Origin of the sequence: Pontibacter ramchanderi (assembly GCF_002846395.1) — a bacterium.
Taxonomy (GTDB): domain Bacteria; phylum Bacteroidota; class Bacteroidia; order Cytophagales; family Hymenobacteraceae; genus Pontibacter; species Pontibacter ramchanderi.
Genome location: NZ_PJMU01000005.1, coordinates 115,066 through 170,323 on the forward strand (window position 1 = coordinate 115,066; position 55,258 = coordinate 170,323).

45 protein-coding genes (1 of these 45 cut by a window edge) are annotated in these 55,258 nt (G+C 51.4%); 15 read left to right on the plus strand and 30 right to left on the minus strand.

Annotated elements, in window-relative coordinates; genetic code table 11:
- From BD749_RS18525 to BD749_RS18545, 5 genes are all read right to left on the minus strand, one after another.
- Positions 1-278: the start of a SusD/RagB family nutrient-binding outer membrane lipoprotein gene (locus BD749_RS18525; RefSeq protein WP_101447297.1), read on the minus strand. It extends 1,162 nt beyond the left edge of the window; the window shows 278 of its 1,440 coding nt (coding positions 1-278); its start codon is at positions 276-278; the stop codon falls past the left edge of the window.
- An 11-nt stretch (positions 279-289) separates the two neighbouring features.
- Positions 290-3,502: a SusC/RagA family TonB-linked outer membrane protein gene (locus BD749_RS18530; protein WP_101447299.1), complete on the minus strand. Its 3,213-nt coding sequence runs from the start codon at positions 3,500-3,502 to the stop codon at positions 290-292.
- Between the two features lie 899 nt (positions 3,503-4,401).
- A complete protein-coding gene (gene feoB / locus BD749_RS18535; protein ID WP_101447300.1) occupies positions 4,402-6,555 on the minus strand; it encodes a ferrous iron transport protein B in 2,154 nt (717 codons plus the stop codon).
- Between the two features lie 14 nt (positions 6,556-6,569).
- Positions 6,570-6,818, minus strand: a complete 249-nt coding sequence (locus BD749_RS18540) for a FeoA family protein (protein WP_101447301.1) — start codon at positions 6,816-6,818, stop codon at positions 6,570-6,572.
- A gap of 684 nt (positions 6,819-7,502) precedes the next feature.
- Complete coding sequence (locus tag BD749_RS18545; RefSeq protein ID WP_101447378.1) at positions 7,503-9,956, minus strand: bifunctional UDP-N-acetylmuramoyl-tripeptide:D-alanyl-D-alanine ligase/alanine racemase; 2,454 nt, start codon at positions 9,954-9,956, stop codon at positions 7,503-7,505.
- 164 nt (positions 9,957-10,120) lie between these two features.
- Here BD749_RS18545 and BD749_RS18550 point away from each other — a divergent pair, with 164 nt between their 5' ends.
- Complete coding sequence (locus BD749_RS18550) at positions 10,121-11,071, plus strand: EamA family transporter (RefSeq protein ID WP_101447302.1); 951 nt, start codon at positions 10,121-10,123, stop codon at positions 11,069-11,071.
- A 96-nt stretch (positions 11,072-11,167) separates the two neighbouring features.
- On the opposite strand, the gene BD749_RS18555 is transcribed toward BD749_RS18550, so the two are convergent.
- From BD749_RS18555 to BD749_RS18565, 3 genes are all read right to left on the minus strand, one after another.
- The gene (locus BD749_RS18555) at positions 11,168-11,479 is read right to left on the minus strand and encodes a hypothetical protein (protein WP_101447303.1); all 312 of its coding nucleotides are present in this window, start codon (positions 11,477-11,479) and stop codon (positions 11,168-11,170) included.
- Positions 11,480-11,570: 91 nt separating this feature from the next.
- Positions 11,571-14,183, minus strand: a complete 2,613-nt coding sequence (locus BD749_RS18560; protein ID WP_245869445.1) for a DUF5686 and carboxypeptidase regulatory-like domain-containing protein — start codon at positions 14,181-14,183, stop codon at positions 11,571-11,573.
- 81 nt (positions 14,184-14,264) lie between these two features.
- Complete coding sequence (locus BD749_RS18565) at positions 14,265-15,146, minus strand: DMT family transporter (protein WP_143741284.1); 882 nt, start codon at positions 15,144-15,146, stop codon at positions 14,265-14,267.
- Positions 15,147-15,464: 318 nt separating this feature from the next.
- On the opposite strand from BD749_RS18565, the gene BD749_RS18570 reads away from it, so the two are divergent.
- Positions 15,465-15,947 carry a regulatory protein RecX gene (locus BD749_RS18570; protein ID WP_101447305.1) on the plus strand — a complete coding sequence of 161 codons (483 nt, stop codon included), beginning with the start codon at positions 15,465-15,467 and terminating at the stop codon, positions 15,945-15,947.
- Positions 15,948-16,461: 514 nt separating this feature from the next.
- On the opposite strand, the gene BD749_RS18575 is transcribed toward BD749_RS18570, so the two are convergent.
- The 7 genes from BD749_RS18575 to BD749_RS18605 form a co-directional block, all read right to left on the minus strand.
- Positions 16,462-17,097, minus strand: coding sequence for a DUF4230 domain-containing protein (locus tag BD749_RS18575; RefSeq protein ID WP_101447306.1), 636 nt, complete (start codon positions 17,095-17,097; stop codon positions 16,462-16,464).
- 62 nt (positions 17,098-17,159) lie between these two features.
- Positions 17,160-18,059 carry a 1-aminocyclopropane-1-carboxylate deaminase/D-cysteine desulfhydrase gene (locus BD749_RS18580; protein WP_101447307.1) on the minus strand — a complete coding sequence of 300 codons (900 nt, stop codon included), beginning with the start codon at positions 18,057-18,059 and terminating at the stop codon, positions 17,160-17,162.
- Between the two features lie 45 nt (positions 18,060-18,104).
- A complete protein-coding gene (locus tag BD749_RS18585) occupies positions 18,105-20,549 on the minus strand; it encodes a YfhO family protein (RefSeq protein ID WP_218972564.1) in 2,445 nt (814 codons plus the stop codon).
- A gap of 206 nt (positions 20,550-20,755) precedes the next feature.
- A complete protein-coding gene (locus tag BD749_RS18590; RefSeq protein WP_101447308.1) occupies positions 20,756-21,028 on the minus strand; it encodes a DUF4834 family protein in 273 nt (90 codons plus the stop codon).
- 226 nt (positions 21,029-21,254) lie between these two features.
- Positions 21,255-24,068: a carbamoyl-phosphate synthase large subunit gene (carB, locus tag BD749_RS18595; protein WP_101447309.1), complete on the minus strand. Its 2,814-nt coding sequence runs from the start codon at positions 24,066-24,068 to the stop codon at positions 21,255-21,257.
- 134 nt (positions 24,069-24,202) lie between these two features.
- On the minus strand, positions 24,203-24,403 hold the full coding sequence (locus BD749_RS18600) for a helix-turn-helix transcriptional regulator (RefSeq protein WP_101447310.1): 201 nt from the start codon (positions 24,401-24,403) through the stop codon (positions 24,203-24,205).
- A complete protein-coding gene (locus BD749_RS18605; protein WP_101447311.1) occupies positions 24,393-24,866 on the minus strand; it encodes a hypothetical protein in 474 nt (157 codons plus the stop codon). Before BD749_RS18605 ends, BD749_RS18600 begins: the two co-directional genes overlap by 11 nt.
- A 299-nt stretch (positions 24,867-25,165) precedes the next feature.
- Between BD749_RS18605 and BD749_RS18610 the strand changes: the two genes are divergently transcribed.
- The 5 genes from BD749_RS18610 (at position 25,166) to BD749_RS18630 (ending at position 29,790) form a co-directional block, all read left to right on the plus strand.
- On the plus strand, positions 25,166-25,387 hold the full coding sequence (locus BD749_RS18610; protein ID WP_101447312.1) for a hypothetical protein: 222 nt from the start codon (positions 25,166-25,168) through the stop codon (positions 25,385-25,387).
- 265 nt (positions 25,388-25,652) lie between these two features.
- Positions 25,653-26,051 carry a hypothetical protein gene (locus BD749_RS18615; RefSeq protein ID WP_101447314.1) on the plus strand — a complete coding sequence of 133 codons (399 nt, stop codon included), beginning with the start codon at positions 25,653-25,655 and terminating at the stop codon, positions 26,049-26,051.
- Positions 26,052-26,222: 171 nt separating this feature from the next.
- A complete protein-coding gene (locus BD749_RS18620; RefSeq protein WP_101447316.1) occupies positions 26,223-27,587 on the plus strand; it encodes a 1-acyl-sn-glycerol-3-phosphate acyltransferase in 1,365 nt (454 codons plus the stop codon).
- 174 nt (positions 27,588-27,761) lie between these two features.
- Positions 27,762-28,190: a hypothetical protein gene (locus tag BD749_RS18625; RefSeq protein WP_180336462.1), complete on the plus strand. Its 429-nt coding sequence runs from the start codon at positions 27,762-27,764 to the stop codon at positions 28,188-28,190.
- 88 nt (positions 28,191-28,278) lie between these two features.
- Positions 28,279-29,790 (plus strand): HTTM domain-containing protein, encoded by a 1,512-nt coding sequence (locus BD749_RS18630; protein ID WP_101447318.1) that lies wholly within the window; start codon positions 28,279-28,281, stop codon positions 29,788-29,790.
- 51 nt (positions 29,791-29,841) lie between these two features.
- On the opposite strand, the gene BD749_RS18635 is transcribed toward BD749_RS18630, so the two are convergent.
- From BD749_RS18635 to BD749_RS18650, 4 genes are all read right to left on the minus strand, one after another.
- On the minus strand, positions 29,842-30,288 hold the full coding sequence (locus BD749_RS18635; RefSeq protein WP_101447320.1) for a hypothetical protein: 447 nt from the start codon (positions 30,286-30,288) through the stop codon (positions 29,842-29,844).
- A 131-nt stretch (positions 30,289-30,419) separates the two neighbouring features.
- Positions 30,420-30,755, minus strand: a complete 336-nt coding sequence (locus tag BD749_RS18640; protein WP_143741285.1) for a hypothetical protein — start codon at positions 30,753-30,755, stop codon at positions 30,420-30,422.
- A 377-nt stretch (positions 30,756-31,132) separates the two neighbouring features.
- The gene (locus tag BD749_RS18645) at positions 31,133-32,395 is read right to left on the minus strand and encodes a zinc dependent phospholipase C family protein (RefSeq protein WP_101447324.1); all 1,263 of its coding nucleotides are present in this window, start codon (positions 32,393-32,395) and stop codon (positions 31,133-31,135) included.
- Between the two features lie 66 nt (positions 32,396-32,461).
- A complete protein-coding gene (locus BD749_RS18650) occupies positions 32,462-33,253 on the minus strand; it encodes a phosphatase PAP2 family protein (RefSeq protein WP_101447326.1) in 792 nt (263 codons plus the stop codon).
- A gap of 157 nt (positions 33,254-33,410) precedes the next feature.
- On the opposite strand from BD749_RS18650, the gene BD749_RS18655 reads away from it, so the two are divergent.
- A complete protein-coding gene (locus BD749_RS18655) occupies positions 33,411-33,953 on the plus strand; it encodes a DUF4864 domain-containing protein (protein WP_180336463.1) in 543 nt (180 codons plus the stop codon).
- 10 nt (positions 33,954-33,963) lie between these two features.
- Here BD749_RS18655 and BD749_RS18660 read toward each other — a convergent pair whose 3' ends face one another.
- Both BD749_RS18660 and BD749_RS18665 read right to left on the minus strand, forming a co-directional pair.
- The gene (locus BD749_RS18660; protein WP_101447330.1) at positions 33,964-34,443 is read right to left on the minus strand and encodes a GNAT family N-acetyltransferase; all 480 of its coding nucleotides are present in this window, start codon (positions 34,441-34,443) and stop codon (positions 33,964-33,966) included.
- 91 nt (positions 34,444-34,534) lie between these two features.
- The gene (locus BD749_RS18665; protein WP_101447332.1) at positions 34,535-35,032 is read right to left on the minus strand and encodes a CHRD domain-containing protein; all 498 of its coding nucleotides are present in this window, start codon (positions 35,030-35,032) and stop codon (positions 34,535-34,537) included.
- Positions 35,033-35,193: 161 nt separating this feature from the next.
- Here BD749_RS18665 and BD749_RS18670 point away from each other — a divergent pair, with 161 nt between their 5' ends.
- Entirely contained in the window at positions 35,194-35,784 is a 591-nt protein-coding gene (locus tag BD749_RS18670) for a membrane-associated protein (protein WP_101447384.1), read from the plus strand.
- A 58-nt stretch (positions 35,785-35,842) separates the two neighbouring features.
- Here BD749_RS18670 and BD749_RS18675 read toward each other — a convergent pair whose 3' ends face one another.
- The 4 genes from BD749_RS18675 to BD749_RS18690 all read right to left on the minus strand — a co-directional run bounded on the left by BD749_RS18675 (position 35,843) and on the right by BD749_RS18690 (position 40,463).
- Positions 35,843-36,940, minus strand: a complete 1,098-nt coding sequence (locus tag BD749_RS18675) for an efflux RND transporter periplasmic adaptor subunit (RefSeq protein ID WP_101447334.1) — start codon at positions 36,938-36,940, stop codon at positions 35,843-35,845.
- Between the two features lie 42 nt (positions 36,941-36,982).
- Positions 36,983-38,233: an ABC transporter permease gene (locus tag BD749_RS18680; protein WP_101447336.1), complete on the minus strand. Its 1,251-nt coding sequence runs from the start codon at positions 38,231-38,233 to the stop codon at positions 36,983-36,985.
- 224 nt (positions 38,234-38,457) lie between these two features.
- Entirely contained in the window at positions 38,458-39,702 is a 1,245-nt protein-coding gene (locus BD749_RS18685) for an ABC transporter permease (protein ID WP_101447338.1), read from the minus strand.
- A gap of 41 nt (positions 39,703-39,743) precedes the next feature.
- Positions 39,744-40,463 carry an ABC transporter ATP-binding protein gene (locus tag BD749_RS18690; RefSeq protein ID WP_101447340.1) on the minus strand — a complete coding sequence of 240 codons (720 nt, stop codon included), beginning with the start codon at positions 40,461-40,463 and terminating at the stop codon, positions 39,744-39,746.
- Between the two features lie 310 nt (positions 40,464-40,773).
- On the opposite strand from BD749_RS18690, the gene BD749_RS18695 reads away from it, so the two are divergent.
- Positions 40,774-41,334, plus strand: coding sequence for a hypothetical protein (locus BD749_RS18695; RefSeq protein WP_101447342.1), 561 nt, complete (start codon positions 40,774-40,776; stop codon positions 41,332-41,334).
- On the opposite strand, the gene BD749_RS18700 is transcribed toward BD749_RS18695, so the two are convergent.
- The 5 genes from BD749_RS18700 to BD749_RS18715 all read right to left on the minus strand — a co-directional run bounded on the left by BD749_RS18700 (position 41,331) and on the right by BD749_RS18715 (position 48,607).
- Positions 41,331-42,113 carry a pentapeptide repeat-containing protein gene (locus BD749_RS18700; protein ID WP_101447344.1) on the minus strand — a complete coding sequence of 261 codons (783 nt, stop codon included), beginning with the start codon at positions 42,111-42,113 and terminating at the stop codon, positions 41,331-41,333. The two genes, BD749_RS18695 and BD749_RS18700, sit on opposite strands and share 4 nt — an antisense overlap.
- Positions 42,114-42,199: 86 nt before the next feature.
- Positions 42,200-42,409 (minus strand): hypothetical protein, encoded by a 210-nt coding sequence (locus BD749_RS19275; RefSeq protein ID WP_143741286.1) that lies wholly within the window; start codon positions 42,407-42,409, stop codon positions 42,200-42,202.
- A gap of 141 nt (positions 42,410-42,550) precedes the next feature.
- The gene (lpdA, locus tag BD749_RS18705; protein WP_101447346.1) at positions 42,551-43,954 is read right to left on the minus strand and encodes a dihydrolipoyl dehydrogenase; all 1,404 of its coding nucleotides are present in this window, start codon (positions 43,952-43,954) and stop codon (positions 42,551-42,553) included.
- Between the two features lie 209 nt (positions 43,955-44,163).
- The gene (gene odhB, locus BD749_RS18710) at positions 44,164-45,753 is read right to left on the minus strand and encodes a 2-oxoglutarate dehydrogenase complex dihydrolipoyllysine-residue succinyltransferase (RefSeq protein ID WP_101447386.1); all 1,590 of its coding nucleotides are present in this window, start codon (positions 45,751-45,753) and stop codon (positions 44,164-44,166) included.
- A gap of 97 nt (positions 45,754-45,850) precedes the next feature.
- Entirely contained in the window at positions 45,851-48,607 is a 2,757-nt protein-coding gene (locus BD749_RS18715; RefSeq protein ID WP_101447348.1) for a 2-oxoglutarate dehydrogenase E1 component, read from the minus strand.
- A 274-nt stretch (positions 48,608-48,881) separates the two neighbouring features.
- Here BD749_RS18715 and BD749_RS18720 point away from each other — a divergent pair, with 274 nt between their 5' ends.
- From BD749_RS18720 to aspA, 5 genes are all read left to right on the plus strand, one after another.
- Positions 48,882-49,361, plus strand: coding sequence for a very short patch repair endonuclease (locus BD749_RS18720; protein ID WP_101447350.1), 480 nt, complete (start codon positions 48,882-48,884; stop codon positions 49,359-49,361).
- 77 nt (positions 49,362-49,438) lie between these two features.
- Positions 49,439-51,163, plus strand: coding sequence for a M28 family metallopeptidase (locus BD749_RS18725; RefSeq protein ID WP_101447352.1), 1,725 nt, complete (start codon positions 49,439-49,441; stop codon positions 51,161-51,163).
- Positions 51,164-51,512: 349 nt separating this feature from the next.
- The gene (locus tag BD749_RS18730; protein WP_101447354.1) at positions 51,513-51,737 is read left to right on the plus strand and encodes a hypothetical protein; all 225 of its coding nucleotides are present in this window, start codon (positions 51,513-51,515) and stop codon (positions 51,735-51,737) included.
- A gap of 128 nt (positions 51,738-51,865) precedes the next feature.
- Entirely contained in the window at positions 51,866-53,050 is a 1,185-nt protein-coding gene (locus BD749_RS18735) for a ribonuclease D (protein ID WP_101447356.1), read from the plus strand.
- A 25-nt stretch (positions 53,051-53,075) separates the two neighbouring features.
- On the plus strand, positions 53,076-54,485 hold the full coding sequence (aspA, locus tag BD749_RS18740) for an aspartate ammonia-lyase (RefSeq protein ID WP_101447358.1): 1,410 nt from the start codon (positions 53,076-53,078) through the stop codon (positions 54,483-54,485).
- The last annotated feature ends 773 nt before the right edge of the window (positions 54,486-55,258 follow it).

The following is a 55,258-nucleotide window of genomic DNA, read 5'->3' on the forward strand; positions in this document are numbered from 1 at the left end:
GTCGTCCACATGTTTTGTGGGATCAAACGCGAGGTCATGTTGTATCGTGGCTCATCCAGGTACTGGGTGGATGTCCAGTGCTGCACGTAAAAACGATAGTTGTTTGTGTTAACGTTTGGTGTTGTCAGCACATCCATCAGGTTCTTGGTGGCACCCGTGAACAGGGTCACAGCCGGAACAGTCGTTGCTCGCTTCTGGTCAATGTTATAATCTTCCAGATCATCTACGCATGATGCCAAAAACACCAGCGAGAATAAGCATATGATAAGTTTCTTCATTTTCTGATAATTTAGAAATTTAATTTAACGTTGAAGCCATAAGTTCTAACAGCTGGGTAAGCACCAGACTGGTAACCTCTGCCTGCATTGCCTGAGCTCAAACCTTCTTCCGGATCTGAGTACTCCATGTTTTTGTGGATGATCCACAAGTTACGACCAATCAGCTGAAGATCAACGCCTTTTACAAAGCCAAGGTTCCCAACAAGCGATTGAGGAAGTGCATAAGAAAGAGCTACTTCTCTCAGCTTCACAAAGCTACCGTCATACACGTACCAGGCTCTTGGAGCGCCTTCGTAGTTATTGGCAGCATAACCGTAAGGTGTCATACCGTCACCGTCCTGGTTTTCAGCATAGATGTCGTTCGGAGTACCGTCTTCTTTAACACCTGGCAGCAACACACCACCACCTTCGTCAACTGGCAGACGTGAAGGGTTACCTTTTGCGTTCAGGCCAGCCGTGTGAGCGTACAAGCCTGTCGCTTCGCCGTACCACTGGTCAAGCGAGAACACGTCGCCACCTTTGCGTACATCGATCAGGAAGCCAAGTGACACACCCTTGAATGTTACGGTGTTGTTGAAACCACCAGTCCAGTCTGGGTTTGGATTACCAATGATCACGTCAGATCTGTCAGACAGCAGGTAATAGCCGTTTGCTCCAACTGTTCTCTGACCATTTGTGTAAACGAAGTCGTTACCGCGGATTACACCGTAAGGCTGGCCGATAGCAGCGTTAAGAGAAACACCACCCTGGAAAGAAGCAAGTGTCAGGTTCTGCACGTCTTCGTACAGGCTGATAACTTTGTTTCTGTTACGGGCGAAGTTGAAGTTCATGGTCCAGGTGAAGTCACCAGTCTGGATAGGCGTTACGAAAGCAGCTACCTCGAAACCTTTGTTTTCTACCTCACCGGCGTTCACATAGCGGTTTGTGAAACCTGACGCAGCTGTCTGGCTAACCGGCATGATTTGGTCGATCTGGTTTTCTTTGTAAACCGTGAAGTCGAAACCGAACAGGTTGTTGAAGAACTCAGCCTCTATACCTGCTTCCATACTCTTCTTTCTTTCAGGCTTAAGGTTAGGGTTGTTCTTAGTGCTTGGCATCGAGAAGATCGGAGTAGAACCAAAGCCGGTTGGCTTGTCATATACGTCATAGATACTCAACGGAGGAGCGTCGTTACCTACCTCGGCATAGTTAATTCTTACTTTACCGTGTGATAACCAGGAAGTTTCTACCAGGTTAGAGAACAGTACGTTCACACCGGCAGCTGGGTAGAAGTAAGTATTATCGTCTACTGGCAGCGTAGTTGACTTATCCTGACGGGCAGAAAGCTCCATGAAGTAAGTGTCTCTGAAGCCGAAGCTCGCGTTAGCGAAGATACCGTCTACACCTCTGCGCCAGTATGTTTCTGTTGGAGGGTTAACCGGGCTGGCTGAGTTAGAGATTGAGTAAAGTCTTGGAACAACCAGACCACCGTTCGTTGCTGTGAAAATAGATTCAGCACGGTCTCTGCGAAGGTTCGTACCCAACAAACCATTGAATTTAAATTCTTCGGAGATGTCTTTGTTGAAGTTCAACATCAGGTCGAAGTTGGTCTCGTTGAAGTCTCTGTTGTATCTGGAGTAGCTGCTCAGACCAGCACTACCAACCGCTACACGCTCTTCCTGCATGTCAGAAGTAGTGTTGAAAGAGGCTCTACCCAATGCGCTCATCCAGTCAGTGATCTTGTAGTTTACAGTTGCATAACCGTAGATGTTATCTCTGCTGTCGTTTGAGTAGTTCTCGTACTGTGTCCAGTATGGGTTGTCAGAGTAGATCGGGCCTGTGTTGGAGCTGTTCCAGTTCCAGGTGATGTTCTGTCTGTTTCTGAAGTAAGCATCTTTCTGCTCTTCCAGGTCCACGTTGGTTTGCCACCACTGGCGGAACTGCTGGTTCGGATTGTTACCGCTATAGCCGGTACCATATCTACCCACACCCACCGTACGGGTATAGTTACCTGAAGCAGAAACTGTCAATCTTTCAGAAGCTTCGTAAGAAGCATTGAAGTTGAACATGTCTTTGTCTATGGTAGAGTTAGGCAGGTTACCTTTGATGTCGTTACGGGTATAACCCAGGTTAAAGGTAGTCTTGTCGCCACCGCCGCTTACTACAACGCTCTGGTTAGAGTTAAGGCCTCTACGGTAGAATGAAGTAGGGTCGTTCTCAGCCGCTACCCATGGTCTTGTCTTTCCGAAGTTAGGGTGCAGCGGATCGATCGCATCCCACTGGTATACCTGCAAGTTCGGATCGAATCTAGGACCGTAAGAGGCGTCATCCTGGAATCTTACCACCGGTGCTACACCACTGCCCAGGTCACGGGATGCACGGAAGCCCTGGAAATAACCACCACCGTACTCTTTCTGGTATTTCACATACGTGCTCTTGTCGATGCTGCTCCAGGTAACACCGCTGTTTACAGCAATGTTCAGGCTGTTCTTAGCACCTTTCTTGGTTGTGATCATGATAACACCGTTCGCTGCACGAGAACCGTAAAGCGCTGTTGCGGCCGCACCTTTCAGTACGTTCACAGACTCAATGTTATCAGGGTTAAGGTCGGCTGCAGCGTTACCAAAGTCAGCACCACCACGACCAGTAGCCTGGTTAGAGCCGTTGTTGTTGGCGTTACTTACAGGCACACCGTCAATTACGAAAAGAGCCTGGTTTTCACCAGTAAGCGAAGAGTAACCACGGATGATCACGTTTGTAGAACCGCCCATGGTGTTGTTGGTTCTGATGTCCAGACCAGCTACTTTACCTGAAAGGGAGTTTACTACGTTTTCGTTTCTGGCGCGGGTAATCTGGTCGCCGCTAACTTCCTGAGCTGAGTAGGCCAGCTCGTTGCGGTTACGCTCGATACCCAGGGCCGTTACCACTACCTCACCCAGCTGGCGTGTATCTGTTCCCATAGACACGTTCAGGGTAGTGTTGGTACCGATTGGGCGCTCAACTGTCTGATAGCCGATAAATCGGAAAACAAGGGTGTTGCTGCCTTCCGGCACATTAACAGTATAGGTACCGTCCGCTCCTGTGGCCGTACCCACCGATGTGCCCTTCACCAGGACTGTAACGCCTGGCAGCGGCTGATTTGTACTAGCATCTGTCACCGTACCGGTGATTGCTCTGACCTGCGCCATGGCCTCGTGGATCAAGGCCGACACAAGTAACAGGCATAGCATTAGAATTTTTTTCATTGCGCTGTTTGTTTAGGTAAGAATTAAATCAAAATAATTAAGGTGTTATTTTATCGCTGTGCTGTGTAGTAGCTACAGACCTTACATTTTGCATAAAACTGAGCAAAGGCTTACTCTTTCTTCGATCACCTCCTTCTTCTGGTAATTACCTCCGCCCTCACTGTTTGGCGCTGACCGCTCAAGCTGACTTGATGGATCGCTACTAAAGGCCTTGACCAGAATATTGGAACCAACATTTCATGGACCCGGAAATCCGGCCCAAATCAGCACTTCATCGTCAACAGATCACTGTATCAGACGCCAGGAAAGCTAAATTTTATTAAATTATTTATCGGAATAAGGATATAGCTGTAGCCAGAGCAGACGATAACGGCCTGAAATGAACAGTCTGATAACCTTAAAGCAGGCTATGTTTTTTCAAGAAATACTTAGGAGGCCGCTAGCTTATTAGAGATTGGTAAGCGGCAGTGGGGTAAAAACGACTCTGAGAGAAGTAGAAGTCTTTTCATTGTTTTATTTGTTTAAGGTGAGAGAAGCTCAATTTTAAAGAATGTTTTCGGTTTTCACAAATATTTTGTGCGTTTTTTGATCTCAAAAACAAATTCCAAGCATCTGTCCAGTTACTTTTAGCCGTTTATTCTAAGCGGTCTTTCAGCAGAACGGCAAAAGCTCCTCTTTATACGAGCATCTATGATAAAGGATAAATTAATTCAATACTATAGTAGAAAAATTAAATTCTTAAAACATAAGATGAACAAAATCAAGATTTTAACCAGGCGCTAAGGCAGGTATAGCACCGCTCCAGCACCAACGCTTAGCTGATTCCTATACCTCCTAAACGCCAAGAGCCCGCCTCTGAGTAGAAGCGGGCTCTTGGTATTTAGGAGTAAACCGTAGGGTTAGCTCATCAATTGGAAAACGGCAAAGGCGGAAACATAGGCCAGGCCGGTCATGTAAACCAGCTGCGCCAGTGGCCACGTCCAGCTCTTCGTTTCGCGGCGCACGATAGCCAGCGTACTGATGCACTGCATGGCAAAGGCGTAGAAAATCAGCAGCGAGAAGGCCCGGGCCGGCGTGAAGAACGGATTGCCGTCGGCATCCTTCTCCGACATCAGCTTGTCTTTTATCGTGCTCACGTTCTCTTCCTCGCCTATACTATATATGGTAGAAATGGTACCGACAAACACCTCGCGGGCAGCGAAGGAAGTGAGCAGGGCTATACCTATCTTCCAGTCGTAGCCGAGCGGGCTGATAGCCGGCTCAATGGCCTGACCGAATTTGCCCGCGTAGCTCGACTCCAGTTGGTAAGCAGAGATCAGGTTATCTGTCTGCATTTCATTAAAGCCCTTTACTTCGGCTTCGGCTACAGCGCGTTCCTCGGCTCGCTCAAAGCTATCGCCTGGTCCGTAAGAGGCCAGCACCCACAGGATAATGGAAACCGCCACGATGATCTTGCCCGCCTCGAGCACGAAGGTCCTGGACTTCTCAAAAATGGTGAGGCCCACGTTTTTCCAGCGCGGCATGCGGTATACCGGAAACTCCATGATAAAGTAGCTGCGCTCGCGGGCCTTGAGCACCACCTTGAGCAGCAGCGCCGAGAAGATAGCCGACACAAAGCCCAGCAGGTATAGCCCCATCAGTACAATGCCCTGCAGGTTGAGGAAGCCAAAGTAGTACACCTCCGGTACCACCAGCGCGATCAGTACGGTATAGACAGGTATGCGGGCTGAGCAGCTCATAAGCGGCGTCACGAAGATCGTGATCATGCGGTCTTTCCAGTTCTCGATGGTACGCGCCGACATCACAGCAGGCACCGCGCAGGCAACACCCGAAATCAGCGGCACCACACTCTTGCCGTTCAGACCAAACTTGCGCATAATCTTGTCCATCATAAACGTTACGCGGGCCATGTAGCCGGTTTCTTCCAAAATGGCGATAAAGGCAAAAAGGATGGCGATCTGAGGTATAAAAATCAGCACACCTCCCAAACCAGCGATCACGCCCTCGGTGAGCAGGTTAATGAGCGGGCCGCTGAAGTTCTCCTGGATCAAACCATTGAGCGCGGCGATACCTTCGTCGATGAGGTCCATAGGGTAGCTGGCCCAGGCAAACACCGCCTGGAACACAAGGAACAACAGGCCTAGGAAAATCAGGTAACCAAACACGCGGTGGGTCAGAATCTGGTCGAGCTTGTTGCTGAACTTCTCCTCCTCTTTTGCCTTGTTCACGCGCACGGCGTCCAGCAAAATCTCGTTGATGCGCACATAGCGGGCTACGGTCTCGTTGGCCTGCGCTGTGTTCGATTTAAATTCGGCCGCTTCCAGCAGCTGTGCGATCCATGCTTTGTCCTGCTCGGAGAGGAAGCGCAGGTTCTTGTATTGGTGCGCGTAATGCAGCGCCAGGTAATCGTTGCGAAGCGAAAAACGCTCTCTGATCTGAGCAACAAGCGGCTTCAGGTCTGCCGGCACATCAAAAAAAGGCGTGTTGGTAGGAGCCAGCTGCTGCGACATCACAATTTTGAGGGCGGCTATACCTACGCCTTTTCGGGCATTCATAGGTATAACGGGCACCCCGAGTTCGCGCTGCAATACCTCGATGTCGATCTTAACGCCTTCGGTCTCTGCCACGTCCATCATATTGAGGGCGAGCACCGCAGGTATGCGTAAGTCGGCCAGCTGCGTGAACAGCAGCAGGTTGCGCTTCAGGTTTGAGGCGTCGGCCGTTACAATAACGAGGTCTGGAGAGTGCTTGGAGGCCGGATCGTAGAGCAGGTCGATGATCACCCGCTCGTCGAGCGACTTGGGGTACAGGCTGTAGCTACCGGGCAAATCGATGATCTGTGCCTTGAGCTGCGGCGTCAGTTGGCTGAGGCCGGTCTTTTTGTCGACGGTAACACCCGGGAAGTTGCCAACCTTTTGGTTAAGGCCGGTAAGTTGGTTGAAAAGTGAGGTTTTGCCCGAGTTCGGGTTGCCAATCAGAGCGATTCTGGCCACCGGATGGTGAACGGATGCTTTTTTGGCTTCTGGCGCTTCCGCCTCTATAGTAACAGCCATGTTGGTAAAAAAATCTACTTCAGCAGAATGGTTTCAGCTTCGTCTAAACGCAGAGAGAGGGTATAGTCATTCACGATAATGGTAACAGGGTCTCCAAAAGGGGCTTTGCTGCTAAGCTTTACGGGGGTGCCGGGTATGCAACCCATCTCGAGCAGTTTAAGCGCCATCTCAGGGTCATTAAGGCTGGCGATCTCTCCGCTTTCCCCGATCTTCAGATCGCGCACACTCTTCTGCTGTTGTGATTCCTGTATCCTGTTACGCACGATTTCTCTTCTTTATTTAGACTGTTTATAAACAACTGCAAGATACAAGCTGTTCCCCGGTATTGCAAAAGAATAGGGTTCATGATTTGAAAATGTGAGGATTTGGGGACGGGAAAATTTGGAGATGTGGAAACTTGAAGATTTGGAAATAGATGTGCTAATGTGGCAATGTGTTAATGGATCAGTGTGCCAATGGTATAATGTACTGATGGCGAGTTCAGATGTTGGATCTCTTTGAATTTTAAAGGAGCAGTTGATTTGTGATCTGAGAGCGAATTTTCAGTACAGCGACGTCGTACTGGTGTGGGCTTGTTGTGGTTATATGCTGAATTGGTTTCAGGGCAGGTATAGGAAAGCGTCTGCTTATAGGTATAGCATATGTTTCAGGTATAGCATAGGCCCAAATATGATGACATTATGCCGTCGACTCAATTATTCTTCTGTCATTTCGACCTTTGGAAAAAAACGGAAGTAGTGCTAAGGCATTGAAATGTTCCAAATCTCTCCATGTTGCCGAGATGACAAGTTAGGTCTGTTATTCCTCAGGTTAACGGCAATGGTATAGGACAGGTATAGCCGCACCAGCCTCTACCGACAGCTAGCCTATTAACTTAGGTCACATCAACCCACCACCATTACTCCCATTCCCCCCATTAACCCACTTCCACATTGGCACATATCGTCCTACTCTGAGAAGAAGATGCGCTTGACGCGGGTGCTGACATTGGTGAGCAACTCGTAGGAGATGGTGCCGATGCGCTGTGCCAGCTCAACCAGCGTGAGCTGAGGACCGAACACGGTCACTTCGTCGCCTACTGCGGCCGGTATACCTGTTACGTCGACCATGCACATGTCCATGCACACGTTGCCGATAACGGGAGCCCTGCGGCCATGGATTAGGACCTCGCCTGCGCCGTTGCTGAAGCGGCGGTCATAGCCGTCAGCATAGCCGATGGCGATGGTGGCGATGGTCTTGTCGGTGTCGGCTATACCTTTGCGGCTATAGCCCACGGTTTCGCCCTGCCGGATGTGCTTGATTTGCGAAATGGTGGTTTTGAGCGTGCTCACCGGTTGCAGGGCCTCCTGCTCAGAACCCGTAGACTCCACCCCATACAAACCTATACCCAGCCGCACCATGTCCAGTTGGTGCTCCGGGAACCGTACAATGCCCGCTGAGTTGAGAATGTGCTTGAGCAAGGTATAGCCCAGGCGCTTTTCCACTTCGGCGGCCAACGCCCGGAAGTTCTGCAGCTGCATTTTTGAAAAGTCGTCGTGCAGGGCTTCGTCGGCACCGGCCAGGTGGCTGAACGTGCTCACCACACGCACCTGTGGGTGGCGGGCCAGCAAGTCAAACAGTTCGTCAAAATCCTCTTCTGTAAAACCGAGGCGGTGCATACCCGTGTCAAGCTTCAGGTGGATCTTGTAGCTGGTATCGGGCTGGGCAGTGGCCAGGAAATCGCGGAGCAGCTCCAGTGAGTAGATCTCCGGTTCCAGGCTGAACTGGTGCAACTTGGCCAGACTGTCCGGCGAGGGATTCATGACCATGATCGGCAGCGTGATGCCATGCTCGCGCAGGCTCACACCTTCGTCCACGTAGGCTACGGCCAGGTAATCTACCCGGTGGAACTGCAGCAGGTTAGCCACCTCGAAGCTGCCGCTGCCGTAGGCGAAGGCTTTCACCATCACCATCAGTTTAGTGCCCGATGCGAGTTTGGAGCGGTAGTGATTGAGGTTGTGTACCAGCGCATCCAGGTTCACTTCCAACACCGTGCCGTGCACCTTCTGCTGAAAGGCCTGCACGATCTTCTCGAAACCAAATACCCGCGCGCCCTTCACCAGGACCATCTCGTTTCGGAACTGCCCGGCATTGAACTGCTCCAGAAATTCGGCGGTACTGGCATAAAAAGCCGTATCGCCACCAAATTTCGACCCGTGGGCCTGTATAGTAGGGCCAATCCCGATCAGCCGCTCTACTTGGTGGGCTTTGGTGAGAGCAGCTACCTCGCTGTACAGTTTTTCCTCCGGCATACCTGACTCCAGCAAATCGGAAAGTATAAGTGTGCGCCGTCCCCGCTTCGGCTGACTGGCCAGCAGGTCGAGGGCGATGGAGAGACCGGCCAGGTCGTTGTTGTAGGTATCGTCGATGAGGTAGCAGCCGTTGATGGCTTCCTTCATTTCGAGGCGCATGGCCACAGGTTGTAGCCGGTCCATACGGTCTTGCAGGGCCGTCAGGTTGGTGCCGCGCTGCAGTAGGATCGCCAGGCTGTGCAGGGCATTCTCTACCGAGGCCTCGTCCGTGAAAGGGATGGCCAGACTGTGCTGCTCGCCCCGGAAGGTATAGTTTACGATGGTTTTATGACCGGAGACAGTGCTTCCCAACATGAGCAGATCGGCGCCAGGCAGATGCCGTGACCAGGTAAAAGCAGGTATGCCGCTGGCCTGCACCGCGTTATGTATCAGCTTATGATCGAGGCAATAGAAAAGCAGCTCTACCTCACCGAAGAGTTTCATTTTTTCGGCCACCTTCTGGTTTTGGTCTTTAAAGCCTTCGTCGTGGGCGCTGCCGATGTTGGTGAAAAGACCGAACGTGGGCCGGATGATCTGCTGCAGTTTTTGCATCTCGCCAAGCTGCGATATACCCGCCTCGAATATCCCGAAGGTATGGTTCGTGTCCAGTTGCCACACCGAAAGCGGCACCCCGATTTGGGAGTTGTAGCTGCGCGGGCTCTTCACCACCAACTCCTCCGGGCTCAGTAGCTGCGCCAGCCACTCCTTCACGATGGTTTTGCCGTTGCTTCCGGTAATGCCCAGCACAGGTACATGGAACTGCGCCCGGTGCCAGGCCGCCACTGCCTGCAGTGCCTCCAGGCTGCTTTGCACCTGCAGGATGCTGGCCTCCGGGTATAGCCCTGCCAAATCAGTTGGGTCCTCCACCACAAATTGCCTCACACCTTGTTTGTAAAGCTGCTCCAGGTATAGGTGCCCATCGTTGTGGCGCCCCCGGATGGCAAAAAACAGCGTACCGGCCGGCTGCGAGAGCTTGCGGCTGTCGGTAAGCAGGTGTACCACAGGGCTGTCGGGTTGCAGCTGCACTAAAGTGCCTCCCGTGATGGCTTGAAGCTGGTGAAAGGTAAGCATACGCATCGCTATGAAAGCCCAAAGATAATGGATTCAGGTGATGGGATGTGGTGGGCTCCCGGAATTAAACTACGCTGCAGTTGAAGTTGAAACAAGAATACTACCTACTATATAGCAGCTTTTTAGAAAGCAAAACGATACCTTTGCCCTCTTTTTAACTTTTAATGGAAACAACGAACACCAAACCATACTACGCGGCAGGTATAGCAGCCTTCGTCATCTGGGGCTTTATTCCCTTCCCGCTCAAGGCGCTGGCCGACTACCCGAGCGGTCAGATCCTCTTCTTCCGGGTGGCCTTGTCTGTACTCCTGCTCTTGCTGATTACGGTGCTTTTCCGGCGCAAGAACCTGCTGCAAACCATTGCCCTGGTAAAAGCCTCCAAGCCGCGCGAGGCCCGCAGGTTCCTGCTCTTCACTTTTCTGGGCGGCTCGCTGCTTACCATCAACTGGCTCACGTTCATCTACGTTATCAACCACATCAACATCCAGACCGGCTCATTCTCATACCTGCTCTGCCCCATCCTGACGGCTATGCTGGGCTTTGCGCTGCTCAAAGAAGAGTTGCGAACAAACCAGTGGGTGGCCATTGGGCTGAGTGCACTGAGCTGTGTGCTGATCGGGACAGGTGAATTGACGAGTCTGCTGTTCAGTTTGCTGATTGCGCTGAGCTATGCCTTTTACCTGATCACGCAGCGCATCCTCAAGGTATACGACAAGATCGTGCTGCTCACGCTGCAACTGTTGCTCGCTTTTGTGTTCATAGCCCCGTTTTACAGCCAGCTCAAAGGCAGCTCGGAGGTGGCGCTGGACGGGCATTTCTTTTTGATGACAGGTATACTGAGTGCCGTCTTTACGGTGCTGCCGCTGTTTCTCAACCTCTATGCCCTCAAGGAATTGACCTCCGGCACCATCGGCATCCTGATGTACATCAACCCGATCCTCAACTTTGTGGTGGCTTTTGTGTACTTCAACGAAGAGACCACGGCGGTGAAAGTGGCGGCTTATGTACTGATCTTTATCTCAGTGATCATCTATAACATTAACCTGAAAGGACGCAAAAAGACGGGCGCCGGCCTGGTGATTCCGCCGGTTGGCACTACGGCGGTGGGTAAGTAGCTTAGCCCACAACAGCAAGAGGCCATACCTGCTATGCGTACAGGTATGGCCTCTTGCTTCTTATCAGCTATTGTCTGCTGTAGCCTGGCTACAATTTTAACGTTGCTTCTTGGGGTTTCTTTGCTGCTCTTGCTTTTCCATTTCTGCCCGCTGGCGCGCCACAGAATCTACGTTAGAGGGCAGGTTGCCAAAGCGGTCGGCCTGCTCGCCTGTTACAGCCGTGTCGCCGATGGGGGCAGGGCGCGGACGGGTCAGGTTTTGCGCGGACTCGCTTTTGTTTGTGATAGCTTCGGCTGTGCTGGTGTCATCTACCGGGTCTGACTGAGGTCTTTCGCCACAGCTGGTGCCCAGCACCGCCACCAGGGCCAGAGCCAATCCTGTTATAAAAATATCTTTTAGCTTTTTCATGTTCGTTTCTGAAATGGTTAGTTCATGTCCATTTTCTAACGTCCATCCGGTGCGTTTGGTTATGGTACCGCTTTCAGGCCAGATGAGTACCCTAAAAACCGAGCCCCACCCGCAGGCCGGAGTGCACTTTCTCCCGCTCCTGAAACGAGGTGAAGAAATCGACACGCAGCACTTTGAAGATATGCTCTATACCGAGCCCCAACTCCAGGTAGTTAGCCGATTCGCGGGTGTTGAGGTAGTGCAGGCTCACCACTTCCTGCCACTTCAGTTTGCGGAACAGCGGTATTTTGTTGAACAGGAAACCATTGAAGTGATGCTCGTAATGCCCCTCCAGGTAGCGGCTGCTGGTGCTGTACCTATAGTAGTCGAGGAGTTGGAAGCCGGTGTAGACGCCCGCGAAAATGGTGCGGTTGCCGTTGAAGTGGCGGTAGTCCATCAGGCGCATGTTCTCCTTGCCCCAGAAGGTACCCCCCGTAAAACTATACTCGCTGCTGCCGAGCAGGCCCAGACTGAAATCGTCGGAGATGCGTAAGGCCAGAGTCGCATACCTTACATCGCCGCCCAATGATTTGATGCCACCCCGATAGCCAAGCGAGAATGTAGGCCAGCGCGAGCCGATGTTGATCTTGCGGTCGGGCCGGGAGATGTAGTTCATGCCCGGCCGGAAGGCAACGGTAAAGGCAGCCGTAAGGGCCTGATGCGGATCAAAGGAGGCGTCGGCCAGTTCGGCGTTTTCGGGCACGTTGGAGGTAAAACCGACACTGCCGCTTTCCCGGAAGGTATGGGTTGCGGTGTTCTCCAACGGCATCCGGTGACTATAGTCGAGCGAGGCGAGGAGGGTGACGCCGTTCAGTATTTCGGAGCGATAGTTCACGCGGGCGTAGTCGCGCTGGTAGAGCTTGAGGTAATTGCGCTCCATCAGCAAGGTATAAACCGTGTTTACAAACGGCGAAATGGGGTTGGTAGAGTTGATCTGGTCTACGAAGCGGCCTCCCTCCAGCGACACATTGCTTCGCTTGATGGGGTCGTAGGTATAGCTGAGACGCAGCCTGGCATTGAGCTTTTCGTTTGAGAAGCCGTAGCGGATGGTGGGCTCTATTTCGTAAAAGCGACGGTCCTCGAAGTTTTGCCGAAACTCCATCCCCACATTGGCCACCACTCCCTCCACAGTGTTGTACTGCAGTATGCTGGCCCCTCCCCTCAGGCTCACCAGCGGGTCGAAGCGGTAGAACCTACGCGCATAGGTATTGGAGTAGGTATAGCTCCGCATGAACAAATTGCCAATACTTGGTTTATTCCGGATGCGGTCTACGGAGTCTTTGTACACTTTGGATTCGCGGATCACCTCCAGGCTGTCCTTGCGCTCGTAGTCCAGCTGCTCTTCCTGAGTAAGCGGCACAGGCCGTATTTCGGCCCAGTAAGCGGAGTCACGCTGATTGGCCTCTTTCTCCACAACCAGCACTTCGCGGCTGAAGAGTTTTTCATCGTGTATGGCTAGCTGCTCTTCGGGAGTGACTTCTTGCGGTTTCACGACACGGGCGCGCTGCCTTCGTGCTGGCTTCACTTCTACTGCCACGGCATCTTCCACCACCTCCGGCTCAGGCTCCACTACCGTTGGCGGACGGCTGTAGGCGGGTTGCACCCTGTAGTTAGAGTACACGCCGGTGGCATAGCCGCCTCCCTTAAAGCCAAGCCCCGACGCCTCGAACGTAAACCGCTGCGATACCGGCATCCATACGTGCTCCTGCACCGGCGCGTATACCTGCCGCACCCGAATGAAATCGACGAAATCAATGCCGGCGTTTTTTGTGAGCGTGAGGTCGGTGCTGTGGATGCGCCAGGAGCCGTCTACGATGTAGATGCTGCCCTGGAACACAGGATCGTTCTTCCGACGGGGAATAACTTTGATCTTGTTGATGGTGCGGCCGTTTTCCTCGAACGTACCCTGGTACTCGAAGCGGTAAAAGAAAAGCGCGTTGTTAGCCAGCGGCGACACAAATCCCCGTTCACTCAGCCCTTCTACCCGCAGCAGGTTATCATAAAAGCTGATGTTCATCTCCGAAGCCTGGTTGAAGCTGAAGCCCTGCTTCTTACCGCTCACTTTAGACGAGATCACCCGTTCGCTCACTTTGTTCGGTTTCTTGAAATGCAGCTCCGACACCGACTCCGACAGGTATACAATACCCGTATCGACATCGACCACCCGCACGCCCAGCACCTTGCCCGGCACTTTGTCCATACGGGCCACGCCTTTCATATACACGCGGGCGCTCCAGGCATTCACTTCGTCGCGGTGGTATTTGCGCAGCCGGATGGCGTTGCGCATGATGGCGTAGGCGGGGTCCTCGTCGGCGGCCTTCACCACCACCTCTTTCAGGTTGAGCACTTCGGGCAGCAGTTGCACGTTCAGCTCCTGCGTGTCGTCTCCTATAGTTACGGTTTCGATGCGAGCCCTGTAGCCAACGTACTTGAACTCCAGGGTATAGGTGCCGGCCGGCAGTTGGAGCTGGAAATGGCCCTGGTCGTTGGAGGCGGTGCCGCTGGCCGTCTCTTTGATGTAGATGCTGGCAAAGGGCAGGCCCTGATTGTTTTCGTCAATGATGCGTCCGCGCAAGGTACCCGCCGCAGCAATGACCGGCAACAGGTATAGCAGGAAGAGCAGGAAGGCAGGGCGCATGCTTTTGTTTCGGATGTTCGGTTTCACAATTTAACAAAAACGACAAAACCCTGCTTTTGTGTTTGGATTTTCGCGTTTTTTCAGCCCTTGGTATACCTGCCAGCCTGGCTATACCTGGGGCAGCTTTGTTTCGTGGGCCTCGATCTCGCGTTGCGACAGCCGGTTTTTGTAGCGCACATTCAGGATAACCCCCACCAGCACCAAGGCCATACCCAGGTAAGTGGCCAGCTCGAAGTGCTCGTCGAACAGGATGAAACCCAGCACCAGTGCGTAAATGATGCCGATGTAGTTCAGGTTCGCAACTTTGGATATCTCCTCGGCCTGGTACGACATGGTCATATAATATTGCCCGAGCTGTGTGAGGATGCCAACCATGAGCAGGATAGCCCAGTCCCAGCCCTGCGGCTGCACCCAGGTGAAGATGGAAAACAGACCTGCGATCGGGAGCGCCACCAACGGGAAGTAGAACACGATAACCAGCGGATGCTCCCGGGTGTTGAGCCGGCGTATGGAGCTGTACGCCAAGGCGGAGAATACGGCACTGAGTACGCCCATCCAGACGTAGAAGGAATCGGCACTGGTGTCAAGCCCCTCGATGATGATGATTCCCGCAAACGAAACCGCGAAGAACACCCATTGCCAGGGCTTTACTTTTTCCTTCACGATAAATACGCCCAGGATCGTGGTGAAAATTGGTGATAGGTACTGAATGGTGGCTGCGGTGGCCAGCGGAATATTTTGCAGGGTGGTGAAGAACAGCATGAGTGCAGCCGAGCCCGTGAGTCCGCGCGCAATCAGCAGGCCCTTGTTGTTCCCCCACACATTTACTTTTTTGCTGTGCAGGGCCACGTAGCTCATCGCCAGCGACACCAGCGAGCGAAACAAAATCACTTCGACGGCCGGTATATGCGGCACCAGTTTCACGCACACGTTCATGAGCGAGAAAAACAGCGTGGACAGCAGCATGTACCGGACTCCTTTTGAAAGCATAAACCAGATTTGTAGTTTGGATTTACAAAGGTGCGGCGAATTAAGTTTAGTTGCGCAGCCAAATTGTGGGATTGCTGTACTAAGCCGGATTGGGGTTTGTTCAGATAGCAAGGCCAACTTACCTTTTCCTGTTTAAGGCGTGAATCCTGTGGTAGCCTATTAACAGGTATAGTTTTCGGGTGTCTTTATACCTGTGCATGATTAATATCCCCCCACACTAAAGAAACCCACTTATCCCTATCTTTGACAAAGCAAACCCCCTTCCGCCGCAACTCTTAAGCGCCTATACTTGTTTTAAACAGGAGCAAAACGAACGATTTGGAACAGAAGAAGAAACAGAAAACCTATACCCCTAAAGAAGCCCTCATCAAGGCGGCAGCCTACTGTGCTTACCAGGAGCGCACGCAGCAGGAGGTGCGCACCAAGCTTTATACTTACGGACTGGAGCCGGATGATGTGGAAGAGATCATTGTGCGGTTGGGTCAGGAAAAGATGCTGGACGAAGAGCGTTATGCGCAGGCCTATGTGCGCGGCAAGTATGGGCTTAAGAAATGGGGCCGGCGCAAGATCGTGCAGGGACTGAAGGCAAAAGGCATCTCCGACTACTGCATCAAGCAGGGCCTAAAAGAGATCGACTATGACGTATACGAGGAGAATCTACAGCAGCTCCTTGAGAAAAAGAACGCCACTGAAAAAGAAAAGAACCCCTTTGCACGCCGCCAGAAACTAACCTACTACCTGATGAGCAAAGGCTACGAAAGCGATCTGGTGCAGGAAGCGATTAAAAGTTTAGGAGTTTAGGAGTTTGCGAGTTAAAGAGTTATTGGGGCTGTAGCGACATTATACCCTGCCTTCACTCGCCTCTGGCGAGTGTGCGCTATCTGGCTGCCCCTGGCCCCCTATCTTTATACCTTTATTGTCATCTCGACAGAATGGAGAGATCTGGATCATTTCAAAGCTTGAACAACATTTCATATTTCTCCCTTTAGTCGAATGAGAAAGATCTGCTTTTGTTGACTGCATTCAGCTGTGTCCTGCCCGAATCGTGCACCAGAATCTCCTCTTGGAAGCAGGGCTGGTTCATTTTAAGGAATTCTCCCCTTGAGGGGAGCGCAGCTCAATAGGGGTGTCAACCATTGGCTTTTTTGCGCTGAACTGACACCCCTATTGAGCTGCGCTCGCAAGTTTCGAACTCCCGTTCTCACTTGTCCTCAAGGGGATAGTTTTTGGCAAAACTTAACAGCCTTGCTCTTGGGAGGGGCAGGTTAATAGTGTTCCTACAACCATTTTACCATCAACAATTTAGCAATTGATACTACCTACTCTTCGGCATTTCCGGGTTCTGAATCTGATACTTTGGCACCAGCACCACTTTGCGGCCGGTAATCTCCTCCAGAATCGGCTTCAGCACTTTCTCGGCGTTTACCTTCGTCTGGCGCAGTATACCTGATTCCAGGGCTGCATCCTTCACATTGGCCTCGGCGTAGCGGTAGCTTTCCTGCACCAGGTCGGCATCCTGAAAATAGGTATTTTCCTTCGACAGCACTTTTGATTTGCTATGATCTATCTTATAATAGCAAAGCTCGGGCTCCGGCATGCTGATCTGCACCAGCGAATCGCCTTGGAAGCGGATGTCCTGCTCGGTGAGTTTGGTAAAATCCAGACAGCCAACTGCCTCACCCGACACCACCAGCACTACCTTCGAGTTAGGCACCCAGCGCGACACATCCTTTTCGTACTCCACCACATCCTTAAAATTGAAGCGCACCAGTTCCATTTTGCCGAGTTCTTCTACCGTGGTTAGGATGGTATTGTGATTCACGATGACTTCGGGCTGTTTTTCGCCGGGGCCGAACGTGTCTTTTACCTGACGCCAGACAAACCAGCCAACCAGTAGCAGCAAAACAAAGGGGAGCAGACGGAATAAAAGTCGGATAAGGGGCGTGAGCATTTTATGTTTTTGTGATCGCTATTGTCTACACAGCAATTATGGTGCTAAAGTTCCTTCTATACCTATACCACAATCCCTAACCGCTCCTTAAAACCGGCATTGCCCTGCAGCCCACCAGTATGTACGGCCACAATGCGACTGCCTCTTGGGAAGTAGCCCTGCCGGATGAGATCAACCAGTCCGAAGAACATTTTGCCGGTATAGACAGGCTCTAGTGGCAGTTGGTGCTCCTTCTGAAAATCGCGCATAAAGTCCAGCAGTTCCGGCTTCACTTTAGCATAGCCGCCGAAGTGGTAGTCAGTGATCAATTGCCAGTTGTGGTAGCGCTGGCCGTTGTATCTGTCGATCAGCTGCTCGATCTCTTCCTTCAGGAATTCGCCGCCTTTCAGCGCCAGGAAGCCCAGTACCTGTTTCTCTCCCTCCAGACCGGCAATGATACCGGAAATGGTGCCACCTGTACCGCTCGCGCAGCAGATGTAGTCGTAATCGATGGGAATGTCTGTCACAATTTCGGTACAACCTTTTACAGCCAGTGCATTGGTACCACCCTCCGGTATGATGTAAGGATTTCCAAACTGCTCTGCCAGTTGCACCAGGTATACGGGGTCGGACTTGTGCCGGTAGGCCTCCCGGGAAATGTAGTGCAGCTTCATACCTGCCGAGGAGGCAAAGCTGAGCGTGGGGTTGAGCGGCAGGTGCTCCTCGCCCCGGATGATGCCGATGGTGCGGAAGCCGAACTCCTCCCCTGCCGCCGCTACCGCCGCGATGTGGTTGGAGTAGGCGCCGCCAAAAGTCAGCAGCGTGCTGTGTTGCAGCCGTTTTGCCTGCTGCAGGTTATACTTCAGTTTGCGCCACTTATTGCCTGATATGGTGGGGTGTAGCAGGTCCTCCCGCTTCACCCAAAGCGTTATACCTTGCTCCTCCCAAAGCGGGCTGTGCAGCTGTTGCAGCGGTGCTTCCATACGTTTTAAAAACAAAGGCCCCGATTCTAAAACCGGGGCCTTGACTTATACAATCACTTCTTTCTCTACTTCCTCCGGCTTGCGGCGCAATCCGTAGAAGATGGCTCCCCCTATGACTACCAGTAGCAAAATCGACGAGATCAATGAAACGGTATTACCAATCGCGTAAGATTTCGGCTCAAACTTGAACTCGATGGTATGCTTGCCAGCTGGTACTTCCATGGCGCGCAGAATGTAGTTCACCCGGATGTGGTCCACCGGCTTCCCATCGAGGTAAGCTTGCCAGCCATCGGCATAGTATACCTCCGAGAACACCGCCAGACCGGCCTGCGCCGCATTCACGGCATAGGTCAGGGCGTTCGGCTGATAGTCAGTCAACTCGATGGTTGAGCCTTCGGCATTGTAGCTGGTGGCAGAAGTCTTGAATTTCGACACGTCCACCACAGCGGTCGTGCTGGCGTCCAGTCCGTTCAGCGCCTCTATCTCCTCATCCGGATTGTTCACCGTTTTTACTTCGCTCACAAACCAGGCGTTGCCCAGGGCACCCGGCACACGCTGCACCGGCTGCTGCGGATCGCCAGTGATCACGTAGCGGGTATTGAGCATGCGCAGCACCTCCAGGTTGTTCTGCACAATATGGCGGTCGATCACGTCCTGGTAGCGACGCAGCTTGGCGCCATGGTAACCGCCCACCGACTTGTGGAAGTAGGACGTACGGGCATCGTTAAACGGATTTGGCAGGTATAACACGCGGTAGTGCGGATCTTTGTCCTGCAGGATCATCTGGTCGGCTTTGGTCGGCTGGAAGTAGTTTTCCACTACACGTTTTTCAAAATCACCATCGTTGAGGTAGCGCTTGTTCACGCTCCACAGGTCTACCAGTATCAGCAGGCCTATACCTGCCATGGCCACCGTGGATGATAGCTTACCTTTCAGGTAGAAATACAGCAGCCCCAATGCAAGCGCGATAAATGCGAAAGAGCGCAGGGCATCGGATCGCATCATGCTTTCGCGATCGGCCCGGATGGCATCGAGCGGAAAGTAAGACTGCTGCAACTGCGGATCCACGGCACCCACAAAACTGGCCGAGCCGGCAAACAGCCACACCAGCAAACAGACACCTGCAGTTATACCTCCGGAAATCAGCAGTTTCTTATCGAGGTCTTTGATCAGGTCGCGGTCGCGTATCACTTTGTACAGTGCCAGTATTCCTAGCAGTGGTATCGTGATCTGCGCGATGATCAAGGCTGATGAAACCGCCCTGAACTTGTTATAGCCCGGAAAATAGTCGAACATGAAGTAGTTGAAGGCCGCAAAGTTGTTGCCCCAGGCCAGCACAATAGAAAGGATTGTGGCGCCCAGCAGCCAGATGCGGGTAGGCTTGTGCACAATGAAAAGTCCCAGCACGAACAGGAAAACCACGATAGCACCCACGTATACTGGTCCGCTCGTCATTGGCTGCGGCCCCCAGTAGGTTGGCAAGCCTTGTTTTAGCGCCTGCTCTGCCTGCACCGGCGGCATACCGAGCCCCAGTAAGGCTTGGTAGCTCTGCGAGTCTTTGTCGAGTCGGGTGTTGTTGCTGCTTCCGCCATAGAAGTCAGGTATAAGCAGCGTGATGGTTTCGCCTACGCCGTAGCTCCAGCTAAAGGCATAGTCGCGGTCGAGGCCGCTGGAGGTTTTGTCGCCGCTGTTGGCCACGCTCAGCTCCGATTTGCCCCGTATGCTGTGCTGGCTATACTCGGCCACGGTATAGAGTCTGCCGAAGTTGACGCCCACTGCCAGAATGGCCGCTACACCCAGCACCAGTCCGCGCTTGATGAGGTCGGCTATTCTACCTTCTTTGATGGCATAGATCAACTCTACCACCATCCACACCAGCACCATTAATAACATGTAATAGGTCATCTGAAGGTGGTTGAAATGCAGGTTGAGCGTAAGGCCCAGCGCAAAAATGGCAGCTCCTATCCAGACGTTACGCCGCAGGGCGTAAAACATACCGGCCAGCACCAGCGGAATGTAGGCAATGGTGAGCGACTTGGTGTTGTGGCCCGCCTCCAGGATGATAAAGTTGTAGGAAGTGAAGGCAATGGCAATGGCGCCGATAACGGACAACCAGGTATTGAGCCGCAGTGTGACCAGCAAAAAGTAGGCACAGAGCAGCGTGATAAAGATATTGCCCGCCATGGCCGGCATATTGAAAGTCAGAATGCTGTGGATATAGCCCGAAAGGTCGCCGGAGTAGCGGGTGTTGATCAGGTACGACGGCATGCCGCTGAACATGGAGTTTGTCCAGAGGGTCTCTTCGCCGGTGGCCTCGCGGTAGTCTTGTATCTCTTTGGCACCGCCCTTAAACTGCAGGATGTCGTGCTGCGCCATCGCCTTGTCCTCAAACAGAACAGGGGAGAAGTAAACGGCAGTAAGGGCAAGGAAAATAAGGACCGCGATGAGATGCGGGAGCACATCGCGCTTAAAGTCAATAGAAGCTGTCATATCTTTCAGGAAACCTTAGAGCATGTTTAAAATTCATCTTTTGCGCTGCAAACTGCTCATAAATGAACCTGACTTTATGTTTTTCTCGCCGCATAGCGCTGCTATGCAACTCTAAAATCATTGCGCCAGAACCCGTTCTGACCATTTTTCGCTTGCAAAAACGAAATTTAAATATGCTCTTTGAATAGAGCTGAAAGATAGGGCTTTTATTTTATTTCTTCATAATCGACATACTGGCCGCCATTGAAATCCTTGCGGTCCGGCTGCTCCGGTATGTAGTCGATCTTAACGCCTCCCTGCTGACGACCGTTGCTGCTGGCGCGCGGCTCTGGCTGGGGTTGGTTCATGTTGGAGTAAAAGAAAGTACCGTTTCGCAAACTCTTCTTCACAAAAAAAGCCAGCAACCAGCGAAACAGAACTGGAGCCACTAAGCGGATAAAAAAGATAAAAAGTAGGGTTATAAATATGAATTTGATCATGATAGTCGGTTAAGGTATAGCCAGCACCAAGTGGCTGCCTATTAGTTAACAAAAACAGTACCTGTTCAGATACAATTCCCCTGCCAAAAAGTTTTTGCCTGCCATTTCGGCGGGGCTTATGCAAAGATACAAATTTTGTGTTTTGCCTGAAAATGCAACTCGTAGTCCTAAAACACAAAAAGCCCTCTCCTTTTCAGGAGAGGGCTTTCATAAATCATCTCAAGCACTACACACTCAGGTATAGGTTACGCTCCGAGTACACTTTCACAAAGTAATCATCCTTCAGGTCGTCGATGAAGTAGATGGCTTCACCCGTTGACTTCATTTCCGGGCCGAGCTCCTTGTTCACTTCCGGGAACTTGCTGTGCGAGAACACCGGCACTTTGATTGCATACCCTTCTTTGTGCGGGTTGAACTTGAAGTCTTTGATCTTCTTCTCGCCTAGCATGATCTTGGTCGCGTAGTTGATGTAGGGCTCGCGGTAAGCCTTGGCAATGAACGGGAAAGTACGCGAAGCACGCGGGTTGGCCTCGATGATGTACACCACCTCGTTTTTGATCGCAAACTGGATGTTGATCACGCCGATCGTGTTCATGGCCAGGGCAATCTTTTTGGTATGCTCCTCAATCTGGCGGATCACGTTTTCAGACAAGTCGAACGGAGGAAGCACCGCGTAGGAGTCACCGGAGTGGATGCCGGCCGGCTCGATGTGCTCCATAATACCGCAGATGTACACGTCCTCGCCGTCGCAGATCGCGTCAGCCTCTGCCTCAATGGCGTGGTCGAGGAAGTGGTCGAGCAGCACCTTGTTGCCAGGGTGGTCCTTCAGCAAGTCGATTACGTGCGCTTCAAGTTCTTTCTCGTTGATCACGATCTTCATGCTCTGGCCACCGAGTACGTAGCTTGGGCGTACCAGCAGTGGGAACTTGAGCTCCTTGCACAGCTCCAGCGCTTCTTCAGCCGACTCGATCACACCGAACGGAGGGTATGGAATGCCCAAGTCACGTAGCAGAGAAGAGAAGGAACCACGATCTTCAGCCAGGTCAAGTGCTTTGTAGCTTGTTCCGATTACTTTAATGCCGTAGCGGTCGAGTTTCTCGGCCAGCTTCAGGGCAGTTTGCCCACCCAACTGCACGATCACGCCCTCAGGCTTTTCGTGCAGGATGATATCGTAAATGTGCTCCCAGAACACCGGCTCGAAGTACAGCTTATCCGAAATGTCGAAGTCTGTCGAAACCGTTTCCGGGTTACAGTTGATCATGATGGTCTCGTAGCCGCACTCTTTGGCCGCCAGCACCCCATGCACGCAGCTGTAGTCGAACTCTATACCTTGTCCGATGCGGTTCGGGCCGGAACCCAGCACCACGATCTTCTTTTTGTCGCTCACCACGCTTTCGTTCTCACCGTCGAAGGTGCTATAGTAGTATGGCGTCTTGGCTTCGAACTCGGCGGCGCAGGTGTCCACCATTTTGTACACGCGCTGTATACCCAGTTCCATGCGCACGGCATGCACCTCGCTTTCGAGGCAACGCAGGATGTGCGCAATCTGGCGGTCGGCGTAGCCTTTCACTTTGGCTTCGCGGAGCAGTTCGCCCGGCAGGGTTGCCAAGGTATATTTCTCCATCTCTTTCTCCAGCATGTCGAGCTCCTCAATCTGGGCCAGGAACCATGGGTCGATCTTAGTCAGTTTCTGGATGGTGCTGGTCGGGATACCGATGCGCATGGCATCTTTGATGCAGAACAGACGGTTCCAGCTAGGGTTTTTCAGGTTATGAACCAGCTCGTTGTAGTCGGTCATTTCCTTACCGTCGGCACCCAGGCCGTTGCGCTTGATCTCGAGGCTCTGGCAGGCTTTCTGCAGCGCCTCCTGGAAGGTACGGCCAATGCCCATTACCTCGCCCACAGACTTCATCTGCAGACCCAGCGTGCGGTTGGCACCCTTAAATTTATCGAAGTTCCAGCGCGGTATCTTCACGATCACATAGTCCAGCGCCGGCTCAAAGTAAGCCGAAGTGGTCTTGGTGATGGCGTTTTTCAGCTCGTCGAGGTTGTAGCCGATGGCCAGTTTGGCTGCGATCTTGGCGATCGGGTAACCGGTGGCTTTGGAGGCCAGCGCCGAAGAGCGGGACACGCGCGGGTTGATTTCAATGGCAATGATGGTGTCGTCTTCCGGGTTCACGGAGAACTGCACGTTACAGCCGCCGGCAAACTGCCCGATGCCGTTCATCATTTTAATGGCCAGGTCACGCATGTGCTGGTAGGTGGTGTCCGGCAGGGTCATGGCTGGTGCCACGGTAATGGAGTCGCCCGTGTGCACACCCATCGGGTCGAAGTTCTCGATCGAGCAAATGATGATCACGTTGCCCAGGTTGTCGCGGAGCAGTTCGAGCTCGTACTCTTTCCAGCCCATGATGCTTTGCTCCACCAGCACTTCGTGCACCGGTGAGGCATGCAGGCCGCGGGTAAGGGCTGCGTCGAACTCCTCAGGGGTATTAACAAAACCGCCCCCCGTACCACCAAGGGTAAACGAAGGGCGAATAACGAGTGGAAAACCGATTTCCTGCGCTATCTCTTTTCCTTCCAGGAACGAGGTAGCTGTTTCTCCCTTACAAACATTTACCCCGAGTTCGAGCATCTTCAAACGGAACTTCTCGCGGTCTTCGGTGGTCTCGATGGCGTTGATGTCCACCCCAATGATGCGTACGCCATACTTCTCCCAGATGCCGGCCTTGTCGCACTCGATGGCCAGGTTCAGGGCAGTCTGTCCGCCCATGGTCGGCAGCACGGCGTCAATTTTATGCTTCTCCAGGATTTCAATGATGTACTTTTTCTCAAGCGGCTTGAGGTACACATTATCCGCTGTTACACTATCGGTCATGATAGTGGCGGGGTTTGAATTGATGAGCGTCACTTCGATGCCTTCTTCGCGAAGGGAACGAGACGCTTGCGAACCGGAATAATCAAACTCGCAGGCCTGGCCGATAACGATAGGGCCAGAACCAATAATCAGAACGGATTTAATACTGGTGTCTTTAGGCATTTGCTTTGGTAGGTATAAATTGCCCAAAGTTAGCGCAAAATGTTGGGGCTCACAAACGAAAAGTGCACGCATTGGCTTACTTTTTTTAACACAGCCTGAATAACGCGCCTTCTCATTCCCTTTTTAACTATCTGTCAATCACTCTCTTCCAACACAAAAAGCTCGTTTACGGTCAGGCCAAACAGGTTCGACATTTTAAGGGCGAGCAGCGTGGAGGGCAGGTATTTATTTTTCTCGATGGCGTTGATGGTCTGGCGGCTCACGCCCAGGGCCTCGGCCAGTTGCTCCTGGGTCATGTCTTTTCTGGCCCGCTCTACCTTAATGTTATTCCGCATCAGTCTCGAGTGCTTTCCGGATTTGGTGAAGTTTATACCTGAACGATGCGTAGGTATAAAAGAGCAGCAGCACCAGAGCACCCCACATACCACCTACATCGGGCATACCAACAGCTCTGCCCTCCAGCAGCCTGACTACGTTTGTGAACAGTGGAAGCATGAGCAACCCGACGATCAGGTAGAACACGCCCAGCATAAACGACTGGTAGCGCAGGTGCTGCACCATCTCGTCTTCTTCTCTTTCCTCCGAAAAATTGAGCAAAGCCAACCCTATAATGATAGGGTAATAGATTATCGGTTTAGACCATTCATCAAAAAAGGCGTCGCTTTTAGGTATAAGCCCTACAGTTATCAACGCAAATGTAATCAGTGTCATAAAGGGTATACCTATTATGAGCACCCATAGGCCGTGGCGCTTATACCTGTAAGGGAGCAACTTCATTTGTGGCATCACATCTTTCATAAGCTTTTTTATTTATGTACGATACTATTTACGAAAAGTAAAAAATATTTTACATTAAGCAAATTATTTTTTACTACAATTAGATTTATACCTGCTAATACAGCCTCTTGACGACACATTGATTCCGTAGGCGACCTGGTGATGGCAGCCTATACCTGAGCTCTACGCCTGTTGCTCCCGCAATAGACTATCCTTGCAAGTATCCTAAGGAAATGCAGGAACAGCATGCTTTACCATAGTCTACATAAAAACCTTGCGCCTGCTCTACGTACATAAGGTATAACCTAAATTGAAGAACCATGGAAACACCACGTGAAGACGATATCATTACAAACTCCGACGAAAGCGAGCGCCTGCCTGACGAAAACCCGGAACCGCTAGAGGGCGTGAAAAAAGAAGAGCGCGATATTTTAGACCCCGAACCGGAGGGTGTAGAAGAAGGGGGCAATGTAGCAGCCAAGAACGAGGAAGACACCCGTAAACTGGACGGCAGCAACGCCAACAACCTGAGAACAAAGTAAATTTTTTCTACATTGCAAAAGCCGCAGATAACAGCACCGGATGCTGCTGTCTGCGGCTTTTTCCTATAGCTACTGCCCTTTAAGTCTCCGCAAAAATACCTTTAAGTTAACAGCCTGCACAATAGCCGCATAAATCAGAAAAGGGAAGCAAAATATAGCATTACTACAATATTCTGATAGTTTTATTTTATTTCCCAAAAGATTGACTCTCCTATAATTTTTCAGTATCATTAGGCTGAGATTCACCGGTTTAACACCATAGGTTATGGTTTATTTCCAAACAGATTATCTGCTCTTAGAGTACCATGTCGCCAGCCACGTCTTGCTGAGTCAGTGGTATGGCAAGTGCAGCAGTCTGCAGTACAGGCAGGCGCTCATCAAACTGATCAGGCTGGCACGCGAGCTGGGGGTGCCCTACGCAATTACCGACAGCCGCCTGCTTGCCCCCCTCGACTCCGAGGACCTGACCTGGACCCGCGATGTTTATGTACAGGCATATAGGCAGCTCCCTCTCAAGCGCTCTGCCTCCCTCAACCCCTTCGACCCGGCCGCCTACCGCCAGTACCAGCAAATTTTCGTCAACAGCCCCTCCCCCCTCCCCTTCGAAACCCGGGAGTTCGATGACCTCACTTCTGCTTACGACTGGCTCATTTCTGAAGGGTGAATCGCTGAGTTCGCCTGAAGTACTGCCTCACTCCTGCTTGCTATACCTGCAAACTTTCCATTCGCTTCCTGCACTGCCCAGTGTGCGGCACTTGCGCGATATTGCTTATATTGTCAGGCTTAACACAGGCCAACCACCTGGCGAAGCTTTGCCTATACCTAAAAAGCGTACATGCTATATTTTATTTTAAAGCTCATTCTGCGGACAGGCCTTCGGGTGTTCTTTCGTCGCTTTGTGGTGCGCAACCGCCACCTGATGCCGGCGCGTGGCCCGCTGCTGGTTGTGGCCAACCATCCCAACACGTTCATGGACCCGATCGTGATCGCCTCGCTGCTTCCGCAACAGGTGTACTTCATTGCCAAGAGCACAGTGTTCAGCACACCAATGCACAGTTGGTTGCTCCACCGCATGAACCTGATCCCCATTCACCGCCAGGAAGACAAACCGGGTGTGCCGCTCGACAATGAAGCTACCTTTAAGGCCATTTACCAGGCACTGGCTACCCGAAAAACACTGCTTATATTCCCCGAAGGCACCAGCTTTAACGAAAGGCGCCTGCGCAAACTTAAAACAGGAACTGCCCGGATGGCGCTGGGTGCTGTGGCGCACTTGCCGGAGGTGGCTAACCTGCAGATACTGCCGGTGGGCCTTAACTACTCCGACCCAACCCGCTTTAGAAGTGATGTGTTCGTGAATGTGGGGAAACCCATCGCGGTCGCCTCATACCTGACCCAGTACCAGCAGGACGAAAAAGGCACTGTAACTGAACTCACTGACCACATGCGGCGGCAGTTGGAGAAGCTGATCGTGGTGACTCCCACTGACGACGAAGACGTGCTCGTACGGCAGATCGAACAGGTATACAAAGAGAAACTGGCGGCGCAAACTCCCATCGACGCGCCCCGCCACGTGCGCGACTTCCTGCTGACAAGGGCGATTATAAAAGGGCTGGCACATTATCTGGAAACGCAGCCAAAGCGGGTGGAGCAGTTTCGGAGCAAGATGCGCTCGTATAACCGGCAGCTTGAGGAGCTGGACCTGCAGCGCCTTCCCACCGTGGAGGAAAACAATGTGCTGCTACGGCAGACCCTCGCCCGCACCCTATTGCTGACACTCACCATGCCGCTGTACCTGTACGGGCTTTTCAATAATTACCTGGCGTATATCATACCCTCCAAAGTGGCCGATGCGCTTACCGAGGAGCAGGAGTTCCGGGCCCCGATCATGTTGTCGGTCGGCATTTTCTCGTTTCCTTTACTCTACGCATTGCAGGCGGCTGTTTTCTGGCATTTTTTGCCTGATCCGCTATACCTGCTGCTATACCTGGTTAGCTTGCCATTGTCTGGTTTTCTGGCGTTGCGCTATTGGGGCACACTGCTGCGCGTACGGGAACATTGGTTGTTGCTGCGCCTCTTCCTGAGTAAAAACACAGTGGCGGAGAGCCTGAAGCGGCAACGGCATGAGCTGATTGAGGAATTGGAGGGCGCCAGAAACGAATACCTGCGCCAGCAAGCCGACAGCCAAAGAATCGATTGAAGTGTGCTCCATTTAAATGCAGCTTTAATTACCGAACCGATCCGGAAGCACCACATTTGGCATAGAAGCAAGGTTTATCGTGTCTATTTCTACAAAAAAACTATCTAAATAGTACTAGTTCCGTAAACAGGATACTGAAATCTAATTTTTACAGTATTACAAACAACAAAGACTATGAAAAAGACATTTGTAAACATGCTCGCTCTCTCTTTTGTAGCGGCAACGGTCATGACTGGCTGCGCAGACACTACTACTACTGGCACTGACGCAACAGATACCGATATGGAAGGAACCACTACAACCGGTACCACCACTACAGGCACAACAACGGGCACTACGACCGGTACAACAACGGGCACGACTACTGGCACAACTACCGGTACTACAACGGGAACAACAACTGGTACCACCACGGGAACTACCACGGGAACTACCACGGGAACTACCACGGGAACTACCACAGGTACAACGACCGGCACAACAACGGGTACCACTACAGGAACAACTACAGGTACTACGACTGGAACAACCACGGGTACCACAACTGGTACTACCAGCGGCACTACGACTGGCACGACCACAATGGGCACATCTCCTAGATAGGAGTTTCCTGCAATACAGCTAAGCAAAAAGGCAAGCACCACCTCGGTCTTTGCCTTTTTGCTTTATAACCAAAACCCCTGATTACGCCATGCATCAACTGCAACAATACCTGCACCGTGTATTTACAGTTGACCTGCGAGCCCTTGCCGTTATGCGCATTTGGGTAGCCGGCATCATCCTAACCGACCTGGCGATACGGGCCACCGACCTCGAGGCACACTATTCTAATATGGGTGTGCTGCCGCTGCATGTGCTGCATCAGTTTGGCTGGCATCCTTACCATTTCTCTTTCCATACCTTAAGCGGACTCTGGCAGGTACAGGCAGTCCTGTTCCTGATAGCCGCAGTGGCGGCTGGTTGCCTGCTGGTGGGCTACAAAACACGAACGGCCACCATTGTCAGCTGGATCCTGCTGGTTTCGCTCCAAAACCGGAACACGTTTATTGCACAGGGCGGCGACGACCTGCTGCGTATGCTGCTCTTCTGGGGTATGTTCCTGCCCTGGGGAAAATGCTACAGCTATGACACAGCCAAGGCACCTAAACCTGATCTACTGCAGACCAGTTACTTCAGCGCGGCTACGGTCGCTTATGTTTTACAGATCTTCCTGGTGTACTTCTGCACCGCTTTGCTTAAAAACTCACCCGAGTGGCATACCGAAGGAACAGCTCTGTATTACGCCCTTAGCCTCGACCAGATTTTGATGCCGGTAGGCAAGCTCATATATCCTTATCCGGAGCTACTCCGGTTTCTGACGCTCACGACCTGGTACACCGAGCTGCTGCTCCCATTCCTGCTACTGATTCCGTTCTACAACCATGTTTGGCGGCTTGTTGTGGTCGGTGTTCTGTTTATGTTCCATATCGGCATCAGCCTGACCCTGTTCGTCGGCTTGTTCTACCTCATCAACATTGCCTCCATCTCGGGCCTTCTGCCGAAGCAGGCCATGGACTGGGCAGAGAAAAAACTTCTCGCATCGTTCAGGCGGCCGCTTACGGGACAGTTTCAGCGCCTGCTCAAAGACTTTAAAAGCCCTGCTCAGTTACGACTTGAGTTTAGCATGCAAAAACCACCGCTCAACAAGCGCCAACTGCGATACGCCCGGGAAGGCTTCGTGACGTTTGTGCTGCTCTACTGCATTTGGTGGAATTTATCAGGAGCTACTGCGCAGGTGCCTGCCATGCCCGACTCTACTACATGGTTCGGGAACCTGCTCCGCGTAGACCAGCGCTGGGGCATGTTCGCGCCGGCCGTTTTTAAAGACGACGGCTGGTATGTGTTGGAAGGCCGCGCGGCCAATGGCCAGCTCATCGACCTGAACCGGCAAGGGAAGGAAGCCGACTATGCCAAGCCAGCCTCGGTGGTGAGCATGTTCAAGAATGACCGCTGGCGGAAATATTCTGAGAACTATCTGTTTGTGCAATATGAGTTCCTGAGGCCTTACTACTGCAATTACCTGGTGCGGCGCTGGAACGAGGCGCACCCCAGCAACCCCGTGAAGGAACTGCAGGTGGTGTATATGAAAGAGTATACCTTACCCGATTACCAACTCGTCACCCCTCAAAGAGAAGTGCTCTGCATTTGCGCCAATCTACCCTAAGCAGAACAGCCCCAAAAACAGAGCACTACATTAATTGCCTGTTAGGGCAGATCAGCACTTTTTACCGTCGCAGGTGAGCGCACTAGCTACTGCAGCAGCTACCAGGCCGCCCAGCAGGTATAGCCCTACCGTCATGGCGCGGGTGGTGTTGGTGCGGTTGCTTGGGTCGGTTCCTAGCCCCATGGGCCCCGGCAGCAATACGGCCCCAGCCCCGGCTCCGGCTCCCAGCAGTCCGCCGCGCAACCAGGCCTCTTTACCACTGCCCACAAAGCTGTAGTAGATAGAGTTAGACACGATGTCACCTAACATGGCCCAGGCCCGCAGCTCGCTGCTTTCGGGTGGCTGTGCTCCTGCCTTCTTCATCGTTTTTGAAATAGCCCGCATTCCCAGCACATCCATGCGGGGCGCCTCCGGTACTAGTCTGCGCAGGGTTTCGTGTGCGATCGTAAGGGAAACGGCCCCTGCCAGCCCGCTTACCAATGCTTTGCTTACTTCCATAGTTTCTTCTTAGTTTTTGAGGGTCAGTTTTGTAGCTATACGCAGGGTTTGCCTGTTTGCTATACCTACGAGAAACAAAAAGCCGGGCTGATCACCCGGCTTTTTGCCATGTAGCTTCATAATGGGAACAACTATTTGTTTCTTCCCAGATTCTTATTCAGGTTTCTGTTCAGTTTGTTCTGGGAACTGGCGCCTTTAGAACCAATATTACCCGATTTGTTTTTGTTCATGGAGTTCATGGCAACCCAGCCTGCGCCCAGCGCCAATAATGAACCGCCCACCACTTTCTGTGTGGTGCTCAGGCCATTCACTTTGTTCATGGTGGTGTTACCAAACTCCTGAAGCTTGCCAGTCAGGTTGTTCAGGTTCTCTTTCTTGAATGTATCCATCCAGTTCGACTTGCCTGAGGCAGAAGACTGGCTGCTTGTGGATGCATTTCTGGAAGAGGACTGGTTCCCGCTGCTCATGCTTGATGAAGAAGACTGACTGGAACTCATATTCGGTGTATTGGATTGCGAGCTGCTCTGAGCTGTCGGATTCTGATTCGATTGCGAATTTTTATTCGTTCTGTTTTCCATAGTAGGTAAGTTTATTTTAATTAAACACATGCACAACCTGGCACACGTCTTAAATTGGACTTTATACACAGGGTGTCAGACTTATATGTATCGGTTTTTTTAGCGTAGGGTTTCATTCTGCTCACACATTCATCAGTGTGCACAAGTCCGGCCCGCTATAATTATATGCAGGGTGCTACATTTGCTACCTATTAAATCAACGCGCTTCAGAGCTCCGGAATTGGACTTCTATTTGCGTGAATTCAATAAAAAACGATGCTGTTCTCTCATTGCAATTGATGAGCCTGCAATTTCTCTAAAGCTTCTTTTAACTCAGAGCGCTCATCCGGCTCTACTTCCTGCATCGCTTTGCGGGGTTGGTAAAAGCGGAGGATGTCCTGGCGCAGCGCCTGGCTCGTGTGTTTGAAATCGGACTTAGCTAGTTTTTGCGTCAGCTCAGCGTAGGTTTCATCGGTAAGCTTATAGTCGCCGGGTTTTGTGGGCGATCCGGTATCGAGTTGTTTGTCTTCGAGTTGCAGCCTGCCTTGCTGCCCGAGCTGCTTAATGAGTATTGTGTAATTCTCGACGGTGGTGTTAAAGCTGTGGTAGAAAAGCTTCTCGGCTTCTGGCGTTGGGGGCTTGAAGGCCAGGGTCCGGAAAGGGCCTAACTTAGGGAGCACTTTGATAACCCATGCCGAAAAACGGGCCAGAAGGTTGGGTCGTTCGTAGTCCGTCCCCCAGGTATGGTTAAATTCAGCGCGCTTCATGTGATACTGAAACTGGCGGCGGGTCATACCGGGGCTGGCTTCCTGTATGTCGCTTTTCTTGGCCTGCCAGGCCGCCTTGGTAAGGTCAGGTATAAAGCCACGGATGGTATAGCGGTAGGTTCCGATTGCCAGCGGCACGTTTAAAAACACATCGTTCAGCTCAAGCCCATAGGTTTCCAGAAAAGCACGCTCGAGCAACTCTTTCGATACACTAAACCCAATAAAGGCCTGGTACTTCTCAGGTGCGTAGTTACCGCGTGCCACCTGCAGCACATCAAACCCAAACTCGGTCTTAATATGCGACACGGGGTCTTCGGCATAAGTCACTTCCTGCCCATGCTCAGCCCTGACCTTGGGGTACACCAGTGCTACGGCCTTGTTGGTGCCGAGCGGGTGCCCGTGTATATCAGCGTTGTAGTGCGACAGGGCGCCCAGCGCAAAGCCGTACTCCTCTATGGTAGCGGACGACTTGAGCAGGTTTTCGACAAAAGCGCCGCTCCGCACATAATGGGTCAGGTCTGTGAAGAACGTATTGCCGAAAGGGAAGTAGCCCATATCCTGCACAATAGATCCGCCATAGGCGTGCGCATGTGCTTTTAGCAGCTCTTCTTCTGTAGCTCCGGGGAAACGCTTGCGCAGCAGGGGCTCAATAGAGTCCTTCCAGGCAGCATCGATAATTGCCTGGTGCGTGAGCACACCATAGGCTCGGGCGCTGGTGGCCGTCAGTAACAGATATAGCAACAGGGCCAGGGCGCCTGGTTTTGCAAGGGTGCGGTAGTTCATAAGAGTAGGTATGCGTGGGGTGTTATACGCATGAACTGCTACAAGAGATAATGCCTGACCTATATTCTAAAGCGATGGATGCGGCTTTTTCCGGGCTCTGACGTAGCCCATTACCTCCACAATACTGATTCCTAAAAGCACCCACATGGCGCCCAGCAGAAAACCCGCCAGCACATCCGACAGAAAGTGCACGCCCAGGTATATTCTGCTGAAACCCACGAGCAAGATCAGCATACCTGCCGCAGCCACCACGGCGTTGCGCAAGCGTTTCCGGTACAGGTGGCGGTATCCGAAATAGGCCAGTATACCCCAGAGTGCCATGCTCGTGGTGGCATGTCCGCTTGGGAATGAGAAATTACGCTCCGGATAAAAAGCGACTTCTGTGGGCCGATCGCGGCTGATCACTTTTTTACCGTACTGCACCGACAACCCCACTCCTGCCATGGTGAGCCAGAAAGCCAGCACTGCTGTATAACGCCGGTTGTACAGGAACACGATCGTGGCCAGTCCCCCGACGGCAAAGGTGGCCTCGCGGGTACCCAGCTGGGTAAGAGCGTAAAAGGTTTGGCTCAACCACTCGCTGCGCATGCTGAAAAGAAACTGGGTAAAGGCTTTGTCCACATGCACTACGCCTTCCGACTCGATCACGTCTTCGGTAAGCTGTGAGAGCAGGGCCGCGTTGATTCCGATGACCAGCACCAAAATGGTGAGCGGCAACCCAATAAACGTAGTGGTGTCGAAGCGGCGGAGCAGAAAACGGAAAAGCACCGGGAAGCGCCGGTACAAGCGCTGCGCCAGCGGTTGCCTCGCCAACCAACTGCGCATGGAATGAAAGAGATGTGTCAGAAAGTGCTTCATACAGGAAAAATCCAACTCTTATACGCAATTCTCTCAAATTGATATAAGCACATTGGCGTTAACCCGCAAAAAAGAGCAGCTTACATAGCTAAAGGATTTATTAACAACTTATTGCCGCTATATAAAGTACATATTGAACATGAGAGGGTTTGAAAATATGTACGACAAACTCCTGCTCGGAGTAGGGGTCATATTGCTGGTGTTGCTGTGGGTGCAGTTTCCGGCTATGCCCGAGATGAACGCGGACGACCATGTTCGCTATACCTCGGACGAAGCCAGGACGGTTATGAACTCAAAAGCCCGCTTTCTAAAGCCCTCCAAAACACTTTCACCCCGCCAGGTCATCAAAATACAGCTTCACGCCTTGCAACGAAACGACATGACCGACAGTGGCATCATCACGGTTTTTAACTTCTCATCGCCAACCAGCCGGGTAAGTCTGGGACCCCTCAACCACTTCCGGATGATGGTACGCGACCCGGCCTATAGCCCCATGCTTAACTTCGTTTCATACAAAACCGGCAAAATAGTGATCACCGACGACACGGCCTACCAGCTTGTGGTGATAAAGGGAGCGGGTGGAGAGCAGGTACCATACTTATTTATACTGGCCAAGCAGCGCAAGGGCATGTACAAAGGCTGCTGGATGACTGTGGGTGTGGCCCGGCAGGACATAAACCGCCAGACCAACCTGATCTAGCAGCTATACCTCACAAAGGCAATTCCATTTTGATATCGGCGCGTTCGTAGATGCTCGGAGGCATCGGCACTTCCGCAAAACCCAGGCGGCGGTAAAGGTTCAGGGCAGTCTCCAGCCTTCGGTTTGATACAAGGTATACCATACGTGCACCGGCTTTACGAGCTTTGCGTATAGCCGCCTCCCCTAACAGTTTACCGATCTTCAGGCCTTGCGCCTTGGGGGTTACGGCCATCTTGGCTAGCTCGTATACGCCATCGCCGTCGTTGATCAGGGCGCAAGTACCCACGATCTCCCCCTGGTAGCTGGCCATCAGAATGTGACCGCCTTTGTCGATGATGTAGCTTTGCGGATTGCCCAGCGATTTGTGGTCCGCTTCTTCCATTACAAAATAGCGGGTGATCCACTCTTCGTTCAGTGTCCGGAAAGCACCTGCGTGCTGTGGTTCAAAGTCAAGTATCTGTACGGTAGCTTCAGTGGTAGCCAAGTGCATAGGGTATTCTGGTTTGCTACAAAGGTACGCCTATACCTGTCTCATTGTCAAACACACGCTCTCAAAAGGCAGCAGTCTGGTCTGGGTATGCTTAGTTCTCACCACGCAACAGTTGACCCCGCAGCTCGCCGTTTGGGTAAGTGCTGCTGTGAATGTTCAGGTACCACTTGCCGTCAAGCAACTGTTCTTCTTCGGACTGGGTTAGCGCCCGCGTTGTGCCTGTAACAGAACCGGTATGGCTTGTAGGGTGGTTTTCGATCGGTATCACCACTGGTGCGCTCTCCGTGGCCAAGGCCGGTCCATGCAAATGAATCCCAACAGTGTTATCAGTTGTGCTACCGAGCGTCCAGCTAAAATTATACGTCAGCATCCGGGTGCTCCGGTCGTAGGTAGCCGTCATCGAGCCCGACCCGCTTGTAGTAACAGCGGGCACCTCATTTTCTCCGGAGAGCGCTACATTGGTAAACTCGATCTCACTGCCAAGTAAATCCTCATCCTTTTCATCGTCGTCGCAGGCAAAGGCAACACCACTTAACAAAAGGGTAGCATAAAGCACTGCCCTTCTGACAATTGCATTTCTACATTTCATAATCCAACAATTAAAATTCTATCAATCAACTCCTTATATTGTTTTACTCTCTTCACCGCCAATTGTTAGCGAACCAGCACAATTCAACAGTCTGATCTTTTGTGTCTATCTTTTTGCAAGTAAGTAGAGTATAAAATGTTCGATTAAGTTGTGCTATGTTCATGTCCGGAACCATACCAGTTTGGTTGCCCATTGCCTATACCCTGTTTTTGCTGGTATTGGTGCCTGTGTATTGGAAGCAGTACGGTCCGGGTAATTTCCTGTGGTTCTCGGATGTGGCGCTGTTCTCGGTGGGCATCGTGCTCTGGACCGAAAACCACCTTTTGCTGAGCATGATGGCCGTGGGGGTGCTGGGACTGGAACTCGTCTGGAACGTGGACTACTTCGGCCGCCTGCTAACAGGCAGGGAACTGTTGGGTTTGAGCGACTACATGTTTCATCCGGATAAGAGCCTGTTTCTGCGCGGGCTTTCGCTGTTCCATGTATTCCTACCCGCCATCGTGATTTGGTTACTGACCGAATGGGGATATGATACCCGCGCCATCTGGTACCAGACGGCACTGGCGTGGATCGTGCTGCCGCTTACTTATTTCTTCACCGACCCGAAAGAGAATGTGAACTGGGTATATGGGTTTGGCAGTGAGCCCCAGAAGACTATACCTAAGCAAGTGTACTTTGGCCTGGCCATGCTGTTTTTCCCGATCTGCATTTACCTGCCTTCGCATTTTGTGCTAAAGTGGCTGTTCAATTGAAGTATACCAAAAAAAAAAGCGGGCATTGCCCGCTTCCTTCTCTCACCTTAAACAAACACTAAATATTCTGCGCGGCATTCGCATCCGGCACTTTCACTTTCTCCGAAGTTTTCAGCCCAGACACCACCTCAATGTTGATGCCGTCTGACAGGCCGGTTTTAACTTCGCGTTTCTCAAACACCTGCGGAGCGGTTTCCACTTCCACATACGACTTATCTTTCTCGAACTTGAGCAGGCTTTCTTTCACGGCCATTACCTTCTCGCGCTTGTCAAGCACGATGTCGGCGTTGGCGCTATATCCTGCCCGGATAAAGTCTTTCTCGTCGAGCAGCACCTTGGCACGGATCGGGAACTTGATAGAGCCCTCTTCGAGCACACCTTTCGGGGCGATGTACTCGAGCTCGGCGTTGAACACACGGCCTTCGATGGCGCCGATGGTCAGCAACAGGTCCATGCCTTCTTTCAGTTTGCCCACCTCTGACTCGTCGATCTTGCCCTCAAATATCAGGCTGCGCATGTCGGCCACCGAGGCGATGGTCGTGCCCTCGTTGAAGTTGTTGCGCTCGATGATGGAAGTACCCACTTTCACCGGCACATCCAGCAGCATGCCGTCGATGGTGGAGTAAACCAGGTTGGAAGCCTGACCGCTGCGCTTGGAAGCACCTTCGCGCACCAGTTGCAGGTTGTTTTCCGCCGACTGCAGGGCTTCGCGCTTCAGGTCGTAGTCGGACTTATACCTGCGAAACTCCTGCTCTGCAATAGCTTTTTGTTCATAAAGCTCCTGATAACGTGCCAGCTCGCGCTTGGCTTCATCAAAATTGATGCGGGCAGTTTCCAGGGTGTTCTGCGCATTGTTCACGTTCACAATGTTGGGTACGATCTTGATCTTGGCCAGCAACTGCCCCTGCTTCACGATCTGCCCGGCCTCCACGTACAGCTCCTCCACAATGCCCGACACCTGCGACTTCACCTCTACCTCTTTGCGCGGCACAATAGAGCCCGTGGCTACCGTCTTTTTCACGATATCGGCCTCAAAGGGCTCCTCCGTTTTGTACACGATCGGGTCGGTGTTGGCCTTGTTGTAGAAGTAGCGCCCCAGCCAAACAGACAAGGCCAGCATGACAATTACAAACAGTCCGATAAAAACCTTTTTCATAGGGATATGCTCAATTATGTTCTTGTTGATTCAATGCTAAAATTACTCTTCCTGCAGGGCCACCACAGGGTTCACGCGGGCCGCCTTGGTGGCAGGTATAAGCCCGGCCAGAGCGCCCGCCACTACCAGCACGATGGTGGCGGCAATGGCAACCCCCGGGTTCACCTCCGGCGGACCGAAAAAGCCTGCCTGCACGTTATTATCCACCATAAAGCCTTCGATGGTCGCGATAAGCCCGGTGCCGGCCAGCAAACCAATGTAACCTGCAAAACCCGTGATCACGATTGACTCCTGTATGATCAGGCTTACGATGGAGAAGGGCGTTGCACCAAGTGCTTTGCGTATACCTATTTCTTTTGTCCGCTCCTTCACCACAATCAGCATAATGTTGCCCACCCCGATGATGCCGGCGATGATGGTGCCGATACTCACCAGCCAGCTGAAGCCCGCTATACCTGCGAACAGCCCCTGCACATCCTGAAACTCCTTCTCCACGTTGGCCGAGCCGAAAGCCTTCAGATCAGTAGGGGCTACTTTGTGTCGCTTCATCAATAGGGCTTTCACTTTCTCCTCCACCACCGCGGCCGGTACGCCTGGCTTGGGCGTCATGGCGAAGAAGTTCACCTGATTGGGTTGGTTGAAGGCTTGTTGCAACGTCGTGTTCGGTATAAAGATGGTCTGGGCATCCTGCACTACGTCTTCGTCTTTACCAAGCGGCTTGAACGTGCCCACCACCTGAAAATAAATGCCTTTGATGCTGATGTACTTGCCAATCGGGTCTACTCCTTCGCCAAACAGCAACTCCAGGGTGCGCGGCCCCACCACCGCCACTTTGCGGCGCTCCCCAATGTCCTTCTGGTTGATAAAGCGACCACTGACAATGTTTGTGGGCTTTACCTGCAGCACCTCCGGTGTCTCACCATTCACAGTAAAAGATGAACTTTTGGTGCCGTATACCACCGAAAAACTACCGCGCAGCTGGTTGCTCGGCGCAATTACACCTACCTCCGGCACAAACGTCCGGATGGCCTCAATGTCGTCGTTGGTCATCTGGATGAAGCGACCCGCTTTCAAGCCCATGTAAGGCACACTGGTGCGCTGCGTCCACACAAACACCGCATTCTTGGCCACGTTAAACTCTGCCGTTATACCTTTCTCCAAACCACGCCCAGCCCCCAGCAACAGCACCAACATGAAAATGCCCCAGAAGACCCCAAAAGCCGTCAGCGCCGTACGCAGCTTATGCTTCTTTACGGTGTTATAAATCTCGGTCCATTTATCGATGTCGATCATAGTTGGATTTGCGATTGAGTGAGTTAGTGAATGAGTGAGTTTAATTTAGTGGTCGAGTGGTTGAGTGGTTAAGTGATTTTTTATTTTGATTGATAATTAAGTAAATCTCCAGTTAGAGATTTGTATGAATAACCAAGTGGTTGATATTTAAATTGAATGAAGAACTTATGAATAATTCGCACCTCTATTCATTCACTCAACCACTCAATCACTCATTCACAATTCTAACTAGCCCTCAGCGCCTCTATTGGTTTGATCCTTGCCGCCTTCAGAGCGGGCATCAAACCGGCCAGTGCACCCGAAACGACCAGTACCACAGTTGATGCCAGTGCCACGCCGGGGTCTACTTCGGGATTGGCGAAGAAGGGGGCTTCCGCTCCTGATGATTCCATCAAGTATTCCAGACCTGCGAGCACACCTGTGCCTGCCAGCAAGCCTAGGTAGCCCGAAAAGGCCGTGATTACCACCGACTCCTGCAGGATCAAACTCACGATGGAGAAGGGCGTTGCACCCAAGGCTTTGCGCACACCGATCTCGCGGGTACGCTCCTTCACGATGATCAGCATGATATTGCTCACGCCCACAATGCCGGCGATCAGAGTGCCGATCCCTACTATCCACACAAATATCCTGATGCCGTTGAAGAGGCCCATCACTTTTAAAAATTCAGCTTCTGTATTCTCCACCCCGATGGCCATTTTGTCTTCCGTCGAGAACTTGTGGCGCTCGGCCAGCAAATTGCGCAAACGGCCTTCCATGTCCTTGGCGCTCACGCCGGGCTCGGCAACCAGTGCCATCATCTGCACCTGATTGGGTTGGTTAAAAGCGGCCTGCAGCGTTGAGAAAGGGATGTAGGCCCGCTCTTCGCGGCGGCTACTGTTATTGCCGCGCATCTTAAAAGTACCCACCACCTTGAAGTGTATCCCTTTGATGTTGACATACTCACCTACCGGATCAGCCTCCCCGAACAGCACCTTGCTCACCTGATCACCGATCACGACTACCTTGCGCTTTTCGCGCTCGTCAATTTCGTTGAGCAAGCGGCCCTTGAACGGTATCTCGCCGTTGATTTTCAGGAAGCCCGGCTCTGCGCCAAACACCTGATATGAGCCGTTTTGGGTTTTATAGTTGATGGTATACTCGCCAAATACCCGGTTACGAGGCGAAAGTATCTGCACGTTATCCACGTCGCGGTGCACCGAGGCTATATCCTGATTGGTCAGTTTTATCTCGCGCCCCGGCGACATGCCTTTGTGGGCTAGCGCCGTTTTGCCGGTCCAGACGTAGATACTGTTCTTGGCTCCGGCCCCGAAGCGGTTGTACACGCCGTTCTCCAGCCCTTTGCCCGCGCCCAGCAACAGCACCAGCATAAAGATGCCCCAAAACACGCCAAAGGCGGTTAGGAACGTACGCAGCTTGTTCTTCTGCATCGTCCCGAGTATCTCCTGCCATTTGTCTAGGTCGAACATTTGATTGCGAGTTGTTAATTGTTGATTGTTGTTCGTATGACTTAGCCTTTTGCCGCTACTGCTTCCGCTGCGAGTATGGCCTCTTCTGCCACGTCGTCGTTGTGCACGATCAGGCCGTCTTTAAGGCGGATGACACGGTGCGTCTGGGCGGCAATGTCGTTTTCGTGCGTCACGATCACCACAGTCATGCCTTTGCTATTCACATCCTTGAAGATGTCCATCACGTCGTAGGAGGTCTGGGTGTCGAGAGCGCCCGTCGGTTCGTCGGCCAGGATCAGTTTGGGCTGCGAAATAAGCGCTCTGGCAATGGCCACCCGCTGCTTCTGCCCACCCGACATTTCGTTGGGGGAGTGCTCTGCCCAATCTTTCAGGCCCACCATGTCGAGGTACTCCAAAGCCAGTTTGTTGCGCTGTTTGCGCCCCACGTTCTGGTAGTAGAGCGGCAGGGCCACGTTCTCCATGGCGTTTTTGAAAGAAAGCAGGTTGAAGGACTGGAACACAAAGCCCAGAAACTTATTGCGGTAATAAGCCGCCTTTGCAGCCGAGAGGTTCCGGATGGGTGTGCCAGCCAAGGTATAGCTGCCGCTGTCGTAGTCGTCGAGGATGCCAAGGATATTGAGCAAGGTGGACTTGCCGGAACCGGAAGACCCCATGATCGAAACTAGTTCGCCTTCTTCGATAAGCATGTTAATCCCTTTGAGCACGTGCAGTTTGTTGTGCCCCACCGCATAGTATTTGTGTATATTTTCCAGCTGTATCATAGGCGGTCCACAAGAATGGTGGCAAATAATTTACAAGTATTAGCACTACAAGGTGCTCTATATAGTGCTGATATTTTCAAATCTTATACCTACAGAAGCATTTTATCGATCGACAGGTATAGTTTGTCTATCAATCGTATACACGATTCCAAAGAAGATTTTACTTGCCTCGCTCTTATTTAAATTAAAACGAAACTCAATACCAGACTATTTTGCTTTCGGTATGATAAAGATGGAATAGGGGAAGTGAAGGTTGCCTGAGTCGTTTCAAATAATTTGACTAGCCATACCTGCGCTGCGTAGAAGAGCTATGCACCATCCGGACTTGCCTCAGCCTATCCTTTTTCATCCGCTTAAGCATCATCTGGGGTATATCCGGGAGTTTATAGCGACGCAGGCGTGTGCCGAGGAAAGCGCAATTATCTCACAACTCAAGACGCTTGGCAGCTCTCAACTCGACCTATACCTGGGTGAACTTCAGGTTCAGCAAATCGCTCAAGAAACCATTGCCCACATTCGGGCGCAAGAAGCATCCACCCCAGCTACATATCGGCTATACCTATCAGGCAGTTCCTCCGATTACCGGCTATTCTCCTTGTCTGACGGAAGCCAGTGGGTGCTGCGCTGGGGCATTATAGAAGAAAGGCACGTGCACCTGCATCCGGCCAGGTATAGCCAGCACACGATCCGGGTGAAAGCAAATTCCTTGAAAACAGCCGTGGCAGTCAGTCTGGCAGTTCGCAGGTATAGGCGGGCGTTGAGTTTGGAGCTGGTTAATCAGGTACGAACCCAGTGGCTCGGGCTGACGCCTATACCTGCCTTTCCGCCTAACATAGCTATTGGTAGATTAGTGCAGTTATTACAATGCTAATTCACCAGATCTGCCCGGGATACTTTCTGGTTGTTGACTTGCGTGTACTTGAAGTCTTCGTTGCCTCTGAAGTCAGCTCGCTGGAGATGCATCTTGTTGGCTACTTTGGTATACTTGAAGTTGGCCAGCCCTCTGAAGTCTGCCGCTCTAAAATCTGCGTCCCCGCTAAACTTGGCATACTTAAAGTTTGCCTCTCTTTTGAAAGTAGCATTCCCGAAACTCGAGTTCTCAGGAAAGGTCACATACTTAAAATTGGCCTCTTCTGAAAACCGGGTGCGGGTAAAATCGGCTGATCTGGAGAACTTGCTGTACTTAAAGAGCGCCTCGTGCCAAAAGCTGCTGCCCGCAAACGACGCTTCGTCTTTGAACTTAGCGTATTTGAAAGCGCTAGCCCCTTCGAACACACAGTTCTCGAAACGCACAGCTTTATCGAAATTTGTGTTGAACACTTCGTTTTTCCTGTTAACAAGCTTTATGTCTTGGTTATCGGGGTTGTAGTAAGCCAGCACGTCAGCCTTAAAAGTACAGTTGACAAAAGTTAGCGGCACCTTCACTGTGCTGATGTATTCGTCGGTGCTGTTTTTATTGTCCGCTTTTTTCTCGAGGCGCATGTTATCCAGCTTAGTCAGATCCAGCACGCCCACTATCGTAGCGTCTTTGTAAATAACAGCTTCACCACGATTGATTTTAGCCACGATGTCGGCGGCGTTTACACTTGTTTGGGCCCAGGTAATAAAGGGCACAGCCAGCAGGAACAGGAATAGCAGCGTTTTTTTCATGGTTGTAAGGTATAAGTAGTGAATTGAATATCAGCTTATACCTCCTAGATGGAGCATCTTACAGAATAGTTGCCTGGCGCTAAAAATTATTCTTCGAGCAGTTGCCTAATTGTGTTGGCTACAATCCAGAAGATCAAGAAGACGAACAGGAAAATGGAGCCAAAGGAAAGTAGCCTTTCCACCAACTTGGAACAGAGCAGCTGACTAGTAAAGCTTGCAACCAGAAAAGGCAGGAGTACACCCAGTACCAGCAGCAATTTAACTCTTCTTATGGGTACTTGGCGCGACCTTTTCATGGTTAACATATGATTAAATTGCCATATCCAAATATAACGTAAACCTATTAGAGCAGTTGAATTCATTCACTAACAAAAAAATAGCGCCGGCCAAGAATGACCGACGCTATTACAAACCTTAGCGACTAAATTAGCTACAAATTAAATATGCAGGGCGCGATTCTCCGTCGCTGCCAAGCAGGCCTCTTTAATTGCCTCTGTATAGGTTGGGTGTGCATGGCTCATGCGGGAGATGTCCTCTGCCGAAGCACGGAACTCCATTGCCACCACTGCCTCCGCAATCAGGTCGGCGATACGCGGGCCAATCATGTGCATACCCAGAATCTCGTCGGTTTCCTTGTCAGCCAGCACTTTCACGAAACCGTCCGTATCCATCGACGCCTTGGCACGACCAGATGCTTTGAATGGGAACGACCCAGTTTTGTAAGCACGGCCCTGCTCTTTCAGTTGCTCTTCGGTAAAGCCTACGCCTGCCACTTCTGGCCAGGTATACACCACACCTGGTATCAGGTTGTAGTTGATGTGCGGCTTCTGACCCACGATGGTTTCGGCCACGAACACGCCCTCTTCTTCGGCTTTGTGGGCCAGCATGGCGCCACGCACTACGTCACCGATGGCATAGATGCCTGGCACGTTGGTCTCCAGGTGGTCGTTTACGGCAATCATACCGCGCTCGCCCATTTGCACGCCTGCATTCTCCAGGCCAAGGCCCTCGGTATACGGCTTGCGACCCACCGATACCAGCACGTAGTCGCCGTCAAAGGTCACTTCCTCGCCTTTCGGGTTCTGGGCAGTTACTTTCACGGTTTCGCCCTCGTTGGTAGCGCCCGTCACTTTGTGGTTGAAGAAAAACTCGAAGCCCAGTGTCTTCTTGAGCACACGCTGCAGCTCTTTGCCCAACGCACGGTCCATGGCCGGGATGATGGCGTCCATGTACTCAATCACCTGTACTTTCGTGCCCAGACGAGCATACACAGAACCCAACTCCAGACCAATCACGCCACCACCAATTACAATCATTTTCTTCGGCACCTCTTTCAGTTCCAAAGCCTCCGTAGAGGTGATGATGCGCTTCTTATCGATTGGCAGGAAAGGCAGGGTAGTCGGTTTAGAACCTGTTGCGATAATGGTCTTGTCCGTTTCAATCTCCTGCACGTTGCCATCGGCACCTGTTACTTTTATCTTGTTTTTGCTTACGAATGAGCCCAGACCGTAGTAGGTGTCAATTTTGTTTTTCTTCATCAGAAAGGCGATGCCGTCGTTATTCGACTTCACTACGCCCGCCTTGCGGTTAATCATCTGCTCGATGTTCACCTGCAAGTCGTTCAGCTCGATGCCATGCTCCTTAAAGGTATGCGCGGCGTTGTGGTAATGCTCCGAAGAGTCGAGCAGAGCTTTTGATGGGATACAGCCTACATTGAGGCAGGTACCGCCCAATACGTTATACTTCTCTATGATGGCGGTTTTCAAGCCCAGCTGTGCACAGCGTATCGCCGCCACGTAGCCACCAGGACCAGAACCGATTACAGTTACATCGTATTTCATCTTTTTATACTTTGGGAGAGGTATACTCTCGGTTTGTATTTGGTTTCTTTTTTAAGATTGACCCACCCTAGCCCCTCCGAGGAGGGGAATCAGCTTGTGCGATAATCCCCTCTTGGGAGGGGCAGGGGTAGGTTCTACTAATGCTGTAAATACAATAAAAAGGAGGAGCAAACTCTTATCGCTTACCCCTCCTCTTCTATCTCAATACATTAAACGCCTAACAGCAGTCTCATTGGGTCTTCAAGAAGCTCCTTCACACGCACCAGGAAGCTAACCGACTCGCGGCCGTCGATGATGCGGTGGTCGTAAGAAAGGGCCAGGTACATCATCGGGCGAATCTCAACCTGACCGTTGATGGCAACAGGGCGCTGCACGATGTTGTGCATACCCAGGATAGCCGACTGCGGCGCATTGATGATTGGCGTTGACATCATCGAACCGAACACACCACCGTTGGTGATGGTAAAGGTACCGCCTGTCATCTCGTCGATAGAAAGTTTTCCGTCGCGGGCTTTCTTGGCCAGACGAATCACTTCTTTCTCGATGCCATCCAGCGTCAATTGCTCGGCGTTGCGGATTACAGGTACTACCAGACCTTTCGGTGAAGACACCGCGATAGACACATCGCAGAAATCGTTGAACACGATGTCGTTGCCGTCAATCATGGCGTTCACGGCTGGCCACTCCTGCAGGGCTACGGTACAGGCTTTCGTGAAGAAAGACATGAAACCGAGACCTACCTCGTGCTTCTCCTTGAACTTGTCTTTGTACTTGTTGCGGATGTCCATGATTGGCTTCATGTCTACTTCGTTGAAAGTAGTGAGCATGGCCGTTTCGTTTTTCACCTGCACCAGGCGGCGGGCAACTGTTTTGCGCAGCGAGCTCATTTTCTCGCGACGCTGGTTGCGGTCGCCTGTAGCAGCAGGGGCGGCAGCGGCAGTCTCCTGCTTGGCAGCTGGCGCGGCGGCTGGCTGTGCGGCAGGTCTTGCCTGAGCGCCCATGGCGTCTTCTTTCGTAATGCGGCCATCGCGGCCTGTACCTTGCACATCGGCTGGGTTGATGCCTTTCTCAGAAAGGATTTTACCAGCTGCTGGCGATGGGGTGCCAGAAGCGTAAGTCTGCGAACCCGATGGAGCAGCGGCGGCTGGCTGAGCAGCTTGTGCAGTTGGGGCACTTGGCTGAGCGGCTGGCTTGGCAGCGCCTGCGCCAGCACCCTGCACGATGCGGCAAAGCAATCCGCCAATCTCTACGGTGTCGCCTTGCTGGGCTACAATCTGCAGTGTACCTGCGGCTTCGGCTGGCAACTCAAACGTAGCCTTATCCGACTCCAGTTCTGCAATTACCTCGTCCATCTCCACGTGGTCGCCGTCGTTTTTCAACCAGCTGGCAATTGTCACCTCCGTGATAGACTCGCCAACGGTTGGCACACGCATTTCTTTGGTCTCACCAGCACCCTGTGCGGCTGCAGGAGCAGACTCCTGTGCAGCTGGAGCCTCGGCAGTCGCGGTTGGGGCAGCGGTTTCATGTTTGGCGGCAGGGGCAGCAGGAGCGCTACCTGCCTCGCCATTTTGCTCGATGCGGCAGATGGTGGCGCCTACCTCAATGGTATCGCCCTCTTGTGCAACGATGCGTAAAATGCCTGCGGCTTCTGCGGGCAGTTCGAATGTGGCTTTGTCAGATTCCAACTCCGCAATCACCTCATCCATTTCCACACGGTCACCGTCTTTTTTCAGCCACTGGGCTATAGTCACCTCGGTGATGGACTCACCTACGGTAGGCACTTTAACTTCTAAGCTCATATTTTTTATCAATTATGAATTACGAATTATCAACTACGAGTGAGCAGGTATAAAGGACTAAACCTATTTCAGCTATCCATTTATACCTACTCCTCAATTAAATAGCAAACGCGCGTTCAATCAGGTCTACTTGCTCTTTGCCGTGTATTTTGTTGTAGCCAGTGGCAGGTGAAGCGCTTGGCTTGCGGGCTACTACGTCTTCCACGTTGTTACGCATGATGCGCAGCACGTACATCCAACCGCCCATGTTTTCTGGCTCTTCCTGTACCCAGTAAACCTTGGCATTTTTGTATTTCTTGAGCTCGGCCTCCAACTGCACTTTCGGGAATGGCGCCAGCTGCTCCATACGGATAATGGCTACATCCTTGCGCTTGTTCTTCTGCTGCTCTTCCAACAGGTCGAAGTATACTTTACCAGTGCAAAGCAATACTTTCTTCACTGACTTGGCTGAAGCGTAGCTGTCGCCGATTACCTCTCTGAAACTTCCTTTAGTGAACTCCTCAACTGGCGATACCACATTCGGGTGGCGCAGCAGCGACTTCGGCGCCATGTTGATGGCTGGCTTGCGGAATGGCAAGGCCAACTGACGACGCAGGAAGTGGAAGAAGTTGGCTGGCGTTGTGATGTTGGTCACGAACATGTTGTTTTCGGCTGCCAGCTGCAGGAAGCGCTCAGGGCGGGCATTGGAGTGCTCTGGCCCCTGGCCCTCATACCCGTGCGGCAACAGCATCACCACACCGTTCATGCGCTGCCACTTCGATTCGGTAGCCGCGATAAACTGGTCAATCATTACCTGGGCACCGTTGGCGAAGTCACCAAACTGAGCTTCCCAGATAACCAGTGCATTCGGGTTAGCCATCGCATAGCCAAACTCAAAGCCCAGCACACCATACTCAGACAGCAGCGAGTTGTAAATTTCTAACTGGCGCTGGTCGTCCTGAATGTGGTTCAGGCTATTGTAAGGAGCGCTGGTGTTTGCATCGCGGAGCACAGCATGACGGTGCGAGAACGTACCGCGCTGCACATCTTGTCCGCTTAAGCGCACAATTTTGCCCTCTGTCAGCAACGAGCCATAGGCCAGCAACTCGGCGGCAGCCCAGTTCAGTTGGCGGCTCTCAAAGAACATCTCTTTGCGGTCCTTCAGCAGCTTCTCGATTTGCTTCAGCGGCTTAAAGCCCTGCGGAACAGTCGAAAGGGCCTTACCTACACGCTCCACCACCTCTGGGGCTATACCTGTTTCAGGTGACTGGTTGAAGTCTTCGGCTGTTGAGCGACGAAGTTCTTTCCACTCTTTCTCCAGCGTCTGGTAGTTGTAAGGAAGCGGCTTCTGCTTCACCATGTCCAGGCGGTCCTGCAGCATCTGGCGGAATTCCTTGTCCATAGACTGCGCCAGTTCGGCATTGATGTCGCCGCGGCTAATCAATTCCTTATTATATACCTCGCGTGGATTCGGGTGCTTCGAAATCAGGTTGTACAGGTGTGGCTGCGTGAATTTCGGCTCATCTGCCTCGTTGTGACCATGACGGCGGTAGCACACCATGTCGATGAAGATGTCGTTACCGAACTTCTGACGGTACTCTGTTGCCAAACGCACGGCAAACACAACCGCTTCTGGGTCGTCGCCATTTACGTGCAGCACAGGCGCGTCGATAATTTTAGCTACATCCGTGCAGTAGATAGAAGAGCGGGCGTCTTCAAAATCCGTCGTGAAACCAACCTGGTTGTTGATTACAAAGTGAATCGTACCGCCCGTTTGGTAGCCTTTCAGCTTGGCCATCTGGGTTACCTCGTACACAATGCCCTGGCCAGCCACGGCGGCGTCGCCGTGAATCAGGATAGGCACAATCTGTTTCGGGTCGCGGTCGTACATGCAGTCAATCTTGGCACGCACGAAGCCCTCTACCACTGGGTTCACCGCCTCCAGGTGCGATGGGTTTGGCGCCAGCTTCAGGTTCACTTTGTTGCCCGATGGAGTATCTACTTCCGAAGAGAAGCCCATGTGGTACTTCACGTCACCATCGCCCATGGTCAGGTCTGGCGTGGCCGTTCCCTCAAACTCCGAGAAAATCTGCTCATAGGTCTTGCCCATGATGTTGGCCAGCACGTTCAGACGACCGCGGTGCGCCATACCTATCACGACTTCCTTGGCACCCAGTTCAGACGCCTTGTCAATGATGGCATCCAGGGCAGGTATAGTTGTTTCACCACCCTCGAGTGAGAAACGCTTCTGGCCTAAGAATTTTGTGTGCAGGAAGTTCTCGAATACTACCGCCTCGTTCAGTTTCGAAAGAATGCGCTTCTTGTACTCGATGCCCGGGTTAAAGGCCAGGGATTCCTTTTCTATTTTGTTCTGCAACCACGTGAGCATCTCAGGGTCGCGGATGTACATGTACTCGTAGCCAATCGGGCCTTCGTAAATTTTCTGCACTGCCGCCACAATGTCGCGCAGCTTGGCAGGTCCGATGCCGATGATATCGCCTACCTGAAACACGGTGTCCAGGTCAGCCTCCGACAGGCCAAAGTCTGCCAGGTCGAGCAAAGCCTTGCGGTCTTTGCGCTCACGCACTGGGTTGGTTTTGGAACGCAGGTGGCCGCGGCTGCGGTAAGCGTATATGAAATTGCGAACAGCTACTTCTTTTTCTGACTCGCCTGTTGCGGCGGCAGCTTTGGCAGGAGCACCCGCAGGGGCTTCTGCGGTGTCGTGGCCGTTCTCGTTGTAAGCTGTTGAGAACTCAAAACCTTCAAAGAATTTGCGCCAGCCAAAGTCTACTGACTCTGGATCCTGCTGATAAGCTTTGTAAAGCTCGTCGATGTAGGCACCGTGCGCATTGGCGATATAGGTATATTTATCCATAACTGATGTTTACGGCTGTGTGTAAAGGCAAAGTTAAGAGTATTTATAAGAAATCAAACTTTATACATTCGCATAAGCAAATATGATTAATTATCAAGAGCATACAAAGGTATATATTATTTATATATAGTGTTGGATTGAAGAATGACTATACCTGAAACGAGTAGTCACACCAGCAATTTATAGCGCCTAAAATTCCCCTGATTGAATCCTGCAATTACGCGGCACTTTCATAACTGCTAAACTGTTTAAGCCTAAAACAGCCCTAACTGAATTGACAGCCAAAAAGAAAGTCAGAAAATATAAAGCAAAAACTGGCCTGCTTACAGCCCAGGAAAAAGTAAGCAGGTATATGCGTGGCAACAAAAGCCGCAACACAAAACCAGAGCTAAAGCTTCGACGGCTGCTTTGGCACCATGATCTGCGCGGCTATCGGGTGCACTGGCCAAAGGCTCCAGGCAAGCCAGACATTTGCTTTCCGTCCCGTCGCCTGGCTATTTTTGTGCACGGCTGTTTCTGGCACCGCTGCCCTTACTGCCAACCGGCGCTCCCTAAGTCCAATCTACAATTCTGGAATGAAAAGTTTACGAATAATCGGTTGCGGGATGAACGCTATAAGAACCTATACCGGGAGGCGGGCTGGCAACGGGTGGTTATTTGGGAGTGTCAGTTATACCAGGCTCCAGCCGCCTGCCTGCAGCTTATCAAGTCACTTCATCAAGGCATTCCCGCCAGTTGGGAAATAGCCGCCTGACCAATAATTGGCTAGCTGCAACCAACGGTATGAATAAAAGTATTAACTTCAGTACTTTAACATACCTACATAGCCCTATGAAAAAAGATATGATCGGCCTCGCGCTTCTTAGCCTGCTGGCTTCTGGCTGCAACGAAAATGCCCGGGAGGTAGCAGACAGCGACGACCGCACCGCAGTGGCCAGCGATACAACAGGTCTGCTCAGCGCCCAGCAGAGCATCAACGCTAACGACCTCCTGCAGCACATCCGCGTGCTGGCATCTGATGAGTTTGAAGGGCGAAGCCCTGGTACCGCTGGAGAGGACTCTACGGTAAACTACCTTACCCGTGAGTTTCAGAAACTCGGCCTGCAGCCGGGCAACCCAAACGGCACTTTTGTGCAGAAGGTGCCTATGTTTGGCTTTACTGCGCAGCCCCAGGCAAACTTTACAGCAGGTGGCAAAACCATTAATCTTTCCTTCCCCAACGATTATGTGGCTGTTTCCCGCCGCTTTGTGCAGGATGTGAACGTCAATAACTCCGACCTGGTGTTTGTGGGGTATGGCATTGTGGCTCCTGAGTATGGCTGGGATGACTACAAAGGTGTGGATGTAAAGGGCAAGACGATTGTGATGCTCATAAACGATCCGCCTATACCTAGCCCCAATAACCCCGATCAGCTGGACAGCACCATGTTTGGCGGTAAGGCCATGACCTACTATGGCCGGTGGACTTACAAGTATGAGATCGCTGCCGAGAAGGGGGCCGCTGCCGCCATCATCATCCACGAAACAGAACCGGCAGGTTATCCTTATGAGGTGATATCAGGAAGTTGGAGCCGTGAGAACTTTGACATCAGCAACCCGGGCAAGAACATGGACCGCTTGGCTGTAGAGTCCTGGATAACCGATAGCAAAGCCCGTGAACTCTTCGCGGCTTCAGGCAACGACTTCGAGAAGCTAAAAAGCGCTGCTGCCCAAAAGGGATTCAAGCCTGTACCGCTCAATGCAAAGGCAAACTTCAAAATCAAAAACCAGTTGCGGGAAGTAGAGTCTCGCAATGTAATTGCCAAGCTGGAAGGCGCAGATCCGGAGCTGAAGAGTGAGTATGTGGTGTACACCGCTCACTGGGACCACCTGGGCAAGGACGAAAAACTGCAGGGAGACCAAATTTACAATGGCGCGATGGACAATGCCAGCGGCACAGCCGGACTCATTGAACTGGCAAAGGCCTTTACTCAGTTGCCAGAGAAGCCAAAGCGGTCTATCCTGTTTCTAGCCGTAACCGCAGAGGAGAAGGGCTTGCTGGGTTCTAAGTACTACGCCGCTAACCCGCTATACCCTCTCACCAAAACCCTTGCCAATATCAACATGGATGTACTCAATCCTTACCACCCAACCGAAGATGTAATTGTGATCGGGTATGGCAACTCTGATCTGGAAGACATATTGAAAGAGGAGGCAGGCACACAAAACCGCCGGATCGTTCCGGAGGCGTCTCCAGAAAAAGGCTCCTTTTACCGCTCTGATCATTTCGAGTTTGCCAAGCAAGGGGTGCCGGCTCTCTATGCCAAATCAGGTATAGTGGCCCGCAACCAACCTGCTGACTACATTACAAAAAAGCAGGAGCAATACACAGCTGAGCATTACCACAAAGTAAGCGATGAGGTATACGAAGACTGGAACCTGGATGGCGCTGTGGAAGACCTTCAACTTTATTTTAGAGTGGGTTTGCGCGTGGCCAATGGTGATACCTACCCCACGTGGCGTGAGAAATCCGAATTCAGGGCAAAGCGCGAAAAGTCGTTAGCCGAGATCCAATAGCTTTCAGGTATGCAATCTGGCTGTAAAGAAGCCTCTCCGCAGGTTCGGGGAGGCTTCTTTGCTTTTGGCTATCGCTTGAGACAGATTCATTTTCCTAATGCTATTTAAGAAGATCACAAGAGCACACCCCCAAATAAATAAAGTTATATTCCATAATCAACTACCTATAAAACTGATACTGCTCTGAGTAAGTTGCCCTACAACACTCACCCTGGCAAATACCTGTTTTACAATCAAATACAATCCATTCACAGAGATAAATGCAGAAAAAATAAATCCCAAGGGTTACCTTTCCGTATAACCCAAATAAATAAGTACAAATTTGCTTGTTTAACAAAATTTGAAAATCATGAAAAAGACAATAAAATTTGCATTCGCAGCATTCGCCTTCTTTGCTTTTACAGCTTGTGGTACTGACAATAACACAGCCACAGAAACTGATACTATTGACGAGGTAGAAACTTCAGATATTGATGTGGATGCAGATATGGATACTGACACCACTACAGTTATGGATACTACTGTGAATGATGGTGTGGCAGATGAAATTCCAGAAGAAAGACCTATCCAATAATATACATAATTGACTAATAAAGGTCCCCTTCCAGTTTTCTGGGAGGGGACCTTTTTTATGCGCTTTGGCCCAAAGAAAAATAATATGGGACGTATGGATATGGCTTAATACTTGATTAAATTTAGCCAATGGAAAAATTATCTTTAGAAGAAGACGGTGTGGCTATCGAGCTGGTAGCATCCGACGCAGAGTTGCGTCAGGCTGTGCAGCAGTTGGAGCAATGTGACGAACTTGCCGTCGACCTGGAATTTGATCAAAACCGCTATACCTATGGTTTCAACCTCTGCCTGATCCAGGTTGCTGACGGCAAAGGAAAGTGCTTTATTATCGACCCGTTCTATATCAACAACTTGGATTCCTTTTTCCAGTTAATGGGCAATCCGGCCGTTACAAAGATCATCCATCACTCCAACAACGACATCCTGCTGCTGGATAAGATGGGATGCTCTGTAAAAGGTATAGTAGATACTGATGTAGCTGCCAAAATCCTGAACTACGAGCGCTCTTCACTGGCAACTGTCCTTAAAGAGGAATTTGGGAAGGAGATCGATAAGTCGCAGCAATCCAGTAACTGGAACAAACGGCCACTTACAGAGGACCAGCTCCGTTACGCTGCCATAGATGTGATATACCTGCATCAGATTAAGGCCAAGCTGCTACAGGAGATTAAGCAACTCGGACGTATGCATTGGTTAGAAGAGGAAAACCTCTTGCTGGAACAGTTGAAATATACGGAGTCGGAGAACCCTCATCTGCGTTTAAAACACTCTTATCGTCTCAATTATTACCAACAATACCTCCTCAAATCACTCTATGCCTTCCGGGAGGACCTGGCGCAGCAGTTTAACAAGCCGGCCCATTTTGTTATACCCAACGAGGCGCTGGTGGAGTTAGCCAATAATCCGAACACCGACCTGCACGAGTGGTTAAACCATACAAGAGGTATACACGGCAATTTGAAGAAGCCGAAAAACGAACGGTTACTGGAAAATGCACTGCAGGGAGCCAAAGAAGCGGCCAAGACCAACAACATTAGCCACGACTATCCAGAGCATCGCTTCCAACGGCCTTTGCGCACACCCGAGACAGAGCGCCGCAAAGAACTGCTAACCATGGTACAGAAAGAGATCATGGCCAGGTATGGAGAGTATGCCTCAAAACTGATAATAAATCAAAGCCTGATCACAGACTATAGCCAAAGCGGCAAGCTGCGTTGCACAAAGAAATATGCGACCAGCATCGTTATGGAAGTAGCAAAAGATCTAGGTATAGCATTACACGTCTCTGCTGCTCCCCAACAGCTGGGAGAGTAAATAAATATGTCTTTAAGAATATAGCATGGAAAAAGTAAGGATAGAACACGACTTTTTGGGAGAAAGAGAAATACCCAATGAGGTCTACTATGGAATTCAAACAACACGCGCACTAGAAAACTTTCACATCACAGGTACGCCTATTTCGAAAGAGCCGCTATTTATTAAGGCGTTCGCTTATGTAAAAAAGGCTGCTGCGCTTGCCAACCACCAATGCGGCGTTTTAAGCAAAGAAGTAACCGACGCCATTGTGTATGCAAGTGACAAACTAATCGCGGGCGAACACCTCGATCAGTTTGTAACCGATATGATACAAGGGGGCGCTGGCACATCGGTGAACATGAACGTGAACGAGGTGATTGCCAATATCGGCCTGGAATACATGGGCCATGCCAAGGGCACTTACAACATCCTTCATCCGAACAACCATGTAAACTGCTCACAATCCACGAACGATGCTTACCCAACAGCCTTCAGGCTCGCACTTTACTGGAAGATACAGGCTTTTATAGAGAGTCTGGAAGCCTTGCAGCTATCTTTTGGTCGTAAGGCGGAGGAATTTAAAGAAGTGCTGAAAATGGGACGTACGCAGTTACAGGATGCTGTTCCTATGACATTGGGTGCTGAGTTCCATGGTTTTGCTACAACTATAAGAGAGGATATTCAGCGATTGCATGAGGTCAAGATGTTAATCTGCGAGATTAACATGGGGGCGACTGCTATTGGTACTTCCATCAACGCTCCGCAGGGCTATCCACAACTAGTAACAGACATACTAAAGGAAATTTCGGGAGTACCAGTAATTCTTGCTGAAGACCTGATTGAAGCAACCTGCGATACAGGGGCTTATGTGCAGGTATCAGGTGTGATGAAGCGCTGTGCCGTCAAGGTATCCAAAATCTGTAACGACTTACGTTTGCTTTCATCAGGCCCCCGTGCTGGCTTAAATGAAATTAATCTGCCACGCATGCAGCCTGGTTCTTCTATTATGCCGGGTAAGGTAAATCCTGTTATACCTGAAGTAGTCAATCAAACAGCTTATTATGTGATTGGTGCTGATATGACAGTTACCATGGCGGCAGAGGCTGGGCAGTTGCAACTTAACGTGATGGAGCCAGTTATTGCTTATAGTCTGTTCAACTCACTGACTTTCCTGGAAAACGCGTGCTATACGTTGCAGAGCAAGTGTGTGGATGGCATTACAGCAAATGAGGAGATTTGCCGCAATATGGTTATGAACAGCATTGGTATAGTTACGTCGCTTAACCCTATTCTTGGTTACGAAGAGTCGGCATCTATTGCCAAGGAGGCTCTAACCACAGGTAAATCCATTCACGAAATCACTGTGCTAGAGCGCAAATTAATTACACAGGCTAAGTGGGACGAGATATTCTCTATGGAAAACCTGATCCATCCTAAATTTATCAATGTGTAAGGTTAAACATACAACACCAACTAAAAGGGGCTGCAGGTTATACCTGTAGCCCCTTTTAGTTTTAACATACTCTTATGTTTAGGTACTCACATAAGGAAATCTGAGTATCTGTAAACTATTGAATTTTGCATAAACTAGTTAATCAAGAAATATACGCCTTAGTTTTCTTATCTAATCTAACCTAGTTTTATTAAGCTTAGTAATAAATGTTTGATAAATGGATCATAAGGTGTAGAACTATCATACTAGCTTACAAATAAAGTTAATAAGCTAAGTAGCTATAGTACGTTACTTCTTTTAGTTCTCTAATCTATACTCGAGACATAATATCTTAATTGGCCAAACTTAGGGTCCTTCACTTCAGTTACTACCTAACTGTTCTGTCTAAGGATATTTACAGGGCCAGTGTTGTATCTAACCAGGCCCCGTCCATTATCCAATGATAGTAGATATAAACGGAGTGGCATGCTATGCCAGAGTGAATACAGGCGGCGTATGATCCTTACTGTTCCAGCCGGCTGCTCCGCTTGCTCTGCCTGTTTCCTGGTTTCGACGGCGTGGCAGTCCCTCGGGGCGGTGGCAGCTGTTGTGGGGGCATGTCACGTGCTTGCCGGGCCTCACATGTTTGCCGGGGCGTGTCACGTGCTTGCCGGGGCGTGTCACGAGCTTGCCGCGGCTTGGCGGTGGGTGGTGGGTGTAAACGCAGGCAGCCCCTGACGCTTGGGGGCATCAGGGGCTGCTGTGGTGGGGTTGGCGGCCACCTACTCTCCCGG

Coding starts and splice junctions, on each gene's coding strand:
- BD749_RS18530 (WP_101447299.1), bottom strand. CDS start 3,502: ATGAAAAAAATTCTAATGCTATGCCTGTTACTTGTGTCGGCCTTGATC.
- feoB (WP_101447300.1), bottom strand. CDS start 6,555: ATGGCTGTTACTATAGAGGCGGAAGCGCCAGAAGCCAAAAAAGCATCC.
- BD749_RS18545 (WP_101447378.1), bottom strand. CDS start 9,956: ATGCTTACCTTTCACCAGCTTCAAGCCATCACGGGAGGCACTTTAGTG.
- BD749_RS18550 (WP_101447302.1), top strand. CDS start 10,121: ATGGAAACAACGAACACCAAACCATACTACGCGGCAGGTATAGCAGCC.
- BD749_RS18555 (WP_101447303.1), bottom strand. CDS start 11,479: ATGAAAAAGCTAAAAGATATTTTTATAACAGGATTGGCTCTGGCCCTG.
- BD749_RS18565 (WP_143741284.1), bottom strand. CDS start 15,146: ATGCTTTCAAAAGGAGTCCGGTACATGCTGCTGTCCACGCTGTTTTTC.
- BD749_RS18575 (WP_101447306.1), bottom strand. CDS start 17,097: ATGCTCACGCCCCTTATCCGACTTTTATTCCGTCTGCTCCCCTTTGTT.
- BD749_RS18580 (WP_101447307.1), bottom strand. CDS start 18,059: ATGGAAGCACCGCTGCAACAGCTGCACAGCCCGCTTTGGGAGGAGCAA.
- BD749_RS18585 (WP_218972564.1), bottom strand. CDS start 20,549: ATGACAGCTTCTATTGACTTTAAGCGCGATGTGCTCCCGCATCTCATC.
- BD749_RS18590 (WP_101447308.1), bottom strand. CDS start 21,028: ATGATCAAATTCATATTTATAACCCTACTTTTTATCTTTTTTATCCGC.
- carB (WP_101447309.1), bottom strand. CDS start 24,068: ATGCCTAAAGACACCAGTATTAAATCCGTTCTGATTATTGGTTCTGGC.
- BD749_RS18600 (WP_101447310.1), bottom strand. CDS start 24,403: ATGCGGAATAACATTAAGGTAGAGCGGGCCAGAAAAGACATGACCCAG.
- BD749_RS18605 (WP_101447311.1), bottom strand. CDS start 24,866: ATGAAAGATGTGATGCCACAAATGAAGTTGCTCCCTTACAGGTATAAG.
- BD749_RS18610 (WP_101447312.1), top strand. CDS start 25,166: ATGGAAACACCACGTGAAGACGATATCATTACAAACTCCGACGAAAGC.
- BD749_RS18615 (WP_101447314.1), top strand. CDS start 25,653: ATGGTTTATTTCCAAACAGATTATCTGCTCTTAGAGTACCATGTCGCC.
- BD749_RS18620 (WP_101447316.1), top strand. CDS start 26,223: ATGCTATATTTTATTTTAAAGCTCATTCTGCGGACAGGCCTTCGGGTG.
- BD749_RS18625 (WP_180336462.1), top strand. CDS start 27,762: ATGAAAAAGACATTTGTAAACATGCTCGCTCTCTCTTTTGTAGCGGCA.
- BD749_RS18630 (WP_101447318.1), top strand. CDS start 28,279: ATGCATCAACTGCAACAATACCTGCACCGTGTATTTACAGTTGACCTG.
- BD749_RS18635 (WP_101447320.1), bottom strand. CDS start 30,288: ATGGAAGTAAGCAAAGCATTGGTAAGCGGGCTGGCAGGGGCCGTTTCC.
- BD749_RS18640 (WP_143741285.1), bottom strand. CDS start 30,755: ATGAGCAGCGGGAACCAGTCCTCTTCCAGAAATGCATCCACAAGCAGC.
- BD749_RS18645 (WP_101447324.1), bottom strand. CDS start 32,395: ATGAACTACCGCACCCTTGCAAAACCAGGCGCCCTGGCCCTGTTGCTA.
- BD749_RS18650 (WP_101447326.1), bottom strand. CDS start 33,253: ATGAAGCACTTTCTGACACATCTCTTTCATTCCATGCGCAGTTGGTTG.
- BD749_RS18655 (WP_180336463.1), top strand. CDS start 33,411: ATGTACGACAAACTCCTGCTCGGAGTAGGGGTCATATTGCTGGTGTTG.
- BD749_RS18660 (WP_101447330.1), bottom strand. CDS start 34,443: ATGCACTTGGCTACCACTGAAGCTACCGTACAGATACTTGACTTTGAA.
- BD749_RS18665 (WP_101447332.1), bottom strand. CDS start 35,032: ATGAAATGTAGAAATGCAATTGTCAGAAGGGCAGTGCTTTATGCTACC.
- BD749_RS18670 (WP_101447384.1), top strand. CDS start 35,194: ATGTCCGGAACCATACCAGTTTGGTTGCCCATTGCCTATACCCTGTTT.
- BD749_RS18675 (WP_101447334.1), bottom strand. CDS start 36,940: ATGAAAAAGGTTTTTATCGGACTGTTTGTAATTGTCATGCTGGCCTTG.
- BD749_RS18680 (WP_101447336.1), bottom strand. CDS start 38,233: ATGATCGACATCGATAAATGGACCGAGATTTATAACACCGTAAAGAAG.
- BD749_RS18685 (WP_101447338.1), bottom strand. CDS start 39,702: ATGTTCGACCTAGACAAATGGCAGGAGATACTCGGGACGATGCAGAAG.
- BD749_RS18690 (WP_101447340.1), bottom strand. CDS start 40,463: ATGATACAGCTGGAAAATATACACAAATACTATGCGGTGGGGCACAAC.
- BD749_RS18695 (WP_101447342.1), top strand. CDS start 40,774: ATGCACCATCCGGACTTGCCTCAGCCTATCCTTTTTCATCCGCTTAAG.
- BD749_RS18700 (WP_101447344.1), bottom strand. CDS start 42,113: ATGAAAAAAACGCTGCTATTCCTGTTCCTGCTGGCTGTGCCCTTTATT.
- BD749_RS19275 (WP_143741286.1), bottom strand. CDS start 42,409: ATGAAAAGGTCGCGCCAAGTACCCATAAGAAGAGTTAAATTGCTGCTG.
- lpdA (WP_101447346.1), bottom strand. CDS start 43,954: ATGAAATACGATGTAACTGTAATCGGTTCTGGTCCTGGTGGCTACGTG.
- odhB (WP_101447386.1), bottom strand. CDS start 45,753: ATGAGCTTAGAAGTTAAAGTGCCTACCGTAGGTGAGTCCATCACCGAG.
- BD749_RS18715 (WP_101447348.1), bottom strand. CDS start 48,607: ATGGATAAATATACCTATATCGCCAATGCGCACGGTGCCTACATCGAC.
- BD749_RS18725 (WP_101447352.1), top strand. CDS start 49,439: ATGAAAAAAGATATGATCGGCCTCGCGCTTCTTAGCCTGCTGGCTTCT.
- BD749_RS18730 (WP_101447354.1), top strand. CDS start 51,513: ATGAAAAAGACAATAAAATTTGCATTCGCAGCATTCGCCTTCTTTGCT.
- BD749_RS18735 (WP_101447356.1), top strand. CDS start 51,866: ATGGAAAAATTATCTTTAGAAGAAGACGGTGTGGCTATCGAGCTGGTA.
- aspA (WP_101447358.1), top strand. CDS start 53,076: ATGGAAAAAGTAAGGATAGAACACGACTTTTTGGGAGAAAGAGAAATA.